We start from the raw sequence: 57345 nt of genomic DNA, 5'->3' as shown, positions 1-57345 counted from the left end.
TCTTGAAACCCCAGTCGTTCTCCACGAAGCCCAGCAGCCCCGCGGATCCCCACAGCACCACCAGCGCCACACCGACGATCACCGGCGAGACCGCGAATGGCAGGTCAATGACCGCCTGAAGCACGCCCTTGCCGCGGAACTTGTTGCGAGCCAATACTAATGCTGTCGGAATACCGAAGATGACGTTCAGGGGCACCACGATCGCCACCACCAGCAGCGACAGTTGCAGCGCCGAGATGGCTGCCGGTGTGGAGATGTAGTCGAAGAACTGTCCGAGCCCGGGCGCGAAGCTGCGCCACAGGATCAACGACACCGGGACGATCAGCAGCAGGCCGATGTAGGCCACCGCGAGGAAGCGGAGCAGGTAGCGGATTTTCCGTGACGACGTCATATCAGGACCTCTCCTGCCGCTTGCTCACTCGCGACCCCAGCACCCGCAGGGCGAGCAGCACCAGGAACGAAATCCCGAGCAGTACCAGCGAGATCGCCGCCGCACCGGTGCGGTCGTCGTTCTCGATCAACGTCCGGATCCACTGCGAGGACACCTCGGTCTTGCCGGGCACCGCGCCACCGATCAACACCACCGAACCGAACTCGCCGATCGCCCGGGAGAACGCCAGCCCCGCTCCCGTCAGCAGCGACGGTGTCAGGGCCGGCAGCACCACGGCCCGGAAGATGGTCAGCCCGGAGGCGCCCAGCGACGCGGCGGCTTCCTCGACCTCCCGATCGATCTCCAGCAGCACCGGTTGCACCGACCGCACCACGAACGGCAGCGTGACGAACGCCAGCGCCAGGCCGACGCCCCAGGCGGTGTGCTGCAGGTGCACGTGCACGGGGCTGGCCGGGCCGTAGAGCGCCAGCATCACCAGGCTCGCGACGATGGTGGGCAGCGCGAACGGCAGGTCGATGATCACGTCGATGAAGCGCTTGCCGAAGAAGTCGTCGCGCACCAGCACCCACGCGATCAACAGGCCGAACAGCAGGTTGAGCACGGTGACCCCGGCCGCGATCGTCAGCGTCACCCGAAACGACTGCACGGCGGCGTGCGAGGTGACCGCCAGCTGGAACGCACGCCACCCACCGCCGCCGGCCTGCCAGGCGATCGCGGCCAGCGGCGCCAACACGATCAGCGACAGCCACACCGTGGCAGCACCGACGCGCAGCGACACCCCTTCCCGTCGAAACCCTGAGTGCTCGCCGCCCTCGCCGGGCCGAGTCACCTCGGTGACCACCGTCGCGCTCATCCGGTGACCCGGGTGTAGATCTTGGTGATCGCGCCGCTCGACTTGTCGAAGAGGGCGTTGTCGACCACGTCCCACCCGCCGAGGTCGGCGATCGTCCACAGCTTGTCGGGGTCCGGGAACGTGTGGCGGAATTCGTCGGCGATGCTCGGGTCGACCGGACGGAAGCCGGCTTCGGCCCACAGCCGTTGCGCCGCCGTCGTGTACTGGAAATTCTTGAACGCGGTGACGGTGTCAAGGTGCCGACTGGAGGTCACCACGGCCAACGGGTTTTCGATCTTGAAGGTCTGCGACGGGTTGACGTGCTCCACCGGCTTGCCCTTGCGCTCGACCGCGATCGCCTCGTTCTCGTAGCTGATCAGCACGTCGCCGCTGCCCTGCAGGAACACATCGGTGGCCTCGCGACCCGAGCCCGGGCGCAGCTTGAAGTGGTCACTGACCAGCTGCTCGATGAAGTCCAGGCCTGCCTGCGGGTTCTTGCCGCCCTCGCTCTTGACGGCGTACGGGGCCAGCAGGTTCCATTTGGCCGATCCAGAGCTCAGCGGGCTGGGGCTGATCACCTCGACCCCGGGCCGCAACAGGTCGTCCCAGCCGTTGATGTGCTTGGGATTGCCCTGCCGGACCACCAAGGTCACCACCGAACCGAACGGGATTCCCTTGGTGACGTCGGCGTTCCAGTCCTCGGCGACCTTGCCGGCCTTCACCAGTCGGGTGACGTCGGGTTCCACGGAGAAGTTCACGATGTCGGCGGGTTTGCCGCTGGCGACGCCGCGGGACTGATCGCCCGATGCGCCATAGGAGGTGACGACCTGGACGTCGGCGCCGTCCTCGGTGTTGTAGAAGGCCGGGATCACCTTGCTCCAGCCGGGCTCGGGAACCGCGTAGGCCACCAGCGTCAGGGTGGTGTGCGCCTCGGAGCGCTCACCGCCTCCGACGACATCGCTGGGTCCGCCGCCGCATCCGGCGAGCGTGGTGACTGCCATGGCGGCGGCCAGTGCCAGCGCGATGCTGCGCGCGAGAGTATTGGGCATTGATGACCTTTCCGGGCGAATCCGTATAGACGTCGGCAAGAATGCTTGTCCGTCGGATCGCGAAAGGCGTTCGATTTCTACAGAACGTGCGTCAACAAAGACGACACCGGTACGCCGACGGGTGCGGTATCAGCGACAACAGTGCAGGTCGGCCACAGCGGAAGTGATCACGGCGAGCTTCGGGAACGCCACAATCTGGCGCTGCCGGTCACCGGTCGCTGCGAACATGCGGGGAAGCATAACAGAGCCCTGTGCGGGCAGCGCCCGGCCCGGTTCGGCGGGTCTAGCGGGTCAGCAACCAGCTGACGATCACCAACACAATCAGGCCGATCAGCACCAACGTGACCTGCGAACGCGGCATCAGCGGGCCCCGCCGTCACGACCGTGCCGGACACGCTCCTGCACCCGGATTCCCTCCCCCAGGGCCGCGTCCAGCACCGAGGCCAGGCCGTAGGCCAGCAACAACACCACCGGCATCACCACCGCGGTCTGCACCACAAAGCCGAGGCCGGACAACCACAACTCAACACCGTCCCACCAGCTCAGGAAGCCCACCACCCAGCCCACTTTAGCGGCGACCGCAAGCGCGGCGAAGCCGGGCGAAGCCAGGCGAAGCGGGCCGGCAGCCCAAGCCTGGATCGGCCGATCCGGGTAGACGCGCGGCAGACCCGCCAGAGATGATGACGGAATGGACCTGCACACCCCGCCGGGCGATGCACCCGCCAAGACCGCGCCGGAAATCACCACGCCCGCCGCAGGCACCGGCGCCGCGGCTCCGTCACCACCACCCCTGTCGGCGACCGCTCCGGTGCCGTATGCGGCGTCACCGAGTCAGGTCCGCAACCCGTTTCCACCGATCGCCGACTACGCCTTTCTGTCGGACTGCGAGAACACCTGCCTGATCTCGGCGGCGGGCTCGGTGGAGTGGATGTGCCTGCCGCGCCCGGACTCCCCCAGCGTTTTCGGCGCCCTGCTGGACCGCAGCGCGGGGCACTTTCGGCTCGGGCCGTACGGGGTGTCGGTGCCCGCGGCGCGGCGCTACCTGCCCGGCAGCCCCATCATGGAGACCACCTGGCAGACCCATACCGGCTGGCTGATCGTGCGTGACGCGCTGGTGATGGGTAAATGGCACGACATCGACGCACGGTCGCAGACCCACCGGCGCACCCCCACCGACTGGGACGCCGAGCACATCCTGCTGCGCACGGTGCGTTGCGTCAGCGGCACCGTCGAGTTGACCATGAGCTGCGAGCCCGCATTCGACTATCACCGCACCAGCGCCACCTGGGAGTACTCGGCCAACGCCTACGGCGAGGCGATCGCGCGGGCCCGGCAGAATCCGGACGCCCACCCGACCCTGCGATTGACGACGAACCTGCGGTTGGGACTGGAGGGCCGCGAGGCCCGGGCCCGTACCCGGCTGACCGAGGGCGACGACGTCTTCGTGGCCTTGAGCTGGTCGAAACATCCTGCGCCGCAAAGCTATGCCGAAGCCGCCGACAAAATGTGGAACACCACCGAATGCTGGCGACAGTGGATCAACATCGGGAACTTCCCCGATCATCCGTGGCGCTCCTATCTGCAGCGCAGCGCGCTGACGCTGAAGGGCCTGACCTATTCGCCGACCGGAGCCCTGTTGGCCGCGCCCACCACGTCGCTGCCGGAAACGCCTCAGGGCGAACGGAATTGGGACTACCGCTACAGCTGGGTACGCGACTCGGCGTTCACCCTGTGGGGCCTGTACACGCTGGGACTGGACCGCGAGGCCGATGACTTCTTCTCGTTCATCGCCGACGTGTCCGGCGTCAACAACGGACAGCAACACCCGCTGCAGGTGATGTACGGCGTCGGCGGGGAGCATGAGCTGGTGGAACAGGAGCTGGACCACCTGTCCGGCTACGACAACGCCCGTCCGGTACGGATCGGCAATGGCGCCTACAACCAGCAGCAGCACGACATCTGGGGCACCATGCTCGACTCTGTCTACCTGCACGCCAAGTCCCGCGAGCAGATCCCGGAAACCCTGTGGCCGGTGCTGAAGCGCCAGGTGGAAGAGGCGATCAAGCACTGGCGCGAACCCGACCGGGGCATCTGGGAGGTGCGCGGCGAACCGCAGCACTTCACCTCCTCGAAGGTGATGTGCTGGGTGGCGCTGGACCGCGGGTCGAAGCTGGCCGAGCTGCAGGGCGCGGTCTCCTACGCCAAGCAGTGGCGGGCGATCGCCGAGGAGATCAAGGCCGACGTGTTGGCCAACGGAGTGGATTCCCGCGGCGTGCTGACCCAGACGTACGGCAGCACGGCGCTGGACGCTTCACTGCTGCTGGTGGTGCTCACCCGGTTTCTGCCGGCCGATGACCCGCGGGTGCGCGCCACCGTCATGGCGATCGCCGAAGAGCTCACCGAGGACGGCCTGGTGCTGCGGTACCGGACCGAGGAGACCGACGACGGGCTGTCCGGCGCCGAGGGCACCTTCACCATCTGCTCGTTCTGGCTGGTCTCGGCGTTGGTGGAGATCGGCGAAGTCAGCCGGGCCAAGCATCTGTGTGAGCGGCTGTTGTCGTTCGCCAGCCCGTTGCACCTCTACGCCGAGGAGATCGAGCCCCGCACCGGCCGGCATTTGGGCAACTTCCCGCAGGCCTTCACGCACCTGGCGCTGATCAACGCCGTCGTGCACGTGATCCGCGCCGAGGAGGAGGCCGACTCCACCGGAGGTTTCCAGCCCGCGAACGCACCGATGTAGCTCGGTCCTGTTGCGCGAGCAGACGCAAAATCACCCAAAATTCGGGCCTTTTCAGTGATTTTGTGTCTGTTCGGCGCGGGTCAGCCGCTGAGGTTGCGGATCTTGTCCAGCATCGCCCGGGCCAGGTCGGCGGCGGTGGTGTCCCCGGCGGGCGGGGCGCCGGAGTGGTCGTCCTCGTCGACGAACCAGAACACATCAACGTCGACGACGCAGTTCACCCGCGCCGCGAGCGCCCGCGAGACCCGCAGTCCCGCTTCGCCGTCCACACTTGTACGCACCGTGGCCACCAGCACCGCGTCCTGGTCGGAGACGTCGGTGACCTCGCCACTGGCCTCGCTGTCCTCCCCGCTGTCGCGCGTCACGACCACCCCGTCGCAGCTGCCCCACTGCTCGGCGAACTTCTCGAAGAGCGCGTCGGCGTCGGCGGCACTGTCCAGTGCGACCACCGCTTCGCCCACCCCGGTCAACGGCGAGTCCCCGGCGCCGGTGCTGTCCCAGAACTCATGGGCGACGTCCCGTACCCCGGCGGAGCTGTACACACTGCGCTGGCCGCCCACCGCCGCGCCGACGCAGTCTTGCGGCTCCGCCGACTCCCAGGCGTCGGGCAGGTCGTCGAGGCCGCCGAACCGCGGCGGCAGGGAGGGGTCGCTGCGGAAAGGCTGGCCGGTCAGTTTCGACAGCTCGGAGTCGTCGAGCAACACCTGCCGGACCGCCATCCCGGTCACCGAGGTTGGCGCCAATCCCGGTGCGGGCCGGACGGTTCCGGAGACCACCGTGGTGCACCCGCTGGCCAGCAGCACGACCGCCACCGCGCCCGCCGCGATTGTGCCTGCCCGGGAGGCCACTACTTCTTGGCCTTATCTCCGGCAGAGCCCCCGCTGTCGGTGGACAGCGCCGCGACGAACGCCTCCTGCGGCACATCGACCCGCCCGATGGTCTTCATCCGCTTCTTGCCCTCTTTCTGCTTCTCCAGCAGCTTGCGCTTACGGGTGATGTCACCGCCGTAGCACTTGGACAACACGTCCTTGCGGATGGCCCGGATGTTCTCGCGGGCAATGATTCTCGAGCCGATCGCGGCCTGCACCGGCACTTCGAACTGCTGGCGCGGGATCAGCTCCTTGAGCTTGGTGGTCATCTTGTTGCCGTAGGCCGAGGCCGAGTCTTTGTGGACGATCGCACTGAACGCGTCCACCGGCTCGCCCTGCAGCAGGATGTCGACCTTGACCAAGTCGGCCTCCTGCTCGCCGGCCTCCTCGTAGTCCAGGCTGGCGTAGCCGCGAGTGCGCGACTTCAGCGAGTCGAAAAAGTCAAAGATGATCTCGCCCAACGGCATCGTGTAGCGCAGCTCGACGCGTTCCGGTGAGAGGTAGTCCATCCCGCCGAGTTCCCCACGACGGGACTGGCACAGTTCCATGATGGTGCCGACGAACTCGCTCGGGGCGATCACGGTGGTCTTGACGACGGGCTCGTAGACAGTGCGGATCTTGCCTTCCGGCCAGTCCGACGGGTTGGTGACGATGATCTCGGTGTTGTCTTCGGCGATCACCCGGTAGACGACGTTGGGCGAGGTGGAGATCAGGTCCAGGTCGAATTCGCGCTCGAGGCGTTCCCGGGTGATCTCCATGTGCAGCAGGCCCAGGAAGCCGCAGCGGAACCCGAAGCCCAGCGCCACCGAGGTTTCCGGCTCATAGGTCAGGGCGGCGTCGTTGAGTTGCAACTTGTCCAGGGCGTCACGCAGATTCGGGTAGTCCGACCCGTCCACCGGGTACAACCCGGAGTAGACCATCGGTTTGGGTTCGCGGTAGCCGGTGAGCGCCTCGGTGGCCCCGCCCCGGGCGGTGGTGACGGTGTCGCCGACCTTCGACTGGCGCACGTCCTTCACGCCGGTGATCAAATAACCCACCTCGCCGACACCAAGCCCCTTGGCGGGCTTGGGTTCCGGGGAGACGATGCCGACTTCAAGCAGCTCGTGGGTGGCACCGGTGGACATCATGGCGATCTTCTCGCGAGGGGTGACCTTGCCGTCGACGACACGCACGTAGGTGACCACACCGCGGTAGATGTCGTAGACGGAGTCGAAGATCATCGCCCGGGTGGGCGCGTCGGCGTCGCCGGTGGGCGGAGGCACCTGCCTGACCACCTCGTCGAGCAGTTCCGCCACGCCTTCGCCGGTCTTGCCGGAGACCTTCAACACGTCTTCGGGCTCGCACCCGATGATGTGGGCCAGTTCGGCGGCGTAACGCTCCGGGTCGGCCGCGGGCAGGTCGATCTTGTTGAGCACCGGGATGATGGTCAGGTCACGATCCAGCGCCAGGTACAGGTTGGCCAGGGTCTGGGCCTCGATGCCCTGGGCGGCGTCGACCAGCAGGACTGCGCCCTCGCAGGCCTCCAGCGCGCGGGATACCTCGTAGGTGAAGTCGACGTGACCGGGTGTGTCGATCAGATGCAGCACGTAGTCGCCGGATGCCGCGCGTTGGCCTGCGCCCTGCTCCGGGTGGTCCTTGACCGTCCAGGGCAGCCGGACGTTCTGCGCCTTGATGGTGATGCCGCGTTCCCGCTCGATGTCCATCCGGTCCAGGTACTGGGCCCGCATCGATCGGTCGTCGACAACGCCGGTGAGCTGCAGCATCCGGTCGGCCAAGGTGGATTTGCCGTGGTCGATGTGGGCGATGATGCAGAAGTTCCGTATCTGCGCCGGCGCGGTGAAGGTCTGGTCGGCGAAACTGCTGATGGGAATCTCCTGGTGAACGGGGGCGGTGGTGCCTACCTGCCTAGTCAGGGTAGCGAGGCGGTGGCGTCAAGACGAAACCCCCGGAGACCAGCTCCGGGGGTTTGCGTTTCCGAACGACGATTACAGGTCGATCGCGAAGTAACCGCCGAGGTCGGCAATGCCCGCCTGGAAGAAGTTGGCGGCATCTTCCCAAGCACTGTCGCCGGCCAGGCTGGCGGCGATCGCGGCGTCGGATCCGAACAGGTAGTCGGCGGCGTTCTCGAACTCGATCTGGTCGCCGCCGTTGAGGATCGCGAACAGCAGCACGTTGTTGCCGTCGATGAACTGCGTCAACGCACCGTTGAGCAGGCTGTAAGAGCCCGGGTCGCTGGAAATCTCGTCTTCCCAGTTGACGCCGTAGAGCATCATGCCGAAGGCGGCGTTCACGTCGTCTTGGTTGATGGTGAGGAACGGGTTGGCCTCGGAGGCGTCGATGACCTTGTCGCCCACGCCGGCCAGGGTGGCCTGCGACTCGAAGAGGAAGTTCATCGACTGGATCTCACTCGCCAGCACCGAGCTGAAGTCGAAGCCGGTCGAGTCGTCGGCAGCCGCCAACGGCGCCAACGCGAGTGCCGTACCAGCGGCAAAGCTGCCGAGCACACCGATTTTCCGCATGTCCATTCCCCCAAAATGCCCTTCATCCTCACTGCCCGGCGGCCGGTTTCCCCACCCCCGCCGGAAGCTCCCCCCAGCACCGTTGCTGTGAGCCGGATAAAATCTAACAAAGACCTGTGATCAATACAAGTGAATGTTCACTCGTATTTTGGTTTCTTCGGGTTCTTCCCCATGTTCGCCCCAGGGCGAGCAGTATTTGTGCACGTCGACCTGTGTTCAGGATCACGATCCGGGCCGCCCGCGCACCGCGTCCGATGTCCCGAATACCCCCAAGTGAACATCGGGACCGGCGGTACCCACGGCAAGACGAAACCCCCGGAGACGATCCTCCGGGGGTTTCGGTTCGGCCTGCGGCTACGAGTCGAAGATGCCGAAGAAGCCCATCAAGTCGCCCCAGGCGAACTGGAAGTAGCTGGCGGCTTCTGCCCAGCCACTGGCGGCGCTATTGGCGATGTCCTCCATGCTGTTCCCGCCAAGCAGGTCGCCGGTGCCGCCGTCCCAATCGAGCACAGCGCCGTTGTTCATCATCGCGTACAACAGCGAGTTGATGCCGTCGTCGAACGGGACCATCGCGCCGTTGTAGACGTTGTAGGCACCCGGATCGGAGGCCAGTCCGGCCTCCTCCGGATTGAAGCCGTAGACCAGGTAATCGAAAGCGGTCGTGCCACTGTCCTGAACCGTAGACACGTCCGCGGGGTTGATGATGTCGAAACCCTGCGGGCCCATGGTGACGTCCGTGGAGGGGACGCCCGCCAAGAAGGTGTCGGTCCCGAAGAGGAAGTTCATCGACGCGATCTCGCTGTCCACCACGGACGTCAAGGGGTCGGTGTCGGCAGATGCCAACGGCGCCAATACGAACGCCGCGCCGGCGGCGAAGCCACCAACGACGACAGATTTGCGCATGCTCATGTTCGATGCCTTTCGCGATGTCTCTCTTTGGCGGTGGTCCGCCCCAGGAGCCCCCCAGCACAACCACTGAAAGCCGCAGGGGCTCTGTCAGTTTCACTAATCCTGTTACGATTGAAACCCTGCGTGATAGCTGCGCAAATCCATATACCTCCTGATAGCCCCTCGGCGCGCAGAAGGACCCGGGCGATCACCCACCGGACTCAGCCAAGGCATCAGTTGCCGGCGAACGCCATGTCATACATGTCGTTCCGGGCGGTGACTTGCCCCATTTCAAGCACCCCCGGAGGAAAAGCCAAGAACCTCCCCAGACTGCGGTTTTCGGCGACTTCCACCCACCGATTGAAATCTTCCGTCCGGCTGACGACGGGTTATACCTGCGCCGGCCCGTTGAGAAGAAGCCCCCTGTGAATCAATATTCCCGTACCGTACGCCGATGCCTCTCTGCGGACAACACAAGTGGGACATCAGTTTTCGTACAGATTCCTGTGCTTTTCGTTTACGTTCGCGTCAAGGAGGGATGATCGCCGGCACAGCTCTGGCGAGGCCCAGACACCGATGCCCGAAGCGCGTTTCGCCTATGCTGCGAACATGGCTTCCCCGCGGAAGACTCCATGGGAGACGGTGCAGCGATTCGCCGAGCACCTGGTGTTCAACGAGGCTCCCCGGTTCATCCGCCAACTCGAACAGGCACCGCAGGTCCAGCAGCGCATCCAACGCGGTATCGAGCAGGGCATCAAGATCGGCCTGGAAATGCTCACCGGCGCGACATCAGAGCCGCCGACGGAGATCCCCGCCGGGCGCCCGGTAACCGACAGCAGTGTGCCCACCGCACACCGCGCACGCCGGCTCGTCTACTCCCCCGACCTCAACGGCCGCGCCGACCCGGGCGAGATCGTCTGGACGTGGGTGGCCTATGAGGACGAACCGGACCAGGGCAAGGACCGACCGGTGCTGGTCGTCGGCCGCGACCGCAACACACTGCTGGGCCTGATGCTGTCCAGCCGGCAACGGCACGCCGACGACAGGAACTGGGTCGGTATCGGTGCGGGCAACTGGGACGATGCCCGCCGGATCAGCTGGGTGCGGCTCGACCGGGTGCTCGACGTGCCCGAGGAATCGATCCGGCGCGAAGGCGCCATTCTGGAGCGCTCGGTGTTCGAGGTGGTGGCCGCCCGACTGCGCAGCGACTACTCGTGGAGCTGACGCAGCCCCTCCGATCTAGCTAGCCCTGGGCGATGTAGTCACGCAACTGCTCGTGTTCGGCCTGCAGCTCCTCCATGCGGGACTTGACGACGTCGCCGATGCTGACGATCCCGGCCAATCGGCCGTTTTCGAGTACCGGGATGTGACGTGCGCGGTGCTCGGTCATCAACATGCTGACGTCGTCGGCGGAGTCGCTCTTGGTGCAGGTCGCCACCACGCGGGTCATGATGGCCGATACCGGCCGGACCAGCAGGCTGGCGCCGTGGACGTGTAACTGGCGTACCACGTCGCGCTCGGAGGCCACCCCCTCCAGGCCATCGCGCCCGATCACGACCATGGCGCCGATGTTGTGCTCAGCCAGGCCCGCTAGCAACTCCATGACGGTGGCATCCGGATGGATGGTCACCACCGCCGCACCCTTGTTCCGCAATACATCCGCGATCCGCATTGACGCCTCCCGCCGCAGTGATCTGCTTCACACCAGGCTAGGCCATTTGGCCCGGCCGGGGGTGGCGATAACGAAACTGAGCCGATCGCGTAGCGCACGAGCGCCATCTGTGGCATATGTGACGTCATGACGATCGAGATCACGCTGCTGGGCACCGGAAGCCCGATCCCCGACCCGAACCGCGCCGGCCCGTCGACGCTGATCCGGGCCGGCGGCCAGCAACTGCTGGTCGACTGCGGACGAGGGGTGCTGCAGCGTTTGGCAGCGGCGGGCAGCTCGGCCAGCACCCTGTCGGCGCTGCTGCTCACCCACCTGCACAGCGACCACATCGCCGACCTGGGCGATCTGCTGATCACCCGGTGGGTTACCACCTTCACCCCGGATGCCCCGCCGCTGCCGATCATCGGGCCGCCGGGCACCGCGGAGGTGGTGGAGGCGACCTTGCGAGCGTTCGGCCACGACATCGGCTACCGCATCGCCCATCACGACGATCTGACCGCCCCGCCCCCGGTGGACGTGCAGGAACACACCGCGGGCCAGGTCTGGGATCGCGACGGCGTGCGGATCACCGTTGCGCCCACCGACCACCGGCCGGTGACGCCGACGATCGGCTTCCGGATCGAGCACTCCGACGAAAACGGGACCGCCTCGGTGGTGGCGGCCGGCGACACCGTGCCCTGCGAGAGCCTCGACGAGCTGGCGAGCGGGGCCGGTGCGCTGGTGCACACCGTCATCCGCAGCGACCTCATCGAGTTGCTGCCCCAGCAGCGGATCCGCGATATCTGCGACTATCACTCTTCGGTGGCCCAGGCGGCCGCGACCGCCCAACGGGCCGGGGTGGGCATTCTGGTGCTGACGCACTATGTACCTGCCATCGCACCCGGGCAGGAGGAGCAGTGGCGGGCGCTGGCGGCCGCGGAGTTCGACGGTCCGATCGAACTCGGCGACGACCTGCACCGAGTCGAGGTGACCGCCCGCAGCTGAGTCGAGTTGGGGAGTTGCCGGGCCAGCTGGTACCCTGAACAGCTGTTGCTCCCGTGTCGGGAGGCGAACCCAACTCAAGTTTTTGCGAAGGAATTACTCCGTGGCCAACATCAAGTCGCAGGTGAAGCGCAACCGGACCAACGAGCAGGCCCGGCTGCGCAACCAGTCGGTGAAGTCGGCGGTGCGCACCGCGATCCGTGCCTTCCGTGAGGCCGCCGCAGCCGGCGACAAGGACAAGGCCGGCGTGCTGCTGGCTTCGACCAGCCGCAAGCTGGACCAGGCCGCCAGCAAGGGCGTCATCCACAAGAACCAGGCCGCCAACAAGAAGTCGGCGCTGGCGAAGGCGCTCAACCAGCTCTGACCTAGCGGATTGCCCGCAACCGCAGGCCCCTGATTCCACTGGCGAACAGGGGCCTTCGTGTTGCCCGGATCAGCGGTCGGCCAACTCGGCGACCCCGCGGACCGCGGCCTCCAGTGCGTAGTCGGCGTCGGCGGCGGCGCCTTTGACGTCAGCGTTGAGGGCGGCCACCAGCCGCACCGCGGCCGCCATGGTCCCCGGCGACCAAAACCGCGACTGCTTCTGCGCCTTCTGCACCCGCCAGGGCGGCATGCCCAATTCACCGGCCAGCCGGTACGGATCACCCGACTTGGACCTCACCCGGGCGATGGTGTGAACCGCCTCGGCCAAGGCGTCGGCCAGCACCACGTGCGGTTCGCCGCGAATCATCGCCCAGCGCAGTGCCTCGGTGGCACCGGCGACGTCGCCGACGACCGCCCGATCGGCGACGTCGAACCCCTTCACCTCGGCTTTGCCGCTGTGATAGCGCCGCACCGCGATGGCGTCGACGTGCCCACCGGTATCGGCGACCAGCTGCGAGCAGGCCGAGGCCAGTTCGCGAATGTCAGAGCCCACCGCATCGAGCAGCGCCGTCACGCAGGCGTCATCGACTCGAACCTTGAGCCCGCGGAACTCGGCCCGGACGAAGTCGGCACGTTCGGAGGCCTTGGTGATACGGGCACAGGTGTGCACCTCGGCACCGAGTTCCCGCAACTGCCCGGCCAGTGCCTTGGCCCGCCCCGCACCCGAATGCACCACCACCAGCACGGTGCCCAGCGGGACGTCCTCGGCCGTGGCGGCGATCAGCGCTACGGCCTCCTTCCCGGCTTCGGCGGCGGCCTCGAGCACCACCACCCGTTCGTCGGCGAACAGCGACGGGCTCAGCAGCTCGGCGAGCTCGCCCGCCTCGACCTCACCGGCCCGCAACCGGTCCACCGGTATGTCGGTGCTGCCGGCCTGCTTCCGAACTGCGGCCAGTACCTGGCCAACGGCCCGTTCGACCAGCAGTTCCTCATCCCCGAGGATCAGATGCAGCGGCGAAACCGATTGGCTCACCCGCCAATCGTGTCACGCTGTGCCGACACCCGCCCAGGCGGTCAACACCTGCGTGGCCGACCACGCCAGCAGGCACAGTGCCAACGCGGCCAGCACCCGCCGGCACCACCGCCATCGCCAACACACCACCACCAGGACGGCGGCGGCACCGACCCCGACGACCCCCACCACGCCCTGCGGCACCGGCACGGTGGCGGCGGGAACCCCGCCGGACCAGCGCGCGACGCGGCAGACCCACCACAACTCCGGTCCGGTGAAACGGATCAACAGCGAGGCGCCCGCCGGCCACCACCCGCACAAGACCGCCGCCGCGCTGCCCAGCACGGTGATCGGCGCGACCAGCGCCGCCACCGCCAGGTTGGCCACAGTGCTGACCAGGCTGAGCCGCCCAGAGATGCCTGCGATCAACGGCGCGGTGACCAGGTTGGCGGCCCACGCCACACAGACCGCGGCGGCCAGCGGCCGAGGCCACCCATGGGCCACCAGCCGGGACGTCCAGACCGGTGCGATGAGCACCAACGCCGCGGTGGCCACCACCGACAGCGCGAACCCGACGTCGACCGCCAGGTGCGGGGCCAACGCCAGCAGCACCAGCACACTGGCGGCCAGGCTCGGCACCGCCTGGCGGCTGCGCGCTGAGAGCACGCCCAACAGCGCGATAGCTCCCATCACCGCCGCCCGCAACACACTGGCCGCGGGCTGCACGACGATCACGAATGCGACCAGTGCAATCCCGGCCAGTACCGCGGCGGCGCGCGGCCCGACCAGTCGCGCCGAGAACAGCACCGCACCGCAGATGATCGTCACGTTGGCGCCGGAGACCGCCATCAGGTGGGTCAGCCCCGCGGCCCGAAAGTCTCGCCCGGTGGCGGCGGTGATCGCCGAGGTGTCGCCGAGCACCAACGCGGGCAGCATCCGGGCCTGCTCGTCGGGCAGCGCCCGCGCGGCGACGATCGCGAACCGGGCCCGAACCCGATGTGCTGCCCGCGCGACCGGTCCCGGCCGGCCGCGCACCGGAGTGCCGGTGGCCGTGAGCACCGCCACCGACAGATCCCGCCGGTCCGGGCGGGCGACCTTGGCGCGAAACGCCATCGACTGGCCGACCATCACCTCGCCGAATTCGACGCCGGAGGCGAATACCACCACCCGGCCCGACGCGACCGCGTCATCGAGGCGCTGCAAGGTGGCCCGAAACATCACCCGGCGCGCGCCGGCCGGCAGCGGGCTCTCACTCGGGGTGACCGTCACCGCCGCCGTCGTGCCGACCACCGCGCTGATCGGATGGTGCTCGACGGCGGCGGTACGCAACGCAACCGCCCACCCGAAGCCCACCCCCGTCATCGACGCCGCGGCAACCGCCGCACTCACCAGCCGCCAACCGGGGCGCCGGAGCCGTCCGGCGTAGCAGTACAGCACGCCGGCTGTCACACCCAGCAGAGCACACAGCGCGGCTAGGACGCCGCCGATCTGCCACTGGATGCCGGCCGCCGTGACCAGCCAGCCGACCACCGCCGCCGGCACCAGCCGAACGTCGAGCCGGGCCGCCGGCGCCGGTGCGGCCGCCGGCGGCGTCACGGGTCAGACACGAACCAGGGCACGCAGCTTGTCCAGGCGCGCCGGGCCGATTCCGTCGACGTCGCCGAGCTGATCGACGCGGGTGAACTTCCCGTGCGTGTCGCGCCAGGCCACGATGGCGGCCGCGGTCACCGGACCCACCCCGGGCAGGGCGTCGAGCTGCTCGACCGTCGCGGTGTTGAGGTTGACCGGCTCGCCCGGTTTGGGGCCGGGCCCGGCAGGTGTCGGTGCGGTGCTGGTACGTGGCGCATCCGCGGCCGGCGTGACCGCGCCGACCGAACTGCCCAGTACCGGCAGGCCGGGCGGCGGTGCCAGACCGACCACGATCTGTTCGCCGTCGACCAGGGGCCGGGCCAGGTTCAGCCCCACCGTATCCGCGCCGTCGAGGGCGCCGCCGGCCGCGGTCAACGCGTCGGCGATCCGGGAGCCGGGCGCCAATGTCGTCAGACCCGGCTTGTGCACCAGCCCGACCACGCTGACCACCACCTGCTCAACGGGCGGCGCCGCGGAGCTGGCGGCCAGATCCTCGGTGCGCGGGCTGGCGGTCGAAACCATCTCCACCGGTGGCAGTTTGGCGCTGATCACCGGCGCGGGCTGGTCCCGCAGCACGGTGAACACCGTGATGAGCACGGCGACTGCGGCGATCACCGCGAGGGCGATCGCACCGGCTCGGCCCGGGTCGGCCCGCACTCGGGCAAGCCAGCCCGTTTCTGCTGCGGCGTCGGGCAGCCACCGCGGCAGCAACGAATTCGGGTCAGCCTCGTCGCCGGCTTCGGAGGTGTGGTCGCCACTCTCGGATTCCGGCAGCAGGCCGAGTCGACGCTGCAGCCGCTCGCCGGGTAGTTCTGATGCCATGCGCCGACGGTAGGTGCCGGCACCGTCGACCCGGCTCGCTCACCGCACGGTTCGGGCCGGATCTGTGGATCGATCCCGGGCTGTGCACAACCCTTCTCGCTAGGGGTTCAGCCACTCCCCGACGTCGTGCGAGATGCCCGACGACGGCGTGTACCGCACCTTCGCCGCAGTGACCCCGGTGGGCAGCGCGAAGACCACGCAACCGGTGTTCGATGCGCCGGCGGGGATCAGGAACCAGCCGTAGGCGAAGTCCTTGCACTCGGTCACGGTGGCGAAGTCGGCCTGGTAGTTCTGCTCGTCGGAACCCACCACGGTGACATCACTGTTGCTGTTGCCGACGATGGTCGTGGTTCCGGCGTTCTCGATCCGCAGCTTGGTGGCGAGGTAGGTCTTGCCGGCCGCGCCCCAGCCGTTCGGGACGGTCGCCGGCGCGATGACCTCCGTCAACGTCACAGCGATCTTCTGCCCGCCGATCCGCATCAGGTCCAGCGTCTGGCCGATGTGCGCGGGCGGCCTCGGGGCCGCACTCTGCGTAGCCCCCGGCGACGAGTCCGTGGTGGCCTTCTGCGCCGGCTCCCCCGAGCACGACACGAGAGACAAGACCAGGACACAGAGCGCGACGACCCACCGTCTCATGAGGTCCAGCCTACAAAAGCGCACGGTAAGCCCTCCCCCGCAGTACCGCGGGTCCGCCGATTAGGGTGCATACCAACCGTGAGTTCACCCAACCAACCGGGAGGTCGACGTGAGACTGGCACTGACCACGGAGGAGGCAGCATTCCGCGACGAAATGCGCACCTTCTTCACCACCGAGATCCCCGCTGACATTCGCGAACGCAGCCGGTTGGGCCATTCGATCTTCCCTGACGACATCGTCACCACCCAGCGGATCCTCAACGCCAACGGCCTCGCGGTTCCCAACTGGCCGGTCGAGTGGGGCGGCAAGGACTGGACGGCGACCCAGCACCAGATCTGGCACGACGAGATGCAGCTGGCCTCGGTACCCGAACCGCTGACCTTCAACGCCAAGATGGTCGGTCCGGTGATCGCGGAATTCGGCTCCCAGGCGATCAAGGAGCGCTTCCTGCCCGCCACCGCCAACCTGGATATCTGGTGGTGCCAAGGCTTTTCCGAGCCGGAGGCCGGCTCCGACCTGGCCAGCCTGCGCACCACCGCGGTGCGCGACGGCGACAGCTACATCGTCAACGGGCAGAAGACCTGGACCACACTCGGCCAGTACGCGGACTGGATCTTCTGCCTGGTGCGCACCGACCCGCAGGCCCCCAAGAAGCAGGCCGGGATCTCCTTCCTGCTGTTCGAGGTGTCGACTCCCGGGGTGACCATGCGGCCGATCAAGCTGATCGACGGCGGCTATGAGGTCAACGAGGTGTTCTTCTCCGATGTGCGGGTGCCCGCTGATCAACTGGTCGGCGAGGAAAACCACGGCTGGACCTACGCGAAGTTCCTGCTGGGCAATGAGCGGACCGGCATCGCCGGGGTGACCCGCACCAAGGTGCGCGTCGCCGAACTCAAGCAGCGCGCCAAGGCGCTGGGGGCCCTCGACGATCCATTGTTCGCCGCACGGGTCGCCGAACTCGAAAACGATCTGCTGGCATTGGAGCTCACCCAGATGCGCGTGTCGAGCGACTCCGCCGACGGCAAGCCGAACCCGGCGTCGTCGGTGCTCAAGCTGCGCGGCAGCCAGCTGCAGCAGACCGCCACCGAGCTGTTCGTGGAGCTGGCCGGTCCCGATGCCCTGCCCTTCGAGGCGGGCGACGGCATCGCCACGCCCACCTGGGCGCAGGACGCGGCACCGACGTACCTGAACTACCGCAAGACGTCGATCTACGGCGGCAGCAACGAGGTACAGCGCACCATCATCGCGTCGACCATTCTCGGCCTTTAGGAGGTATGACGGCCATGGACTTTCAACTCAGCGACGAGCAGGTTCTGCTGCGCGACACCACCCGTTCGATGTTGTCGGGCTACGACACCGAGACCCGCAACAAGGTCATCGAGACCGACCCCGGATTCAACCCCGAGGTGTGGAAACAGCTGGCGGACATCGGGATTCTCGGTCTCGGTTTCGACCCGCAGGAATCCGGTCCGCTGGAGATCATGGTGGTGCTCACCGAGATCGGCCGGCGGGTAGCGCCGGAGCCCGTCGTGCACGGAGCGCTCGGGCCGGGAGCGCTGATCGCCGAGCGCGGCGATGCGCAGCAGCGTGAGTTGCTCGACGCCGTCGCCGGGGGCGAGCAGATCCTGGCGTTCGCACACACCGAGCCGGGCATGCGCGGCACGGCAGGCAAGGTGGCCACCACGGCTGTGCAGCAGGGTGATTCGTGGCGGCTGAGCGGACGCAAGAACCCGGTGCTGACCGGGGATCGCGCCGACACACTGGTGGTCAGCGCCGCTTTGCCGGCCGGCGGGACCGGGCTGTTTTTGGTCGACGGAAGCGCCGACGGCCTGACCCGTCAGTCCTATCGGACTTTCGACGGCCAGCGTGGCGCCCAGGTCGACTTCGCCGACACACCGGCCACCGCGCTCGGCGAGGCGACCGATGCCACGGCCGCCATCGAGCGCGCGGTCATCCGCATCTCCTCGGCACTGTGCGCCGAAGCGGTCGGCGCGATGGAAGAGGCCTTGCGGCTGACCACCGACTACCTCAAGACGCGCAAGCAGTTCGGGGTCACGCTCAACACCTTCCAGACCCTGACCCAGCGCGCCGCCGACATGTACGTGTCGCTGGAGCTGGCCCGCAGCATGAGCATGTACGCGGCGATGTCACTCGCCGATGACAACTACGACCCGGTGATCGCGGCGCGCGCCAAGCTGCAGGTCGGCCGGTCCGGGCGGCACATCGCTCAGGAGTCCATCCAGTTGCACGGCGGGATCGGGGTGACCTGGGAGTACCCAGTCGGCCACTATGCGGCCCGGCTCACCGCGATCGAGCACACCCTGGGTTCGTCGCAGGATCAGCTGCACGTGCTGATCGACAACCTGGGTGGCTACGACCTGGCCAAGCTGTAGCCCTACCTTTCCCCGAGCGTGCGTGTCCCCGGTCTCGACACGGAGTGTCGGACCGGGGACACGCACGCTCGCGCTAAGAAGAAACCCGAGCTAGAAGAAGAACCCGAGCTGAGCCGGGACGTCGGTGAGGAACGCCGCGTCCAATCGGCGCACCACGGCGTCGTCGCCGCATCGCAACCGGCCGGCACGGGCCAGCGCGGAGGCACGGTGCGCGCCCAAGTAGAGGCTGCCCAGTACATCCAGGTCCAGCTCGACGTCGGCCGCCGCGTCGGTCGGGGCGCAGCAGGCCCGGCCGTCGCGGACCTGGAGCGCGAATCTGCCCCCGTCGCCACGGAACCCGTCACACACCTGCAGAACGACCGACACGTCGGCGCCGTAGCTGCGTGCCTGTAGCGCGGCTGGGATGTTCATGATCCGCAGCCACAGGTCGTCCTGCCGTCCGGTGGTGGTGGCCACCCGGGTGTCGGTCAGTAGGTACGGCATCGGATCGTCCGGGTAGGTTTCGACGACGATCTTTCCCATCAGGTCCAGCCCGAGCAGCGCCCGCCACAGCGCGGCGTGGCCGCCCGGGGTGACCGCCCGGAACTCCCCCACCCGCACCGTCTTTGGCTCTCCGGCGTGCACCCGGTAGAGCACATAGCCGTCGGGATGCAGCAGCCCGAACCACTCGGTGCCGCCGTCCCGGGTGTCCTCCCGGTCGGCGAGCAGGTCATCCCAGAGCGCCGGCGGGCGCTCCAAACCACCCGGGGTGCGCTGGCGCCACCGCTGGTAGACCGCTGCGAACTCGTCGCGGCTGTGGGCCGCGTTGACCAGCCGTACCCCGCCCGGATCGGGCGCGTCGGGGTGCAAGTGGGCGAACCGCCGGTCGATGGTCAGCTCGTGATCGATCGTCGCCGGCCCGTAACCGAATCGCCCGTAGATGCCGCCCTCACTGGCGGTCAACGCCGCGATCGGATAGCCCGAATCAGCGATGCGCCGGTGCAATTCGTTGTACATCAACCGGAGCACACCACGTCTGCGGTGAGTCGGCGCCACCACCACGCCACTGATTCCGGCGACCGGCAGGATCGTCTCGCCCGGGACCGTCATCCGCAGGTCGAGGTAGAAGGCGACACCGACCACCGAGTCACCGTCGCAGGCCACCACCGCTCCGTCGGCCGGTACCAAGCTTCGGATGGCCTCGACCTCATCAGGATGCGTGACCACGCCGAACCCGGCGTTCTCCAGCAGCATGATCGATGGCCAGTCGTCAGCGGTCACGGTGCGCACGCTCAGGTCAGTCACGTGGTCCGACGGTGCCACAAAGGCGGTCACTGCGCACCTGAATATGGTGGTGACCTATGAACACACCGCTTCGCGTCATCCAATGGACCACCGGAAACATCGGACAGCGCTCGCTGCACGCCATCATCGCCCGCCCCGACATGGAACTCGTCGGCGTCTACGCCCACGGCAAGGACAAGGTCGGGGTGGATGCCGCCGAGCTGGCCGGGTGGCCGGAGCCGACCGGGATCACCGCCACCGATGACATCGACGCCCTGATCGCGCTGAAGCCAGACGCCTGCTGTTACAACCCGCTGTGGCCCAGCATCGACGAGTTGGTCGCACTGCTGGAGGCCGGAGTGAATGTGTGCTCGACCGCGGCCTGGATCACCGGTGGCAAGCAGAGCGCGCAAGACCGCAAGCGCATCGAGGACGCCTGCCGGGCCGGGAACTCCACCATGTTCGGCAGCGGCGCGCACCCGGGTCTTACCAACATGGTCGGCATGGTGCTGTCCGGGGCGTGCGAGCGGGTCGACGAGATCCGGATCACCGAGTCGGTGGACTGCTCGACGTATGAGTCGGCGGCCACCATGGCGGCGATGGGCTTCGCGCAGGACCCCGACACCCCCGGGTTGGCCGAAAGCGTTCGCCGCGAAAGCGAAGTTTTTGCCGAGTCCGCGGCGATGATGGCCGATGCGATCGGCGCGCAGTTGGACCGCATCACCTTCGATGTGCAGTTCACCGCCGCGACCGGCGACAGCGACCTGGGCTTTATGAAGATCCCGGCCGGCACCGTGGGCAGCGTCTTCGGCTATCACCGCGGCTGGGTGGGTGAGCGCAACGTGGTCAGCGTTGGCTTCAACTGGATCATGGGCAACCAGGTCACCCCGCCCAAACCGGTGGCACACGGCCACGTCATCCAGGTGTTCGGACTGCCCAATATGCGCACCGTCATCAACTGCCTGCCGCCGAAGGACTGGAACGAGCCGAACTTCAACGGCTTGGGCTCGATCTACACGGCGATGCCGGTGACCAACGCGGTGCCGTCGGTGGTCGCCGCCGAACCGGGCATCGTCACGCTGGCCGAGCTGCCACCGATCACCGGCCGCGCCGGCGTGCGCTGACCGCCGAATCAGATCCGGCGGCTACGCAAGGCTCGAACCGGGTCAACCCTGCCGGTTGACGGTGACGGCCCCCGACGCCGCGTCGACGGTGACGTCGCGTTCGGACAGTTGGTCGTCCCACACGTCGGCTTCCCAGACGACGGTGCCGTTCATGTCGAGCAGGCTCAGCTCGGTGATCGAACTGTTGGGCACTGCCCGCAGTACGCGATCCACCGCACTGCGGTAATCCAAGTGGGTACCGTCCACATTGGCGCGCCGCTTGGCCTTGTCGGCGTCGCTGTCCTCGGTCGCGGTGGGGCCGACCAGCACGCTGACCCCGTCGGATGCGACCTTGACCTTATGTTCGGTGCCGTCGGGCGTGACCACCCTGGCCTTCCAGGTACCGGCGTCGCTGGTCTGACTCTCGATGAAGATCAACACGCTGTCCGGTACCTGCGAAACGGCGAGGTCACCGGCGCGAAGCAGGGTGCGCGGGTCTGGCGGCGCGTCGGGTCGAGTCCACGACGCCTCGGGGGCCACGGACTCCTGCGACGACGCGCCGGACGCGCCTTTGTCGCTGCACCCGGCCAGTGCCAGCGCTGCCACGATGACCACTGCACCGAATCGGACGACATTTCCCAGAGCGTGCATCAGCGGCCATGCTACTGAAGTCGAGACGTTGGCGCTGAACTCGAGGCGCCGCGGCCACAGCCCGTTCGCAAGTCCGCGCCCGAGCAGCACCGGTTGCGGTCCTTAGCTAAGCGAAGGTTATGCTGCCGAAGGGCGCGATTCGCGGAACCATCGATGCTTCCGGCGAGGCCGGGGAGCAGACCGTTCAGCGCCGACGTTCAACCGCAGTATCGGCAGGCGGAAGGCGGTGAGATGAGGAAGATCTCGGTCGCCGGCATACTCAAACGGCATTGGATTCCGCTGGTCTTCATCGTGGTCATCGCGATCTCGAGTGTGGTCGTCAGCCGGCTGCACAAGGTGTTCGCCTCCGAAGACCTCAACCCTCATGCGGGTGCCGGCATCGAGATCGTCCAGTTCAACCCGAAATACGTCGCCTACGAGGCATTCGGACCGCCCGGCACCACCGCCGACATCAATTACTGGGACGCCGAGGCCAACGTCCATCAACTGAACAACGTGCCGCTGCCGTGGTCCTACACCGTCGTCACGGTGCTGCCCGCCGTCATGGCCAACATGATCGTGCAGGGCAACACCGGTGAGATCGGCTGCCGAATCAAGATCGACGACCGGCTGCTCGACGAACGCCGCGCCACCGGCCTCAACGCCCAGACTTTCTGCCTGGTGAAGTCCGGATGATCAAACGAATCAAAGAGCAGCTGGACAGCCACCAGGATCCGCACGTCAAGCGGCCGTTCTTCGCGCACATGCTGCGCATTTTCGCGGTGCCGATCATCATCGTCTGGATCGTGCTCACCGTGCTGGTGAATGTCCTTGTGCCTCAGCTGGAAGTCATCTCCGAGGAGCACTCCGCGCCGCTGGCGCCCGTCGATGCGCCGTCGATGATCGCCAGCAAGCTGGTCGGCGAGAACTTTCAGGAGTACAAGTCCAACAGCACCGTGATGATGGTGGTGGTCGGCGAGGAAGAACTCGGCGAAGCCGCCCATCACTACTACGACGAGATCGTCGCGAAGCTGGTCGCCGACAAAAACCATGTCGAGCACGCCCAGGACTTCTGGAGTGACCGGCTGACCGCCGCGGGCGTTCAGAGCTCCGATGCCAAGGCCGCCTACATCATGCTCAACCTGGTGGGCAACCAGGGCATGACCGAGGCCAACGACTCGGTCGTCGCGGTTCGCCAGGCCATCGATGACACCCCCGCGCCGCCCGGGGTGCAGGCCTACGTCGCCGGGCCGGCCGCGCTGACCGCGGACCTGCGGGCGATCGGCGACGCCAGCCTGGTCAAGATCACGCTGTTCACCATCGCAGCGATCGCGATCATGCTGCTGATCGTCTTCAGGTCGGTGTCAGCGATGTTGACGCAGCTGTTCCTGACCCTGCTCGAGCTGATGTGCGCCCGCGGTGTCGTCGCCGTCCTGGGCTATCACGACGTGATGGGCCTGACGACGTTCGCAGTCAACATCATGGTGATGCTCGCGATCGCCGCCGGCACCGACTACGGCATCTTTCTCATCGGCCGGTACCGGGAAGCCCGGCTGGCCGGTGAGGACCGGGTCGACGCCTACTACACCACCGTGCGCAGTGTCACCCCGGTGGTGCTGGGGTCGGGCCTGACCATCGCCGGGGCGTCGGCGATGCTGTACTTCACCCGGCTGCCCTACTTCCACACCATGGGCATCCCGGTCTCGGTGGGCATGCTCGTGGTGGTGGGCGCCGCGCTGACTCTGGGACCGGCCATGCTGGTGGTGGTCACCGGCTTCGGCCTCCTCGACCCCAAAAAGGCCAAGCGGGGCGGGTTCTGGCGCCAGGCCGGCGTGTCGGTGGTGCGCTGGCCAGGCCCCATCGCGGTGGCCAGCCTGGCCGTCATCATGATCGGTCTGGTGGCCCTACCGGGATTCAAACCGGGTTACGACGACCGTAAGTACCTGCCGCAGGACACCCCGGTCAATGTGGCCTACGCCGCCGCGGAGAAACATTTCTCGGCGGCCCGGATGGCGCCGGACATCACCATGGTGACTTCCGACCACGACATGCGCAATCCCGCTGACATGCTGGTGCTGGACCGAGTCGCCAAGAACATCATGCGGGTGGTCGGGATCGGGATGATCCAGGACATCACTCGACCGTTGGGAATTCCGCTGCAGCACAGTTCGATACCGTTCCAACTCAGCGTCTCCAACCAGCTGATGATCCAGAACATGAAGACGCTCAAGGACCGGATCAAAGACATCGACACCATCTCCCAGCAACTGGACAAGGACATCGAGTTGCTGATCCAGATGTACGGATATCTCCAGGAGGTCGACCGGACGTTCGACGACACGGCCGAGGTCACCCGGCGCACCGTGGACGTCACCGACCGGATACGCGACCACATCGCCGAGTTCGACGACCAGTTCCGTCCGCTGCGCAGCTACTTCTACTGGGAGCCGCACTGCTTCGACATCCCGATGTGCAACGCGCTGCGTAACACCTTCGACGCCACCGACGGGATCGATCAACTCGCCGAGCAGATGCGCTATCTGTCCGACGACATCACCAAGACAGCGCACCTGTTGCCGCAGGCGGTCGAGCTGCTGCCGGCCGTGGTCGACACCATGCGAATCATGCGCGGGCTGGTTCTGACCGTGCACTCGACGTTCTCGGCGTTCATCAACCAGATGGAGGATCTGAGCAACACCCAGATCATGATGGGTCAGAGCTTCGACGACTCCAAGAACGACGACTTCTTCTATCTGCCCGCAGAAGCGTTCGACAACAAGGACTTCCAAACCGGCCTGCGACTGTTCATGTCCCCGGACGGCAAATCGGCGCGGTTCTTCGTCACGCACCAGACCTATCCGGCGACCGCGGAGGGCATCAAACGCGTTGAGCCGGAGCGGATCGCTGCCCAAGAGGCGCTGAAGCAGTCGTCGTTGTCGGACGCCAAGGTCTACATCGGCGGCATGGCTGCGCTCTACGAAGACATGCAGAACGGCGCCAAGTACGACCTGATGATCGCGATCGTGGCGTCGCTGACGCTGATCTTCTTGATCATGATGATGATCACCCGAAGCCTGGTGGCCGCAGCGGTCATCCTCGGCACCGCGTCCAGTTCGATCGCCGCGTCGTTCGGCATCTCGGTGCTGATCTGGCAGCACATATTCGGCCAGCACATCTATTGGGTGACGCTGGTGCTGGCGGTCATCGTGTTGCTGGCGGTCGGCTCGGACTACAACCTGCTGCTGGTCTCCCGTTTCGAGGAGGAGATACACGCCGGGCTCAAGACCGGCTATATCCGGGCGATGGCCGGCAGCGGCGGGGTGGTGACCTCGGCGGGCATGGTGTTCGCCGCGACCATGGGCATCATGTTCTTCAGTGATCTCAAGGCCATCGGCATGTATGGCACCACCGTGGCGATCGGGTTGCTGCTGGACACCTTCGTGGTCCGGGCATTCTTCATGCCGTCGATCGCGACATTGCTGGGCAAGTGGTTCTGGTGGCCGCAGGTGGTCCGGCCGTGGGGCCCCAACAAGAACATTCGCGGGATCGCGGCGCACACCCCGCACGAAGAGTCCACCGACACCGACAGATTCCCAGCGCCCACGCAGTGACCGGGCGTTGACCCGATCAGACCCCACCCGGGTCGACATCGACACACACCGCGACCGCGCCGGCCCCCACATGCAGGGCCAACGTCGGGCACAGGCTGGTGATCACCGCGGGCTCGCAGCCCGGCAACCGCTCCGCCAGCGCACCCGCCACGTCTTGGGCCCCCTGCAGATTGGCGACGTGATGCACCGCCAGCGCCGCAGGGCGATCTCCGACCACATCACAGACCCGGTCGATCATCGACGCGACGGCCTTGCTGACGGTGCGGATACGCTGCGCCAGAACGAGTTTTCCCTCTTCCACCGCCAGCAGCGGCTTCAGGGACAGGGCGGTGCCCAGCCAGGCCGCCGCGCTGCCGATCCGGCCGCTGCGCCGCAGGTTGTCCAGCCGCTGCACCACCATGTAGGCGTGCCCACGTTGCACGGCGGCGTCCGCCGCGGCGGCAACTCCTTGCAGGTCGGCACCGCCGGCGGCCGCTCGGGCAGCGGCCAAGACCGCGAATCCGGTGCCCATCGCCGCCGACTTCGAGTCGATCACCCGCACGCCGGGGCCGATCTTGCCGGCCACCTGCTCGGCGGTGCCGAAAGTCCCGGACAACGCCGAAGAGATGTGCACCGCCACCACTCCGGAGCCGGCGCTGTAGGCAAGCGCGTTCCGGTAGGCCTCTGCCAGTTCCTCGGGACCGGCCCCGGAGGTGGTGACGCGCTCACGCGCATAGATGTCCGCGGGCACCTCGTCGACACCGTCGCGCAGGTCGGCCCCGTCGAGCAGGATGTGCAGCGGCACCGTGCGGATGCCCCACCGGTCACGCATCTCGACGGGCAGGCACGCCGAGGAATCGGTGACGACGACGACGCTCATCGGCGGGTCACACCGAGGGCCCGGGAACGCCGGCCTCGCTGAGGGCTTTGAGCATCAGGTCGGCGACCGCCCGGTGCGCTTCGAAGTTCCAGTGGATGCCGTCGGGATTTGCGCGCCCGCTCATGACTTCATCGGCTACCGCGGCCTTCAGGTCCACCAGGGGGACGTCGTGTTCCCGCGACCAGGCCGTGATGGCCCGCACCGTGGGCTCCCGTCCCTGGTGGGCGCGGCCATACGTATCGGCGATGTGTACCGACGGCAGCGAGGCCACAATGGGGATTCCGGGCCGGTTGAAATCGATGGCCCCCCTAGTCATTTCGAGATACTCGACGGTGAGGTGCGGCGGCAGCGCCGCCCGAGCCACCGGCGAAAAGCGGGGCTGCAGCCAGCCGTAACCGTCGCGGACCCAGCGACGCAGCCAGGACGGCCGTACATAGCGGATCAACTCGCGCAGCGCCGTCGGCCACACCGACGGCAATGAGTCCATCCCGCTGGTGGCGAAGATGACCGCGCCGGCGCGGGGCAGGGCGGCCCAGGCACGCGGGTCCTGGGTGGACGCCCACCAGACGTCCCGGCTGGTCCAGCCGATCCGGCCGATCAGTTCGACATCCCAGTCCAGCTGGCTGGCAACGATGTTCGGCCAGATCCGCGGGTCGTCGGCGGGCAAGCCGCCGGTGGGCCCGTAGTAGGACAGCGAGTCGGCGAAGACCAGCAGCGTGGGACGGGCTTGTGCGGGCGTCCGCGATTCAGAGGACATCACTGGCCACCTGTGCTGAGGCGTTCCAGACGTCGAGACGCCACCGCACGTCGGCGAAGTCGTCGTCGGGATCCGGGCCGTCGGAGTATCCGCTGAGCTGGGTCCAGCTGGCGTTGGCCATACCGCCCAGCACCGGCCAGTTCTCGACCGGCAGCCGCAGCAACGCCGCGGTCAGCGCGGCGATCAACCCGCCGTGGGCGACCAGCACCACCGGCTGATCGGCGTGATCGGCTCCGCCCCAGTCCGGTTCCCCGGCCACCAGCTCACGCACCAGCGGAACGCTGCGCTCGGCCACGTCGATCCGGCTCTCGCCGCCGTGGGGCGCCCATCGGGCGTCGTCGCGCCACGCCGACCGGGCTCCCGGTGCGGCGGCGTCGACCTCTTCGTGGGTCAGCCCCTGCCAGTCCCCCAGATGGGTTTCCCGCAGCCGGGTGTCCACCCGGACCGGCAACCCGTTGTGCTCGGCCAGCACGGTGGCGGTGTCGTAGGCGCGCCACAGGTCCGAGGACACGATCAGCAACGGGTGCCGCTTGCGCAGCACCTCCGCCGCCGCCTCCGCCTGCGCGCGGCCCAGATCGCTCAGCACCGTGTCCAGCTGGCCCTGCATCCGGCTGCCGGCGTTGAACTCGGTCTGGCCGTGACGCAGCAGAATCAGCCTGCGGATCCTCACGACGCATCCTCCGGCGCCGACTCACCGGCTGAGTCCGCTAAGTCCACCGGCACCAGCGGGCAGTCCTTCCACAGCCGGTCCAGCGCATAGAAGTCCCGCTCATCCTGGTGCTGGATGTGCACGACGATGTCGACGTAGTCCAGCAGGGTCCAGCGCCCCTCGCGGGTGCCCTCGCGGCGCGCCGGCTTGTAGCCGGCCAGGCGCATCTTGTCCTCGACCTCGTCGACGATCGCGTTGACCTGGCGCTCATTGGACGCCGAGGCGATCACGAAGCAGTCGGTGATGACCAGTTGCGCGGAGACGTCGATGACGACGACGTCGTCGGCCAGCTTGTTCGCGGCGGCGCCGGCCGCCACGGTGGCCATCCGCACGGCCTCGGGTGTCGCGGTCATTGTGGGTCTCCGGGGGTCGGTTGGTAGAGGCGGCGCTTGGACACGTACTGGACCACACCGTCGGGTACCAGGTACCAGATCGGGCGGGATTCTGCCGCACGCCGGCGGCAATCGGTCGATGAAATCGCCAGCGCCGGCACTTCGACCAGCGTCAACGCCTGCGGTGGCAGGGAGCCGAGCGCATCAGCGAGATGGTCGCCGTTCAGCTCGTAGCCGGGCCGGCTCACCCCGACGAACCGCGCCATCTCGAACATCTCCGGCCAATCCTGCCAGGACAGAATGGTGGCCAGCGCGTCTGCGCCGGTGATGAAGTAGAGCTCGGCATCGGGGTTCTGTTCGTGCAGGTCACGCAGGGTGTCCTTGGTGTAGGTGGGGCCGCCGCGATCGATATCAGCCCGGCTCACCGAGAACCGCGGGTTCGACGCAGTGGCGATCACCGTCATCAGGTAGCGGTCCTCCGCGGCGGTGACGCGGCGCTCCTTGAGCCACGGCTGGCCCGTGGGCACGAACACCACCTCGTCGAGCCCGAACAGATCGGCGACCTCGCTGGCGGCGACCAGGTGGCCATGATGGATGGGATCGAACGTCCCACCCATGACTCCCAGCCGCCGTTTTCGCACGATAGGCCAGCTTACTTGGGGTCCTCGCCGGCGCGAGCGCACTGGTGGCGCCGTTCGTCGACGGTGGAGCCGGGCAACGCCGAGCGGCTTTCCGCTACGGCGTACGCTCGTCGGAGAAAGCAACCCCCCGTTGCTGCCGCGAAGCGGATGCCAATCGTGTAGAAGATGTCTGTGGAAGATTTTCCGTTGAGTTCACTTGATCGCGCCCAGGCGGCCCAGGACGCCATGGTGAAGCGCTTTTACACCCGTGCCCAGATCAGCGGCGACATCAGGCTTCCAGCCATGCCGAGCATGCTGGAGGAATACGTGACGATGTGCTCGGCCGTGTTCGCGGGCCTGGGTAAGCCCTTCAGCGATGACGAGCTCGACCGGCTCAGAGAAGTGTTGGAAGGCCAACTGGCTGAGGCCTACGCGCACTCGTTGCGCTCGCACATCATCATCTCCTACAACGCCCCGATCGGTCCCACCCTGAACTACACGGTGCGCGCCCAGTGGAGTTCCGTCGCTGAGGCATACGCCGCCTGGCTGGACACGCGCAAACCACCGCTGTTCGGCACTGAACCCGACGCGAAGGTCTGGCACCTCGCCTGCGAGGCCGGCGATCCGGCCTCCCATCCGGTGCTCGAGATCGGTGGGGGCACCGGCCGCAACGCCCTGGCGCTGGCGCGTCGCGGACATCCGGTCGACGTCGTCGAGATGACCCCGAAGTTCGCCGAGATGCTCACGACCGACGCAGCGGCGGAATCCTTGGACGTGCGAGTCATCGTCCGGGACGTGTTCGAAGACGCCGATGACCTGCGCGACGACTACCAGATGATGGTGCTTTCTGAGGTGTTGACCGATTTCCGGGGCACCGCAGAGCTACGCAGCCTGTTCGAGCTCGCCGCCCGATGCCTGGCTCCCGGCGGGCGACTGGTGTTCAACAGCTTCCTGGCGCACGACGGCTACGAGCCCGACGCCGCAGCCCGCGAATTCTGCCAGCAGGTGTACTCGGGTCTGTACACCCGCGACGAAATGTCGGCCGCGTCGGCCGGCCTACCCCTGCAGCTGCTCTCCGACGAGTCCGTCCATGACTACGAGAAGGCGCACCTGCCCGAGGGCGGCTGGCCACCCACCAGCTGGTACATCGAATGGATCAGCGGGCAGGACGCGTTCCGCACCACGCGGGAGGAAAGCCCGATGGAGTTGCGCTGGCTGGTCTACCAGCGGACGTACTGAACCTCTGCGGACGGCTAGCGCCAACGGGCTACACCGGCAGCAGCTGGTCGATCACCGATGCCAGCTGTTTGGCCGAGCGGCATTCGTGCATCGGGATCACGTCGCTGTAGCGCGGTACCGCGGAATCCCCACTGCCCCACAGATGCCGGGGCTCGGGGTTGAGCCAGTGCGCATGCCGGCTGGCGGTCACCAGATGCGACAGCACCTCCACACCGGGGTTTCGGTAGTTGGTTCGACCGTCGCCGAGCACCAGCAGCGCGCTGCGCGGAGACACCACGTTCGGATAGTTCTCGGCGAACGAGACGAACGCGTTGCCGTAGTCGGAATGGCCGTCGCGGGTATAGACCCCGGACTCCCGGGTGATCCGCTGGATGGCCACCGCCAGGTCGGCATCCGGTCCGAACAGGTGCGTCACCTCGTCGGTGGTGTCGATGAACGCAAACACCCGGACTCTCGAAAACTGTTGGCGCAGAGCGTGAACCAGTAGCAAGGTGAAGTGACTGAACCCGGCGACCGAGCCGGACACATCGCACAACACCACCAGTTCGGGCCGGGCGGGACGCGGTTTGCGCAGCACCACGTCGATCGGCACCCCGCCGGTCGACATCGACTTGCGCAGGGTCTTGCGCAGATCGATGGTGCCGGCACGGGAACGTCGCCGGCGTGCGGCCAGCCGGGTTGCCAGGGTGCGGGCCAGCGGCGCCACCACCCGGCGCATCTGGCGCAACTGTTCGCCGGACGCACGGAGGAACTCGACGTTCTCGCTCAGCTGCGGGATGCCGTACATCTGCACGTGTTCGCGCCCCAACTGTTCAGCGGTGCGCCGCTTGGTCTCGGCGTCGACGAGCTTGCGCAGCGCAGCGATCCGCTGCGCGGCCATCGCCTTGGCGATCTGTTCCTGGGTGGGGCTGGGTTCGTCACCGTAGGGCGCGAGCAGCCCGGCCAGCAGCTTGCCTTCCAACTCGTCGAGCGCCAGCGCTTTGAGCGCCTGGTAGGCCGAGTAGGACGGGCCGCGACTGGAGCGGTATTGCCCGTAGGCGCCGACGATCGCGGCGATCATCGCCGACAATCGGGGATCGGTGTCGGCCAGATCGGGGTTCGCGGTCAACAGATCGACCAGCATCGCCCGCATGTCCTCGGCGTCCTCCGGCAGCGGCACGTCGTCGGCCGGCTGCTCGTCGCCGTCGACGACCACCGTGCGCCCGCCCAGCGCGGCGGGGAACCACAGATCGAACATGGCGTCATAGGTGTCGCGGTGATCGGGCCGGCGCAGCACCGCGCAGGCCAGCCCTTCCCGCAGCACCTCCCGGTCGTCGAGCCCGATCGCCGTCAGCACCCGTCCGGCGTCAACGGTCTCCGACGGGCCCACCGAAATCCCCTGCCCGCGCAGCGCTTCCACGAACCCCACCAGGTGTCCCGGAATCCCGTGCGGGGCAAGGGGTTGCGGTGGGCGGATACGGCGAACCATCAGCGGACCATCAGTTCAGTCGTAGCTCTCCGGATGCCCGCACCTGATCGGACTGGTGCTTGAGCACGACGCCCAGGGTGGCTGCGACGGTGGCGTCGTCGATGGTGTCCATGCCCAGAGCCAAGATGGTGCGGCCCCAGTCGATGGTCTCGGCCACCGACGGCAGCTTCTTGAGCTGCATGCCGCGCAGCACCCCGATGATGCGCACCAACTCGGCGGCCAGGTGCTCGGGCAACTCGGGTACTCGCGACAGCAGAATGCGGCGTTCCAGGTCCGGATCGGGGAAGTCGATGTGCAGGAACAGGCAGCGGCGCTTGAGCGCTTCGGACAGTTCCCGGGTGGCGTTGGAGGTCAACAGCGTGAACGGGGTGCGCGTCGCGGTGATCGTACCCAGTTCCGGAACGGTGACCGCGAAGTCGGAGAGCACCTCCAGCAGCAGGCCCTCGATTTCGATGTCGGCCTTGTCAGTCTCGTCGATCAGCAGCACGGTCGGGTCGGTGCGCCGGATCGCGGTCAGCAGCGGACGTGACAGCAGGAACTCCTCGGAGAACACGTCCATCTTGGTGGCGTCCCAGTCACCGCCCGGACCGGCAGTGTTGCCGGACTGAATACGGAGTATCTGCTTGGCGTGATTCCACTCGTAGAGCGCCCGGGCCTCGTCGACGCCCTCATAGCACTGCAGCCGCACCAGCCCGGAACCGGTGGCCGCGGCCACCGCGCGGGCCAGTTCGGTCTTGCCGACCCCGGCCGGGCCCTCCACCAGCAGGGGTTTGCCCAGTCGATCGGCCAGGAACACCGCCGTGGTGGTGGCGGTGTCCGCCAGGTATCCGGTCTCGGCCAGCCGGCGAGCGACGTCGTCGATGTCGGAGAACAGCGGCGCCTGGCGGGCCGGGGTGGCGGGGATGGCAGGCTTTTCCATGCGGATGTTGCTCCTTCGAGGCGCCTTAGACGGGACGGGTGTGGCCGTCACCCCACACGATCCATTTGGTCGACGTCAGCTCCGGCAGCCCCATCGGGCCCCGGGCGTGCAGTTTCTGGGTGGAGATGCCGATCTCGGCGCCGAAGCCGAACTGCTCGCCGTCGGTGAAGGCCGTGGAAGCGTTGACCATTACCGCGGCGGCGTCGACCAGCTCGCTGAATCGCTGGGCGGCGGCCATGTTGGTGGTGACGATGGCCTCGGTGTGGCCGGTGCCGTACTCGTTGATGTGGTCGATCGCGTCCTCGAGGCCGTCGACCACCGAGAGCGCGATGTCCATCGCCAGGTATTCGCGACGCAAGTCTTCCTCGGCAGCGGCGTCGTCGGCCTGCCCGGTGCAGTCGTGCACCGCAACTCCAGCGGCGGTCAATGCGTCCACCAGCCGGGGCACTGCGGACGCGGCGATGGCCTTGTCGACCAGGAGGGTCTCGGCGGCGTTGCAGACGCTGGGCCGACGGGTCTTGGAGTTCAACAGCACTTGTTCGGCGATGTCGAGGTCGGCGGCCTCATGGACATAGACGTGGCAGTTGCCGACCCCGGTCTCGATGGTGGGCACCAACGCGTCGCGCACGACGGCTTCGATCAGCCCGGCCCCGCCGCGCGGGATCACCACGTCGACCAGTCCGCGGGCCTGGATCAGGTGGGTGACGGTGGCCCGGTCGGCCGACGACAGCAGCTGCACCGCGTCGGCGGGCAGGTCCTCATCCACCAAAGCGCCGCGCAGCACGTCGACCAGAGCCTGGTTGGAGTGGGCCGCCGACGAACTGCCACGCAGCAGCGCGGCGTTGCCGGACTTCAGCGTCAACCCGAATGCGTCGACGGTGACGTTGGGCCGGCCTTCGTAGACCATGCCCACCACGCCCAGGGGGACGCGCTGCTGACGCAGCAGCAGTCCGTTGGGCAGGGTGTAGCCGCGCAGTACCTCGCCCACCGGGTCGGGCAGGCCGGCGACCTGGCGCAGTCCGGCGGCGATACCGTCGACGCGGGCCTTGGACAGCGCCAGCCGGTCCAGCATGGCCTCGGGAGTGCCGGCGGCACGGGCGGCGGCAACGTCGCGTTCATTGGCGGCCAGGATGTCGTCAGCGTGGGCCAGCAAGGCGTCGGCCGCGGCGTTCAGCGCACTGTTCTTGGCCGCGGTGGACAATGCCGTCAGGGAACGCGAGGCGACCCTTGCGCGACGGGCGGCGTCGTGGACCTCTTGGCGCAGGTCGGGAAGCACGGGGACGCTCATCGTGCCAGAGTATCGGCGAACGCCCGATCAGGTAAAACGGCCCCGCTGTGTTGATGGCGCCGCGGGGCGCCGCTGGTCGATGATCCGGCCCAGTTCCTGCAGCAACAGCGGCTTGGCCATCACCAGATCCTCGATGTGCTCGCGGTCGATGACCACCGCGGTCACTTCTTCCAGTGCGCGCGCGTCGAACTGGCTGGATTGGCGGGTCAGTGTGGTGACCCCGAGAAACGCACCGTGGCGCAGCGTGGCGCCTGGCTCGGCCGGATCCTCCCCGCTCATCAGGACGCTGCCGTCCGTCAGAAATGTCATCGCGGTCGGTACCTGACCCGCCTGTTGCAGCGGTTCGCCCGTGCCGTAGCGGACCACCCTGGCGTAGGGCACCAGGGCATGCTGATCGGCGTCGGTCAGTCGCAGGGCGGGTGCCACCACGGTCCGCAGCGCCTCGGCCACCCGTTCCGGTGTACAGAAGTCGTCCTGCGCACCGTCAAGGTGCAGTCCCTCCCGTCGGGAGGCGTACCAGAGCCACCGTAAGAAGGTGGCCTGCGCCGCACTGTCGTCGCTCGGTGAATCGACCGCAATGACGGTGCGGTATTGGCCGCTACCCAACGCCGCCGAATCCGGTGCCGCGCCGGTGGTTCGCATCGGCAGCGCGGTGGCAACACGCGACAACAACGCGCACACCAGATCTGGCGGATCGCCGACGGCAAACGTGGTGGTGATCGACACCCGGTGCGCACCGCTGGATCGGCTGATGTTGGTGAATGAGGTGCCGGCCAGCACCGAGTTCGGCGTCACCTGCAGTCCGTCGGCGGTGCTGATGTGCACTGCGCGCCAGTTCACTTCGACGACCCGGCCGTGGGCGGTGGGGGTGGACAGCCAGTCGCCGATCCGGAACGGCTGCTCGAAGAGCATGAACAGACCCGAAACGATCTGGCCGACCGAGTTCTGCAGCATCAGGCCGATGACCACCGATGTCACGCCCAGCGCGGTGAACAGGCCGCCGATCTTGGCGCCCCACACGAGGGACAGCGTCAGCGCCAGGCCCACACCGATCAGCAGGAATCGGGCGACATCGATGAAGATGGTCGGTATCCGGCCCCGCCACGAATCTTTCGGGGCGCTCTGGAAGAAGGTGACGTCGAGCACCGACAGCAGCAACACCAGCAGCACGAAGCCGAACGCGGTGTAGATGACCCGCAGCGTCGGATCGTGTTCGGGTACGCCGGCCACCTCCGCCAGCAGCACCATCAATGCGCCCAGCGGCAGCAGGTAATTCCGCGCCAGCGCCACCGGCCGAGCCAGGTGGCTGCCTCGGCGCGCCAGCGCCCCATGCCCTTCGGTGAGCAGCACCAGGCCAGCGGGAAGCCCGACGGCAACCCCGATCGCCCAGTACAGCCACGGCCCGAAGGCGTTCACGGCGCCTCGGACAATCTCGAGGCCAATCTCCAGGCCGGTTCCTGGGCGTCACCGATCGTCACAGTTCCGGCCGGGGCGAACTCCGCGACATCACCGAGCATGTCGCGCACCGCCGCGGTGACGTAGATGCCGGATTCCGGTGTGTTCCTGCGCAACTGGTAGGCGAGGTTGACCGCAGAGCCCCACAGGTCATAGGTGACACCGGATCGGCCCACCAGACCGCTGACGACCTCGCCGGTGTTGACTCCGGCCCACAGGCTCAGCCGGTAGCCGGATTTGATGGCGAACCGATCGACGATGCGCTGCATCTCGCTGGCGAATTCGACAATTCGGTGCACACCGTCCAGCCGCGGGGTGGTCAAGCCACAGCCCGCGAGATAGCCGTTGTACATGGTCCGGATTCGTTCGACTCCAACGCCTTCGGCCGCCGCGTCGAACTGTCGCACCAAGTCGTCGACGATCGTCACCAATTCGCTCGCGGACACTTCGGAGGACAGTTGATCGATCCCCTGCAGCTCGGCGTAGATGACGGTGACGTTGTGGTGCGCATCGGCGATGGCCTGCTCGCCCCCGCGGTAGCGCCGCACCAGCGACTCGGGCATCAGCGACAACAGCAGCTCGTCGTTCTGCTTGCGCTGCTGGTTGAGCAACTCCTCCTTGGTGCGGAGGCTGTGGCTCATGTCGTTGAACGCCTTGGTGAGATCGCCGATCTCATCGGCCGTCCGGGCCGGTACCACGGCGCTGTAGTCGCCGCCGCTGATCCGCTGGGCGGCGGTCTGCAGCCGCCGGATCGGTTGCAGGAAGAGTCGGGCAAGCAGCATCGCCAGCACACAGATCGCGAAGATGACCCCGGTGGTGGCCAGCACCACTCTCCTGCTGAAGGAGGTGACGCCGGAGTAGGCGTCGGAGTACTCCCTCGTGGCCAGGATCGACCACTGCAGGTCCGAGTTGGGCACGGTCAGCGGCGCGTACGCGGTCAGCTCTCGTTTGCCCAGATAGTCGTATCCGGTGGTGAGCGTTCCGGACTGGCCACGCTGCGCGGCCTGCAGGCCCGGTCCGCCGACCGGCTGCACCAGGGCGGTGGTCCCCAACCGCACCGCGCGGTCCACCGTCGCCTCGGCGGTTCCCGCCGCCACCGCTTCGCGGCGGTAGCGCTCGGGGTCCTCCAGGAAAAGACGTGAATCGGAGCGCATCAGGTCGTCCGGACCGGCCAGGTAGGTCTCGGCGGTGTGTCCCAGCCCGGCGGCATCCCAGTCGCGGTCGGCGGTCATGATCCGGGTGACCTTCGCGCTGGGCAGCGCCAAGGCCATCACGCCCTCGACCGTGCCCTTGGTGCCGACGGGTGACACCAGCCAGGCCGTGGGCGTGTCCAAGTTGGGTTGGTACGGCTGGAAATCGGTGATCCAGACGAAGTTGACCGCGTTGGCTGCCAGCGCTTTGCGGAAGGCGTCACGCAGGCCGGATTCGCGGTAGGGGCCGGTCAGCAGGTTCGTGCCCAGGTCCACACCCTTGTTGACCGAGTAGACCACGTTGCCTCGGGTGTCCAACAGCAACGCATCCTGGTACCCGTTGAGCTGGACGATCTGGGCAAAAACGTCGTTGAACTGGGCGTTTGCCGCCGACCACGCACTGCCGTCACCGGCGTCGTCGAGCTTCTTGGCGTCCCCGGCGAAACCCGCGGTGTAGTGGGCCTGCAGGTAGCGCTGCGCGTTCGAGGTGGGCAGAAACGCGGCGACGTCCGCTTGCTCGCCGGTCCGTTCGGTCAAGGCCTTGGTGAAGTTGTCCCGGTAGTAGGCCGTGATCGTCCGCTGCTGTTCGGGCGTGACCGGAGCATGGGCGAGTTCGTCGAATCCCGCGCTGAACGCCTGGAGTGCGGTAGCCGCGGTCACTCCCCCGCTGACAACCGCCAGGACATTGGACATGTCGACGAACAAGCCGGTGACCGCGCGACGCTGCAACTCGCGGGCCTGCACCAGCTTGTTGGTCGCCGCCCGCTGCAATTCCTGTGCGCCATATTGAAACTCGACGAATCCAACGACTGCGACCGAAGCGATGCTGGTCAGCAGCAGAATGATCATCAGCTTGGTTTTGATGCTGAGCCGGGCCGCCAGCCGCCGGTACAGGCGCTCATCGTTCGCCGTGGTCACTGTCGACGGTGCCGAGTCCACTCGGCGGCTCCCTTCGTTGTCGGATGGGTTCTCACCCTAGGGGATGCACGACATTCCGCGGTCGCGAATGCGAAGCTGAAACCCATGGCGACGCGGGTGTGCGTGGTGGGCAGCGTGAACACCGATACCGTCTTCGCCGTCGCCGCGCTTCCCGCCCCGGGCGAGACGGTGCTGGCCGCGGCACAAAGCACCCATCCCGGTGGGAAAGGCGCCAACCAGGCGGTGGCCGCGGCCCGAGCGGGGGCACGGGTGCAATTCGTGGGCGCGGTCGGTGACGACGAAGCCGGGCTGCTGCTGCGCCGACACCTGCACGACAACGGTGTGGGGACCGAGGGCCTGACGACGATGCCCGGGCCCAGCGGCTCGGCGGTCATCACGGTGGACCCGTCCGGGGAGAACACCATCGTGGTGGCCCCCGGCGCCAACGGCGCGTGGGCGCTGGATTCCGGCCAGCGCAATCTGATCGCCGACTGCGACGTGCTGCTGATGCAGTTGGAGATTCCCATCCCGGTGGCCACCGCGGCCGCCGAGCTGGCCCACGCGAGCGGGGCGACGGTGATCCTCAACGTGTCCCCGCCCGGCGGTGACGTTGCCGAGCTCGCCGGGCTGATCGACGTCGCGGTGCTCAACGAGACCGAATCCGCCCGGTTCCACCACCAGGTGCCGCACCGAGTGGTCACGCTCGGCGCGCATGGTGCCCGCTACCGCGGGTCCGGCGGCACGCGAACCGTGCCGTCTCCGGTGGTGCAAGCGGTCGACAGTACCGGCGCGGGCGACGTCTTCGCCGGTGTGCTGGCGACCGAGTGGGCCGGCGGGATCGAACACGCCCTGCAACGCGCCTGCGTGGCAGGGGCGTTGGCAACGCTGGTGGCCGGCGCCGGCGACTGCGCCCCGAGCGCCGAAGCGATCAGCGCGGCACTGGAGGCGTTCACACCCGGACGTTGAGCCCCAGGTCGACGTCGGATGCGGCCTGCCCGCCCCGGATGCCCCAGTTGTCCCGATCCACCTCGTGCAGGGTGATCATCACGTGGTCAGCGGGAATACCCAGCGCGGCAAGGTTTTCGACGATCCCGGCATACAGCCGCCGCTTGGCCTCCAGGGACCGGCCGGAGAAGCAGTCGATCGAGATCAGCGTGCGGTACTCGGGCTTTGCGAGCTGCTCCGGAACCGCGAACCGGTGCGGCTCATGGACGACCAACCGCACGTTCTTGTCCGTGGCCGGGGTCTGGAACGCGGTCACCAGCGCGCCGTGGACGGCATCGATGATCGCGACTTCCTCGGCCGGCTCGTAGCGGCGGCGGACCTCGATCAGGACAGTGGGCATGATTCCCAGACTGCCAGATGATCAGTCCCGCTTGGCCCGCACCCACTGGATGGTGCCGAAGTTCTTGACCCGCACGCTGGTGAAACCTTCGCGTTCGAGGGTGTCTGCGATCTCGTCGTCGTCGAACACCCGTGCACCGGCTTTGGGCAGCAGCTGCCACAACCGCGAGGCCGACCCGGCGGTGGGCACCATCAGTGCGATGCGCCCGCCCGGCTTGAGCACCCGCGCCATCTCACCCAACGCGGCCGCCGGATCGGGGATCAGCTGCAGCACGGCGATCGAGACGACAGCATCAACGGTCTTCTCGCGCAGCGGGAGTCGCTGCGCATCAGCGCGCAGGAAGCCGGCCTGGGAGCCCGCCTGCACCCGTACCGCCCGGGCGAGCATCGGTTCTGAGACATCGATACCCAGGGCCAAACCGTCGGGGCCGACGGCCTGGGCCAGTGAGGCGGTGATACTGCCCGGCCCGCAGCCGACGTCCAGCGCCACCCCGCCGGCGGGGACCTCCAGCCAGTCGATCGGGTGCTGCCAGGCTTCGAGCAGTCGGCGGGCCAGCGCTTGGGCATTGTCGTAGAACATCGACCCGAACGATGAGGCCCACAGCTTTTGGATGGCACCGGTGTTCTGCTGCGCGACCACCTCCCCCGCGCCGTCGAGCAGGTCGAGATAACCCCGGCTGACCTGCGGGTCCGACGGTGGATCGCTGAGCAACGTCATGGCCCGCTGCAACGCCGGTGACAACGGAAACCTTCGAATTTCGGCCATCCTCGGTGCTCCTGTCTACTCCTGCGGAATCTCCCGTTCGATCTCGTCGAGCCAGATCCGCGCCGACATGTCCGACGGGGCCCGCCATTCCCCCCGCGGTGACAGCGAACCGCCGTGAGACACCTTGGGCCCGTTCGGCAGCGCTGAGCGCTTGAATTGACTGAACGAATAGAACCGCTGCACAAAGACTTTCAGCCAGTGCCGAATTTCCGCCAGCGAATAGGCCTGCCGTTTGTCCGCCGGATACCCCGGCGGCCAGGAGCCCACTTCCACGTCATGCCAGGCATGCCAGGCCAAGAACGCGGTCTTGGCGGGCGTGAAACCGTAGCGCAGCGCCTGAAACAGTGCGAAGTCCTGCAGCGAGTACGGGCCCACCTTGTCCTCGCTGCGCTGAAGCTCCTCGCCGTCCGTCGCCGGGACCAGCTCTGGACTGATCTCGGTGTTGAGCACCGAGGCCAGTACCGCGCACACATCGGTGTCGAACTCGCCGGAGTTGATCACCCACCGGATCAGGTGCTGGATCAGCGTTTTGGGCACTCCGCCGTTGACGTTGTAGTGCGACATCTGATCGCCCACCCCGTAGGTGGACCAGCCCAGGGCCAACTCCGACAGATCACCGGTACCCAGCACGATGCCGCCGCGCTGGTTGGCGATCCGGAACAGGTAGTCGGTGCGCAGGCCCGCCTGTACGTTTTCGAACGTGATGTCATAGACGGCTTCACCGCGGGCGAACGGGTGCCCGAGCTCGCCGAGCATCAGCTTCGCCGTCTCGCGGATGTCGATCTCTGCGAAGGTCACCCCCAGCGCCTTGCTCAGCGCGGCGGCGTTGGCCTTGGTGCGCTCACCGGTGGCAAAGCCGGGCAGGGTGAACGCCAGAATGTCACTGCGCGGCCGGTTTTCCCGGTCCATCGCCCGCGCCGCAACGATCAGGGCGTGGGTCGAATCCAGGCCCCCCGACACCCCGATCACGACCTTGGGATAGTTCAGCGCACGCAGCCGCTGCTCCAGACCGGATACTTGAATGTTGTAGGCCTCGTAGCAATCCTGTTGCAGTCGCTGCGGATTCGACGGCACAAACGGGAATCGTTCAACCACCCGCCGCAAACCGATGTCCCCGGCCGGCGGGTCCAGAAGGAACTCCACCCGCCGGAACCCCTGCACCGCATCACGCTGGTGGCGGCGATTGTCGTCGAACGTGCCCATTCGCAACCGCTCCGAGCGCAGCAGCCCGAGGTCGACGTCGGCAACCGATCGGCGCGGGCCGCTGGGAAACCGTTCGCTTTCGTCGAGCAGCGTGCCGTTCTCCCAGATCATGGTCTGGCCGTCCCAGGCGAGGTCGGTGGTCGACTCTCCTTCTCCGGCAGCGGCGTAGACGTAGGCGGCCAGGCATCGCGCCGAGGCTGACCGGGCCAACAGGCTGCGGTCTTCGGCACGTCCGACGGTGATCGGGCTGCCAGACAGGTTGGCCAGCACCGTCGCGCCGGCCAACGCGGCCTGGGCGCTGGGCGGCACCGGCACGAACATGTCCTCGCACACCTCGGCGTGCAGCACGAACCCGGGCAGGTCCGTCGCGGCGAACAGCAGGTCCGGCCCGAACGGGACCTCGACCCCGCCCAGCCGGATCAGTCCGCGTTCGTCGGCGCCGGCAGCCAACTGACGGCCCTCGTAGAACTCCCGGTAGGTGGGCAGGTAGGACTTCGGGGCCACCCCCAGGATGCGCCCGCGGTGGATGACGACCGCGGTGTTGTAGACGCGATGTACATAGCGCAGCGGTGCCCCCACCACCAGGACCGGCAGTAGCTCCGTCGACGCCGCGACCACGTCGAGCAGTGCCGCCTCGACGGCACCGAGCAGGCTGTCCTGCTGCACGATGTCGTCAATCGAGTATCCCGACAGCGCGAGTTCGGGGAAGACGGCCAGAACGACGCCGTCGTCGTGGCATTCGCGTGCCAGCCGCAGCACCGACTCGGCGTTGGCGGCCGGGTCGGCAAGGGTGGTGCGGTGCGTGCAGGCGGCAACCCGCGCGAACCCGTGCCGGTAGGCGTTGTAGAAGTCCCCAGAATGCTCCATTGCTCCCATTGTTGCCCGGACGGTGTCAACATGCAGCTTTCGGGTATCACCAGGGGCATGACCGATACCGCGGTGGTCGTCGTCGACATGCTCAACGCCTACCGCCACCTCGACGCAGAACAACTGGCCGGCAACGTCGCCCAGATCGTCGAACCACTGGCCGACCTGGTGGAACGCAGCCGGACCGACGACGATGTCGACCTGATCTACGTCAACGACAACTACGGCGACTTCACCGCCGGATTCGCCCAGATCGTCGGATCGGCGCTGAACGGTACGAGACCCGAACTGGTTCGCCCGATCATCCCCGTGGCCGGCGATCGGATGATGACCAAGGTGCGACACAGCGCCTTCTACTCCACTCCACTGGAGTACCTGCTCCGTCGGCTCGGCACCCGGCGGTTGATCCTGACCGGGCAGGTCACCGAGCAATGCATCCTCTACACCGCCCTGGACGCCTACGTCCGCCACCTCCCGGTGGTGATACCGGTCGATGCCGTCGCCCACATCGACCCCGGACTGGGCGCCGCCGCGCTGGAGATGATGTGCCGCAATATGGCTGCCGAGCGATCAACCGCCGCCGAGTGCCTACGCTGATCAGATGGGCGGAGGCGAGTCGACGGTCTGCGACCTGCTGACGCTGCTGGCTGGGCGGCGGGTCGCGGTGCTCACCGGTGCCGGCATCTCCACCGATTCGGGCATTCCGGACTATCGCGGCCCGGACTCCCCGCCGAGCAACCCGATGACCATCGCCCAGTTCACCAGCGACCCGGTGTTTCGTCAGCGGTACTGGGCCCGCAACCACGTCGGCTGGCGCCACATGGCCGACACCGCGCCCAACACCGGGCATTTGGCGCTGGCCGCACTGGAAGAAGCCGGCGTGGTGACCGGAGTGATCACCCAGAACGTCGACCTGCTGCACACCAAAGCGGGAAGCCGGCACGTGGTGGACCTGCACGGCAGCTTTGCGACGGTGATCTGTTTGGCCTGCGGGCAGTCGTTGAGCCGGGCGTCGCTGGCCGAGCAGCTGCAGGAGCTCAACCCGGGGTTCATCGACCGGGCGGAGAAGCTCAGCGGCATCGCCGTGGCGCCCGATGCGGACGCCGTCGTCACCGATACCGCGTCCTTCCGCTTCGTCGACTGCCGGCACTGCGGCGGGATTCTTAAGCCCGACATCGTCTATTTCGGCGAAAGTGTCCCCAAAGTACGTGTTGCTCAAGCTTATTCGATGGTCGATGATGCCGAGGCATTGCTGGTGGCGGGTTCGTCGCTGACGGTGTTCTCCGGCTACCGGTTTGTCCGCCATGCGGCGGCGCGCGGCGTCCCGGTCGCGATCGTCAACCGTGGGCCCACCCGCAGCGACGAGTTGGCCGCCGTCAAGATCGACGGCGGTTGTTCGCCGGTGCTGGCGCTGTTGGCGTCGGAGTTGGCCAGCGAGATTTCGTCGCGGTAATCGTCGGTAAATCGCTGCGAAATCCGGCACGATGCTCGGGTGACGAAGCAGCGGCTCACACCCGACCAGCGCAACTCCTTCCTCGCCGCCGTATTGGGCTGGTCGATGGATGCCTTCGACTACTTCATCGTGGTGTTCGTCTACGCCGACATCGCCGAGACCTTCGGCCACACCAAGACCGAGGTCGCGTTTCTGACCACCGCCACTCTTGCGATGCGCCCGCTCGGGGCGCTGCTGTTCGGCCTGTGGGCCGACCGGGTCGGCAGGCGAATACCGCTGATGGTGAACGTCATCTTCTATTCGACGGTGGGGTTCTTGTGCGCGTTCGCGCCCACCTTCACCGTGCTGGTGATTCTGCGCCTGCTGTACGGGATCGGGATGGGTGGCGAATGGGGGCTGGGCGCCGCGCTGGCCATGGAGAAGATCCCACCCGAGCGCCGCGGGTTCTTCTCCGGGCTGCTGCAGGAGGGCTATCTGTTCGGCTACCTGGCCGCAACCGTGGCCTCGCTGCTGGTGAACGACGTGCTGGGGTTGTCCTGGCGTTGGCTGTTCGGGCTTTCGATCCTGCCGGCCATGGTCAGCCTGCTGATCCGCTACCGGGTGACTGAGTCCGAGGTATGGCAGGCCACCCAGGATCGGATGCGGCTGACCCGCACCAAGATTCGCGACGTGTTCACCGACGCGAAGGTGATTCGCCGGTTCTGCTATCTGGTGGTCCTGATGACGGCGTTCAACTGGATGAGCCACGGCACCCACGACATCTACCCGACATTTCTGACCTCGGCCGACGGGGCGGGCCTGTCCCATGTCACGGCCAAGTGGATCGCGGTGATCTACAACATCGGCGGAATCATCGGCGGGCTGATCTTCGGCTCGCTGTCACAGCGGTTGGGCCGGCGCTACGCGATCATCTGGGCCGCGGTGATGGGCTTGCCGATCGTGCCGCTGTTCGCGCTGTCGCACACCGCGGGCATGTTGTGCCTGGGCTCGTTTCTGATCCAGATCTGCGTGCAGGGCGCCTGGGGTGTGATCCCGGCGCACCTGACCGAGATGTCGCCGGACGCGATCCGCGGCTTCTACCCGGGCGTGACCTATCAGCTGGGCAATCTCTTCGCCGCGTTCAACCTGCCGATCCAGGAGCATTTGGCGGCCGCGCACGGCTACCCGTTCGCCCTGGTGGTCACGGTGGTGCCGACGCTGATCGCCGTCATCGTGCTGACCGCGATCGGCAAGGACGCCACCGGGATCCGGTTCGGGACCGACCACCTAATCCCCGCCGAGCAGACATAAAAGCGCCCTGCCACCCGGGAAATCAGGCACTTTCGCGTCTGCTCGCCGCAAGCATCGCTACCATCACCGGCACGCACTACCACGTTGAGGACCACCATGGCGAACCGGTCACCCTTCCGCAGGACACGGGAGCGCGAGCAGTTCATCGCGAATTATGACGAGGTCGTGCGGGGTTGGCCGGTGCCGTTCACCGAGTGCATGGTGGAAACCGCTTACGGCCAGACCCACACGGTGGTCTGTGGTGAACCGTCGGCGCCGCCCCTGGTTCTGCTGCACGGCGCCAGCGCGACCTCAGCGATGTGGCGGCCGGTTATCGCGGCGCTGAGTGCCCAGTACCGCTGCTATTGCCTCGACACCATCACCGACACGTCCAAAAGTGTGCTCACCAGCGAAATATCCTCTTCCGACGACTACGTCGACTGGCTGAGGCAGGTGTTCGACACCCTCGGCCTCACGAATGCTCGGGTGGTGGGCCTGTCCTATGGCGGCTGGCTCGCCGCCCAATTGGGCCTCCGGGCACCGGAACTGGTCAGCCATCTGGTCCTGCTCACACCCGCGGGAACGCTGGCGCCGCTGACCATTCAGTTCTACGTCCGGATGATGACCCCGATACTGCTCAGGTCGCCGGCACGGGTTCGTGCCGCCGTGCAGTGGTTAGCCAGCACTCCGGATGCGTGCAGCGATCCGACGGTGAAGCTGATCGTGGTGAGCATGTTGACGTCTCGCCCGTTTCGGCGGCCGGTACTGCCGTCGGTATTGACCGATGCCGAGTTGCGACGGCTCACCATGCCGGTGACGGTGGTGATCGGCGATCGGGACGTCATTTATCGCGGCGGTCCGGTAGCGACATTGGCCCGCGCGCGACGGCTGATCCCGCAAGTGTCCACCCGGTCGATGCCCGGCGCCAACCACATGCTCACTGTCGACTGCCCGGATGAGCTGATCACCGAGCTGACCCGGGCGCTCGCCTGAGCCGATGCAGATCAGAACGTGCAAGTCATGGCGCGGATGCCGTGAATGAAGCTGCCCGCTAGGTACTCCGGGTCACCGGCCTCGATACGCGGCAGCTGGCGGAGCAACTCACCGAACAGGGCGCGCAGCTGGGCCCGCGCGACATGGGTCCCCAGGCAGTAATGCTGCCCACCGCCGCCGAAGCCCAGATGCGGATTGGGGTCGCGGCTCAGATCCAGACGATCGGGCTGGTCGAACACCTGCGCATCCCAGTTGCCCGACGCATAGAACATCGCCACCTTGTCGCCGGCCCGAATGGTCTGGCCGCCGAGCTCGTAATCGGTTGCGGCGGTGCGACGGAAGGTCATCACCGGCGTCGCGTAGCGGATGAACTCCTCTACCGCGGTCCCGATGCGGCGCTCGAAATCCTCCAGTAGCCAAGCGCGTTGGTCACCGAAATCGGTGAGCGCTTTGAGTGCGTGACTGGTGGTCTGACGGGTGGTGTCGTTGCCGGCCACCGCGAGCAGCACGAAGTAAGCGGACACCTCGGCGTCGGTGAGCCGGTCACCGTCGACCTCGGCGTTGACCAGGCTGCTGAACAGGTCGTCACCGGGAGCCTCCCGACGCTGCGCGGCCAGCGCGCCGGCGACCTGATGCAGATACATGATGTTTTCGCCCATCACCGCCAGCGGGTCGCGCCCGGCGAGGAACACCGGGTCGTTGGTCGATACCAGCGCATCGGCGGCATGGGCTACCTGTGCGCGCTCGGAATCCGGGACGCCCACCATATCCGCCAGCGTGCGCAATGGGAGCTCTTTGGCGCAGTACTCGACGAAGTCGGCCCCGCTGCCGGCGGCCCGCAACTCTTCAACGATCGCCTTGGCATTGGCCTTGATCGAATCTTCGATACGGCGGATCTGGCGGGGTGTGAACGCCGCGGTGGCCAGCTTGCGCAGCTTGGTGTGCCGGGGCGGGTCCATCGCCAGGAAGGACTGCGTGGTCTCCAGCATCTCCTCCGGGAAGTTCTCGAACATCACGCCCTTGCCAGACAGGAACACCTCGTTGGTGCGGCTCACCTCGACGATGTCGGCATGGCGGGTGACCGCCCAATAGCCGGGATCGTCGGGATCGTTGAGCATGGCGTCTTCGACCGGCGGATGCCAGCTCACCGGACGCTCCGCGCGCAGTATCGCGAAGGAGCGCTCCCGTTCCGCGGCGGTGCCCGACCAGAACGCGCGTGAGGACAGGTCGACCTCGTCATAGCTGCGCAGCGCGGCGGATGGTGCTGTCACGAGACCTCCTCGGCGTATGGCCCCGGTCACATCGGGCTCGAACGACACTAAGTCTAGACATCATGTCTAGTCAAGACGTCGGGCTTACCGTTACGCTCGACGCTGTGGCTTCTGTGACGCGCAAGCCCCCGACCAGCCGCCAGGAGCGGCGCGGGGAGATTGAGCGGTGCCTGCTCGACGCCACCGAGCGACTGATGAGCGCCGGCGCCAGCTTCACCGAACTCAGCGTGGATCGGCTCGCCACCGAGGCGGGCATTTCGCGCGCCAGCTTTTACATCTACTTCGAGGACAAAGGCCATCTGTTGCGTCGGCTCGCCGGCCAGGTGTTCGGCGATCTCGCCTCGGGGGCGGACCGTTGGTGGAGCGTGGCGCAGCGCCGCGATCCCGACGATGTCCGCGCTGCGATGGCCGCGATCATCGCCAACTATCGGCGGCATCAACCGCTGCTGATCGCGCTGAGCGAGATGGCGGGCTACGACCCGCTGGTGGGCGCCACCTATCGCGACTTGCTGACCGGCATCTCGGGTCGGGTGGCCCAAGTCATCGAAGACGGCCAGGCCGACGGCTCCATTCGCCGCGAGTTACCGGTCGACGCCACCGCGAGTGCGCTCACCTGGATGGTGGAGCGGGTATGCCAACAGAATCTGCCGGTCCGCGACACCGATTACGATTCCGAGCTCGCTACCGCTCTGACTGAGATCGTTTGGGGGACGCTGTATCTCGGCACTGCGGCGAAGTAGCGCGGATTACGGGCCGCTCCAGGCCGAGCGATCGTAGGAGCCGTCGATCCTGCTGCGCTTCCTTTTCAGCCGGCTGGGCAACAGTGCGGACAGGCCGCAGGCCGGAGGTACGCGCGTCGGGGCCAACACGTAGGTGATGTTGCCGCGGCTGACGCGGATGTTCTCAGCGCTGTTGATGTCGAGCCGGAAGTAGTTGTTGTGGATCGTCACCAGGCCCAGCAGAGCGTTTCGGACGGCCAACGAGTCGACCTGTGCGGCAGGCAGGTTGGGAAAGTCGGCCATGCCGTCGTATTGGCGACACAGGTCGGTCACCGAGAACCGGGTGTTCGCCGGCACGCCGACGCCACCGTAGTCGGGCAGCTTCATGAACGTGACCAGCTTCGGGTCAGCCTGATAGATGCCGTGAAAAGGCTGTTCGGGATTGGCCAGCAGTAGAAACGACACCCTGTCGGCCGGGACTGAGGAGGTCGGCCCCTCCTCGCGCAACCACTTGCAGGCAACCTGCGCCCCCATACTCACCCCATAGACGAGGACGTCGTCGGCATCGGGTGAGGCGTTGAAGTGGGCGGTCAGCATATCGTCGAGGGCTTGCACGCCACGTTCCACCGCTTTGACCGCTGAGACGTAGCGCAGGCCGTCGAAGTAGGTGTTGGGGTACTTGACGCGTTTGACGGTCTTGCCCCTGGTGACCGCGCCCCGGCACATGAACCGCAGAAACCCGCTCCAGCCCGCCCCGTCGATGGTGAACACCGTGGTCATCTGTCAACCCCCTATCGCTGGTATCGACCACCCGAACGTGCGTAGTTGTACGCCCCCGACCGGCGTGTCGCTGGGCAAACCCGCACGCTCGCGGGAAGGGCCGGGACGGGAAGGGCGGGGACTACACCGCGACCAGGTCGTCGGCGTGCACGACCGGCCGACGCGCGTCCGGTGCCAACTCGGCGGTGGAGTGGCCGATCATGGCGTCCAGCTCCGCCGCGTCGTAACCGACCACGCCGCGGGCCACCACGGCTCCGTCCGGGCCACACAGTTCGACCACGTCGCCGCCGTAGAACCTGCCCGAGACCGCGGTGATCCCGGCCGGCAGCAGGGAGCGTCGGCGAGCCAGCACCGCCTCGACGGCCCCGGCGTCCAGCGTCAGCGTTCCGGCCGCGTCGGCGGCGTGGCGCACCCAGAACTTGCGCGCCGACAACCGTTGCGCCCGGGGCGCGAAGACGGTGCCCACCGATGCGTCGGACAGTGCGGCGGCTGCCGCACCGGCCGCGGCCAGCAACACCGGAACGCCCGCGTCGGCGGCCAACAGTGCCGACGACAGCTTCGACACCATGCCGCCGGTACCGAGGTGACTGCCCTCGCTGGCAACCACATCGGCGAGATCGTCCGGTCCCGACACCTCGGGGACCAGGCGAGCCGGGCCCTTGCGGGGGTCGGAGTCATAGAGGCCGTCGATGTCGGAGAGCAGGACCAGCGCGTCGGCGCCCACCAGATGCGCCACCAATGCCGAGAGCCGATCGTTGTCGCCGAACCGGATCTCGCTGGTGGCCACCGTGTCGTTCTCGTTGACGATCGCCACCGCATGCAATGCGCGCAGCCGGTCCAGGGTGCGGGCGGCGTTGGTGTGTGACACCCGCATCGAGACGTCCTGAGCGGTCAGCAGCACCTGCCCGACGGTGCGGCCGAACCGGCCGAAGGCGGCACTCCACGCGTTGACCAGCGCCACCTGCCCCACACTGGCGGCGGCCTGTTTGGTGGCCAGATCGGTTGGCCGCTTGGTCAACCCGAGCGGCTCCAGGCCGGCGGCGATAGCCCCCGAAGACACGATCACCACGTCCGAGCCGGCCTTCATCCGGGCTTCGATCGCCTCGGCGAGCCCGGCCAGCCGGGCCGCGTCGAACATGCCGGTCTCCGTGGTCAGCGCGGTGGTGCCGATCTTGACGACGACGCTGCGCGCGGTCCGAATCGCCTCGCGCGCACCAGTGCCGGTCACTCGTCCTCCGCATGCTCACGGCGCTGCTTGCGCGCCACCTTGCGCTCGGCGGCACCCACTCGGTCGGTGCGCTCCAGCCTGCTGTCGGTGCCCCGCCCGGACAGCGTCATGTCCACCCCGGCCGGCGTGGCCGGCTCCCAGTCGAACGTCATGTCCCCGATCGTCACCGCGCAACCCGGTTTGGCTCCCCGCCGCAGCAGCTCGTCCTCGACCCCCAGTCGCGCCAACCGGTCACCCAGGTAGCCGACCGCTTCGTCGTTGTCGAAGTTGGTCTGGTGCACCCAGCGCTCAGGACGGGTGCCCCGCACGATGAAGCCGCCCTCGCCGTCCGACTCCACGCTGAACCCGGTCTCGCCCGCAAGTACCGGACGAATCACCGGGCGTCGTGCCACCGGCTCCGGCTGCGCCGCGCGATACGCCGACACCATGTCGGCCAGCGCAAACGTCAACGGGCGCAGCCCTTCCCTGCTCACCGTCGAGACCATGAACACCGGCCAGCCGCGCTCGGCCACGATGTCGTCGCGGACGAACTCCGCCATCTCCCGCGCTTCCGGCACGTCGATCTTGTTGAGCACCACCGCCCGCGGGCGGTCGACCAGGTCGCCGAGCGTCGAATCCCCTTGCATGGTGGGGGTATAGGCCGCCAGTTCGGCTTCAATCGCTTCGATATCAGAGAGCGGGTCACGGCCCGGCTCGGCGGTCGCACAGTCCACGACATGCACCAGCACCGCGCAGCGTTCGATGTGCCGCAGAAAGTCCAAGCCCAGTCCGCGGCCGGCCGAGGCGCCCGGGATGAGGCCGGGCACGTCGGCGGCGGTGAAGGTGTTCTCGCCGGCCGACACCACGCCCAGGTTGGGCGCCAGCGTGGTGAAGGGATAGTCGGCGATCTTCGGCTTGGCCGCCGAGATCACCGACACCAGTGCGGATTTGCCCGCGGACGGGAATCCGATCAGCCCGACGTCGGCGACGGTCTTGAGTTCCAGCGTGAGGTCGCGGGTTTCGCCCTTCTCCCCCAGCAACGCGAAGCCGGGCGCCTTGCGGGCGCGCGACACCAGCGCCGCATTGCCCAGCCCGCCGCGACCGCCGGCGGCTGCCTCGAAGCGGGCACCCGTGCCTACCAGGTCGGCCAGCAGCCGCCCGTGCTCGTCGAGCACGACAGTGCCGTCGGGAACTTTGATCTCCAGGTCCGCGCCGAAAGCGCCGTCCTTGTTGTTGCCCTGGCCCTGCTTGCCGGACGGCGCGTCGATGTGCGGCCGAAAGTGAAAGTCCAGCAGGGTGTGCACTCCGGCGTCGACGACCAGCACGACGCTGCCGCCGCGGCCGCCGTTGCCACCGTCGGGACCACCGAGCGGCTTGAACTTCTCCCGGTGAATCGAGGCGCAGCCGTTGCCCCCGTCGCCGGCCCGCACATGGATGACAACGCGGTCGACGAACCGGGACATGGCGTTACTACCTATCCGGCGCCCAAAGGCGCCCAGTTACGCCGGCGACTAGTCGCGGGCGACAGGCACGATGTTGATCAACTTGCGGCCACGCTTCACACCGAACTCGACCGCACCGGGTGCCGTGGCGAACAGGGTGTCGTCGCCGCCGCGCCCGACGTTGACGCCGGGGTGGAAGTGGGTGCCGCGCTGCCGCACCAGGATCTCGCCGGCCTTGACGACCTGGCCGCCGAACCGCTTGACCCCGAGCCGCTGGGCGTTGGAGTCGCGCCCGTTACGTGAGCTGGAAGCGCCCTTTTTGTGTGCCATCTCGCTGCCTCCTGCTGCTACTTGATTCCGGTGACCTTGAGCACGGTCAGCTGCTGACGGTGACCCTGCCGCTTGTGGTAGCCGGTCTTGTTCTTGAACTTGTGGATGCGGATCTTGGGGCCCTTGGTGTGCTCCAGGATCTCGCCGGTGACGGCGACCTTCGCCAGCTTGGCGGCGTCGGTGGTGACGCTGGCACCGTCCACGACCAGCGCGACCGGCAGCGAGACCGACGATCCCGGCTCCGACTCGATCTTCTCGACCTTGAGCACGTCACCGACGGCAACCTTGTACTGCTTGCCGCCGGTTTTGACGATTGCGTACGTCGCCATCGTTGGTTTCTACCTCTGCTTCTCGGGCGCGCACGCCATCGGGACTTGCGCAGGTGTCTGGGGTTCTGTCCGCCGAGCTGTGGTTATTCCCGCCTGGCGACAACTGGTCAAGGGTACGTGACCAGCGGCTAAGGGGTCAAACCGGCACGGCCTTAGATCGGTGGTCCGGCCGGTCGGGCCGCCGCACGCCGACGTCGCGGACGCTCGACCACCGCGACCGGCGCCTCGGGCTCCTCAAAGTCCTCGGAGTCCTCCGCGTCCTCAGCATCGTCGGAGTCTTCTTCATCGGACTCGTCGGAGTCATCGGACTCGTCGATGACATCCAGGTCGTCGTCGAAGTCCTCGTCGTCATCGTCGTCGAGATCGACTTCGTCGACATCCTCGTCGTCGGCGTCTTCGTCGTCGACATCCTCGTCGTCGACGTCTTCGTCCTCGTCGTCTGCGTCTTCCTCGGCGTCGGTGAGGTCCTCGTCGGAGTCCAGGTCCTCGGAAGCGACCTCGTCGGTGCCCTCGGCCTCCTCGGCGCCTTCGGCGCCCTGCTCGACCAACAGCTCATCGGCGTCGGGTGCGGTCTCGTGCTCGTCGTCCGACTCGTCGTGCCGGTCGCTGGCCGCCGCCATCGCCTTGAACATCGGGTGGTCACCGGGCGTGTGCACCGGAACCTTGGCGACCGCCGGCTCGTCGACCTTCGGCTTCTTCGAGCGCTTGCTGCGGCGGCTCGTGCTGCTGCCGCCCGATTCAGACTTGCGTCCCGGCGCGGCCGAGTCCACCGGGTCGCCGTGCAGCATGATGCCGCGCCCAGCGCAGTGTTGACACGAGGTCGAGAAGGCCTCGATGAGCCCGGTGCCCAGGCGTTTGCGGGTCAGCTGTACCAGACCCAGCGACGTCACCTCCGAAACCTGGTGGCGGGTGCGGTCGCGGCCCAGCGCCTCGGTCAGCCGGCGCAGCACCAGGTCGCGGTTGGACTCCAGCACCATGTCGATGAAGTCGATGACGATGATGCCGCCGATGTCACGGAGGCGAAGCTGCCGCACGATCTCCTCGGCGGCCTCCAGGTTGTTCTTGGTCACCGTCTCCTCGAGGTTGCCCCCGGAGCCGGTGAACTTGCCGGTGTTGACGTCGACCACCGTCATCGCCTCGGTCCGGTCGATGACCAGCGTGCCGCCCGAGGGCAGCCAAACCTTGCGGTCCAGCGCCTTGGCCAGCTGCTCGTCGATGCGGTGCACGGCGAACACGTCCGGACCGGCCTGGCCCTCCGGACCTGTGGGGGGCTGGTAGCGGGTCAGCTTCGGCACCAGCTCGGGGGCCACCGAGCCCACGTACTCATTGATCGTGGCCCAGGCCTCGTCACCGGAGACCACCAACTCGGAGAAGTCCTCGTTGAACAGGTCCCGGATCACCTTGACCAGCACGTCGGGCTCTTCGTAGAGCGCCACCGCGGCCCCGGCCGCTTTCCCCTTGGTCTCGGCCGCGGTGGCCTCGATCTGGCTCCAGCGTTCCTGCAGGCGTTCCACGTCGGCGCGGATGTCTTCTTCTTTGACACCCTCCGACGCGGTGCGGATGATCACGCCGGCGTCGGCGGGCACCACCTCGCGCAGGATCTCCTTGAGCCGCTGACGCTCGGTGTCGGGCAGCTTGCGACTGATCCCGGTCGACGACGCACCCGGCACGTACACCAGGTAACGGCCGGCCAGCGAGACCTGCGTGGTCAGGCGGGCGCCCTTGTGCCCGATGGGGTCCTTGCTGACCTGCACCACGACGTAGTCGCCGGGTTTGAGCGCCTGCTCGATCTTGCGGTTGGCGCCACCGAGTCCGGCGGCCTCCCAGTTCACCTCACCGGCGTACAGCACGCCGTTGCGGCCCCGGCCGATGTCGACGAACGCGGCCTCCATCGACGGCAGCACGTTCTGCACGATGCCCAGGTAGACGTTGCCCACCAATGACGTCGACGCGGCCGAGGTCACGAAGTGCTCGACCATCACGCCGTCTTCCAGCACGGCGATCTGGGTGTAGCGCGCGCCCTGGTGCGGCGGCTCGGTCCGGACCCGGTCGCGGACCACCATGCGGCGTTCGACGGCCTCGCGGCGGGCCAGGAACTCGGCCTCGCTCAAAATCGGCGGACGACGCCGCCCGGCGTCGCGGCCGTCGCGGCGACGCTGCCGCTTGGCCTCCAGTCGTGTCGAGCCGGTGATGCCCTGGATCTCGTCGTCGCCGGTGCCCCGGTCGGCCTTGGCAGACCGGCTGGTCTTGGCGCGCGGGGCCCGTTCGTGCACGACGGTGTTGGGCGGGTCGTCCGACGACACGGTGTCGTCGTCCTCGCCGGTCCCGGCCTTGCGCCGACGGCGGCGGCGACGACGGCGGTTGCCGGCCTCCTCGGCCGAACCGCCCTCTTCGTCGGCGGCGTCCTCGGCGTCGGCGGCCTCGTCCGATTCCGCGGCGGAGTCGTCGTCCTCGGTCTCGTCGTCGGCGGCTGCACCCTCGGACCCGCGGCCCCGGCCACGGCCACGGCGACCGCGGCGGCGGCGCCGGTTGGCGGGCCGGTCTCCGTTCTCGTCGTCGGCGTCGGTCTCGGCACCGCCGAGGTCGTCGTCGCCATAGTCGTCCGAGTCGTCGTCTGTATCGACGTCGACGTCGCGAGGCACCGCACGCTCAAAGGCGACCGGCTGCGGCGCGACGAACAACGGCATGTAGTCAGCCCGCGCGACGGCCGGCTCCGGTGCCGTCTCCAGCAGCAGCCGGGACTCGGGTTCGTCGGGGACCTCGCCGGCATCCCCAGCGTCCGCTGCCTCGCCGGCCTCCTGGAAGAGCCCGGCGACAGCGGGTTCGGCGATCGAGTCCAGCAGGTCGCGGACTCGCACCGCCTCGACACGGTCCACGCTGGAGTGCGCGCTGCGCGCCCGGCCATCCAGCTCGGTAAGAGCATCCAGGACCCGCCGGCTGGTGGTGCCCAGAACCCGCGCCAGCGAGTGCACCCGCAGGCGATCGGGCAACTCCTCGTGCTCGCTCGGCCCTGCTGATACGTCTGAATCGGGGCCTTTAAAAAGAGAGGGGTCTGCCACGTACGTCTCCTCAAGCCCCCGGGCGCGTCGTGCGACGCGGCCACGCGAGGACTTCTCGTTATGGGCCCGGCTCACTTCCCCGGGCTTGTGGTGGTCTCGCTCCGAGGGGCTCGGGTTGAACCGACTCGGTGCCTGGCTGAATGAGGACCGGCGATCGGCGCCGCATCACATATCGCGACCGTCGCACTCGCCGAAGTCTTCATTCGGGTGTCGGACACCGGTCCGGTGACGTTCACCCGTTAGTCAGTATCCCACACAATCCACAGGAGCCGGACGAAAGGCACTAACTACGACGTCAGGCCAGTGTCATCGGAGCCGTCGGCGCCGATGGCTTCAAGTCGGGGAACCACAGCGCGATCTCACGCTCGGCCGACTCCGGTGAGTCCGAGCCGTGCACCAGGTTGAACTGGGTCTCCAGACCGAAATCACCGCGGATGGTGCCCGGGGTGGCCTTGGCCACCGGGTCGGTGCCACCGGCGAGCTGCCGGAACGCCTCGATCGCGCGCGGTCCTTCCACCACGGCGGCGACCACGGGACCTGAGGTAATGAAATCCAGCAGCGAAGCGAAAAACGCCTTGCCCTCATGCTCGCCGTAGTGCTGCCGGGCCACGGCCTGCTGCACCGGCCGCAGTTCCAGGGCCGCCAACGTCAGGCCCTTCTTCTCGATCCGGCTGATGATCTCGCCCACCAGCCGACGGTTCACGCCGTCCGGCTTGATCAGCACCAAAGTCCGCTCAGTCATGAAGCGCCGCTCCTGTCCCATCGTTCCGCCCTGCGTCGTCGCCAGCGGCACGGGCGACAGCGTACCGGCCCCGGCGTCGGGTTCCGTCACGAGCGTCGCAACACCACCGCACGGAAATAGGCGATCAATGCCCACACCGCGGTGAACACCAGGCCCATGATGCCCACGCCGGGGTACACCACGAACCCGGCCACCAGCACCAACTGCAGCGCCAGATTGGCCCAGATCGCCCAGCTGCGGCCCTGGATCCCGGCGAACAGCAGCAACACCAGCGCCAGGCCGAGCAGATACGTCAGCGAGAAGGGTGTCAGGCCACCCCCGACGACGCTGACCACCGGGAGAGCCAACAGCACCGTGATGGACTCGAGTATCAGCGTCGCGGCCATCACGCCACGAAAACCCCGCCACGGGTCGGGGGCGTCTGGCTGGTCGGTCATGCCGGGTCCTTCCCGAACAGGGAGCGAGCGGCGCCGGCGGTGACCACCGAGCCGGTGATCACGATTCCCGCCCCCGAAGCTTCACCCTCGGAGTCGAATTCGTCGACCAACGCCGTGGCGGTGTCGATCGCATCTTCCAGCGTTTCGGTGGTGACCACCCGGTCGTCACCGAACCACCGCGCTGCGGCGACGGTGAGTGCCTCGACGTCCAGCGCCCGCGGAGAACCGTTGTGGGTCACCACAATTCGGTCGAACACCGGCTCTAGTGCCGCCAAGATGCCGTCGACGTCCTTGTCGCCCAGCACGCTCACCACACCGACCAGATACCGGAAGTCGAAATCCTCGGCGAGGGCCTGGGCCAGCACGGCGGCGCCGGCCGGATTGTGCGCGGCGTCGATGAACACCGTGGGCGAGCTGCGCATCCGCTCCAGCCGGCCGGGGCTGCGTACCGCGGCGAAGCCCGCCCGAACGGTCTCGACGTCGAGCTGGCGCTCGGCGCCGGCGCCGAAGAACGCCTCCACCGCCGCCAGCGCCAGCACCGCGTTGTGCGCCTGGTGCTCGCCGTGCAGCGGCAGAAAGATGTCGGAGTACACCCCGCCCAGGCCCTGCAGTTCCAGCACCTGTCCGCCGACCGCGAGTTGGCGGCTGCGCACCGCGAACTCCGAGTTCTCCCGCGCCACCGCGGCGTCGGCGCGCACCGACTGCGCCAGCAACACCTCCATCACCTCGGGCGCCTGGCGGGCGATCACTGCCACGGTGTCGGTCAGTTCGTCCGACGAGCGGTGAATGATGCCGGCCTTCTCCGCAGCGATCCCGGCGATGTCGTCACCGAGATAGTCGACGTGGTCGATGCCGATCGGGGTGATGACGGCGACCGGGGCTTCGACGACGTTGGTGGCGTCCCAGCGCCCACCCATGCCGACCTCGACGATGGCGACATCGACCGGGGCATCGGCGAATGCCGCGAACGCCATCCCGGTGAGCACCTCGAACTTGCTCATGGCCGGGCCCCCGTCAGCCTGCGAGGATGCGTCGACCATCTGCACGAAGGGCTCGATCTCGGCGTAGGTCTCCACGTACCGCGCCGGGCTGATCGGCTGGCCGTCGACCGCAATGCGCTCGACCGCCGACTGCAGGTGCGGGCTGGTGGTGCGCCCGGTACGGCGAGAAAACGCCGTCAGCAACGCATCGATCATCCGCACCACCGAGGTCTTGCCGTTGGTGCCGGCGACGTGGATGGACGGGTAACCGCGCTGCGGCGAGCCGAGCAGTTCCAGCAGGGCGTTGATCCGGGTCAGGCTGGGTTCGATCTTGGTCTCGCCCCAACGCTGATCCAGCAGGTGCTCGACCTGGAGCAACGCCGCGATCTCGTCCGGGGTGGGCTCGTCGGTGCCGATCGGTTGATCGGTCACGTCAGGCCTGCCAGCCGCGCGGTGATCCGCTCCACTTCGTCGCCGGCCAACTGCTGGCGCCCACGGATCTTGTCCACCACCGCTTCGGGCGCCTTGGCCAGGAACGCCGCATTGCCCAGTTTCGCCGAGGTGGCCTCGAGCTCCTTGCGCGCGGTGGCCAGGTCCTTCTCCAGCCGACGGCGCTCGGCTTCGACGTCGACGGTGCCGGAGGTGTCCAGTTCGACGACGACCGTGCTTCCCCCGCCCGTGGGGCCCAGTCGCACCTCGACGGTGGCCGACGGTGCGAAGTCCTCCCCCGGCTCGGTCAGCCAGGACTGGGAGGTCACCGCTGCCACCTGGGTGGCCAGGTCGGCGTCGTCGATGCCGGTCAGCCGGGCCGGGACCTTCTGCCGGTCGCGCAGACCCTGGTCGCTGCGGAACCGGCGCACCTCGGTCACCAGCTTCTGCATGTCGGTGATCCGTTGCGCGGCAACCCGGTCCAGCGCGATGCCCGACGATGCCGGCCAGTCCGCGATCACCAGCGACTCCGCGCCGGTGAGCTCCTGCCACAGGGTTTCGGTGACGAAC

54 protein-coding genes and 1 pseudogene (2 of these 55 running past the window's edge) are annotated in these 57345 nt (G+C 67.5%); 16 read left to right on the top strand and 39 right to left on the bottom strand.

Annotation, left to right across the window (positions count from 1 at the left end; translation table 11 throughout):
- The 4 genes from cysW to ABW16_RS14985 all read right to left on the bottom strand — a co-directional run.
- Nucleotides 1-391, bottom strand: the beginning of a protein-coding gene (cysW, locus tag ABW16_RS15000) for a sulfate ABC transporter permease subunit CysW (RefSeq protein WP_047319971.1). 422 nt of this gene lie to the left of the window's left edge; the window shows 391 of its 813 coding nt (coding positions 1-391); it begins with the start codon at nucleotides 389-391; the stop codon falls past the left edge of the window.
- Between the two features lies 1 nt (nucleotide 392).
- On the bottom strand, nucleotides 393-1244 hold the full coding sequence (cysT, locus tag ABW16_RS14995) for a sulfate ABC transporter permease subunit CysT (protein ID WP_082134131.1): 852 nt from the start codon (nucleotides 1242-1244) through the stop codon (nucleotides 393-395).
- A complete protein-coding gene (locus tag ABW16_RS14990; RefSeq protein ID WP_047319970.1) occupies nucleotides 1241-2272 on the bottom strand; it encodes an extracellular solute-binding protein in 1032 nt (343 codons plus the stop codon). The genes cysT and ABW16_RS14990 overlap by 4 nt, the downstream gene beginning before the upstream one ends.
- A 360-nt stretch (nucleotides 2273-2632) precedes the next feature.
- On the bottom strand, nucleotides 2633-2830 hold the full coding sequence (locus ABW16_RS14985) for a hypothetical protein (protein WP_047320021.1): 198 nt from the start codon (nucleotides 2828-2830) through the stop codon (nucleotides 2633-2635).
- A 274-nt stretch (nucleotides 2831-3104) separates the two neighbouring features.
- Here ABW16_RS14985 and ABW16_RS14980 point away from each other — a divergent pair.
- Nucleotides 3105-5012: pseudogene (locus ABW16_RS14980) on the top strand (glycoside hydrolase family 15 protein); the annotation flags it as partial.
- Nucleotides 5013-5092: 80 nt separating this feature from the next.
- Here the strand turns inward: ABW16_RS14980 and ABW16_RS14975 are convergent.
- From ABW16_RS14975 to ABW16_RS14960, 4 genes are all read right to left on the bottom strand, one after another.
- Complete coding sequence (locus tag ABW16_RS14975; protein ID WP_052956928.1) at nucleotides 5093-5857, bottom strand: sensor domain-containing protein; 765 nt, start codon at nucleotides 5855-5857, stop codon at nucleotides 5093-5095.
- Complete coding sequence (gene lepA, locus ABW16_RS14970) at nucleotides 5857-7791, bottom strand: translation elongation factor 4 (RefSeq protein WP_082134130.1); 1935 nt, start codon at nucleotides 7789-7791, stop codon at nucleotides 5857-5859. Before lepA ends, ABW16_RS14975 begins: the two co-directional genes overlap by 1 nt.
- 72 nt (nucleotides 7792-7863) lie before the next feature.
- Nucleotides 7864-8397, bottom strand: a complete 534-nt coding sequence (locus tag ABW16_RS14965; RefSeq protein ID WP_233424780.1) for a hypothetical protein — start codon at nucleotides 8395-8397, stop codon at nucleotides 7864-7866.
- 354 nt (nucleotides 8398-8751) lie between these two features.
- Entirely contained in the window at nucleotides 8752-9306 is a 555-nt protein-coding gene (locus ABW16_RS14960; RefSeq protein ID WP_047319966.1) for a hypothetical protein, read from the bottom strand.
- A 588-nt stretch (nucleotides 9307-9894) separates the two neighbouring features.
- Here ABW16_RS14960 and ABW16_RS14955 point away from each other — a divergent pair.
- Complete coding sequence (locus ABW16_RS14955; RefSeq protein WP_047320019.1) at nucleotides 9895-10509, top strand: type II toxin-antitoxin system PemK/MazF family toxin; 615 nt, start codon at nucleotides 9895-9897, stop codon at nucleotides 10507-10509.
- A gap of 19 nt (nucleotides 10510-10528) precedes the next feature.
- Here ABW16_RS14955 and ABW16_RS14950 read toward each other — a convergent pair whose 3' ends face one another.
- Nucleotides 10529-10957 (bottom strand): CBS domain-containing protein, encoded by a 429-nt coding sequence (locus tag ABW16_RS14950; protein WP_047319965.1) that lies wholly within the window; start codon nucleotides 10955-10957, stop codon nucleotides 10529-10531.
- A gap of 126 nt (nucleotides 10958-11083) precedes the next feature.
- On the opposite strand from ABW16_RS14950, the gene ABW16_RS14945 reads away from it, so the two are divergent.
- Nucleotides 11084-11941: a ribonuclease Z gene (locus ABW16_RS14945; protein WP_047319964.1), complete on the top strand. Its 858-nt coding sequence runs from the start codon at nucleotides 11084-11086 to the stop codon at nucleotides 11939-11941.
- Between the two features lie 100 nt (nucleotides 11942-12041).
- Entirely contained in the window at nucleotides 12042-12302 is a 261-nt protein-coding gene (rpsT, locus tag ABW16_RS14940; RefSeq protein ID WP_047319963.1) for a 30S ribosomal protein S20, read from the top strand.
- 69 nt (nucleotides 12303-12371) lie between these two features.
- Here the strand turns inward: rpsT and holA are convergent, their stop codons facing one another.
- The 4 genes from holA to ABW16_RS14920 form a co-directional block, all read right to left on the bottom strand.
- Nucleotides 12372-13334 (bottom strand): DNA polymerase III subunit delta, encoded by a 963-nt coding sequence (gene holA, locus ABW16_RS14935; RefSeq protein WP_047319962.1) that lies wholly within the window; start codon nucleotides 13332-13334, stop codon nucleotides 12372-12374.
- 12 nt (nucleotides 13335-13346) lie between these two features.
- The gene (locus ABW16_RS14930; protein WP_047319961.1) at nucleotides 13347-14909 is read right to left on the bottom strand and encodes a ComEC/Rec2 family competence protein; all 1563 of its coding nucleotides are present in this window, start codon (nucleotides 14907-14909) and stop codon (nucleotides 13347-13349) included.
- A gap of 3 nt (nucleotides 14910-14912) precedes the next feature.
- The gene (locus ABW16_RS14925; RefSeq protein WP_047319960.1) at nucleotides 14913-15764 is read right to left on the bottom strand and encodes a ComEA family DNA-binding protein; all 852 of its coding nucleotides are present in this window, start codon (nucleotides 15762-15764) and stop codon (nucleotides 14913-14915) included.
- Between the two features lie 99 nt (nucleotides 15765-15863).
- A complete protein-coding gene (locus tag ABW16_RS14920; RefSeq protein ID WP_047319959.1) occupies nucleotides 15864-16400 on the bottom strand; it encodes a DUF4352 domain-containing protein in 537 nt (178 codons plus the stop codon).
- A gap of 109 nt (nucleotides 16401-16509) precedes the next feature.
- Here ABW16_RS14920 and ABW16_RS14915 point away from each other — a divergent pair, with 109 nt between their 5' ends.
- Nucleotides 16510-17670, top strand: coding sequence for an acyl-CoA dehydrogenase family protein (locus ABW16_RS14915; RefSeq protein ID WP_047319958.1), 1161 nt, complete (start codon nucleotides 16510-16512; stop codon nucleotides 17668-17670).
- A gap of 14 nt (nucleotides 17671-17684) precedes the next feature.
- Nucleotides 17685-18794, top strand: coding sequence for an acyl-CoA dehydrogenase family protein (locus tag ABW16_RS14910; RefSeq protein ID WP_047320018.1), 1110 nt, complete (start codon nucleotides 17685-17687; stop codon nucleotides 18792-18794).
- A gap of 90 nt (nucleotides 18795-18884) precedes the next feature.
- On the opposite strand, the gene ABW16_RS14905 is transcribed toward ABW16_RS14910, so the two are convergent.
- Nucleotides 18885-20096, bottom strand: coding sequence for an enhanced intracellular survival protein Eis (locus tag ABW16_RS14905; protein ID WP_109519617.1), 1212 nt, complete (start codon nucleotides 20094-20096; stop codon nucleotides 18885-18887).
- 38 nt (nucleotides 20097-20134) lie between these two features.
- Between ABW16_RS14905 and ABW16_RS14900 the strand changes: the two genes are divergently transcribed.
- A complete protein-coding gene (locus ABW16_RS14900; RefSeq protein ID WP_047319957.1) occupies nucleotides 20135-21181 on the top strand; it encodes an NAD(P)H-dependent amine dehydrogenase family protein in 1047 nt (348 codons plus the stop codon).
- Between the two features lie 42 nt (nucleotides 21182-21223).
- Here the strand turns inward: ABW16_RS14900 and ABW16_RS14895 are convergent, their stop codons facing one another.
- The gene (locus ABW16_RS14895; protein WP_131721507.1) at nucleotides 21224-21811 is read right to left on the bottom strand and encodes a PepSY domain-containing protein; all 588 of its coding nucleotides are present in this window, start codon (nucleotides 21809-21811) and stop codon (nucleotides 21224-21226) included.
- 231 nt (nucleotides 21812-22042) lie between these two features.
- Between ABW16_RS14895 and ABW16_RS14890 the strand changes: the two genes are divergently transcribed.
- Together ABW16_RS14890 and ABW16_RS14885 are read left to right on the top strand one after the other, a co-directional pair.
- A complete protein-coding gene (locus ABW16_RS14890) occupies nucleotides 22043-22486 on the top strand; it encodes an MmpS family transport accessory protein (protein WP_047319956.1) in 444 nt (147 codons plus the stop codon).
- Nucleotides 22483-25401, top strand: a complete 2919-nt coding sequence (locus tag ABW16_RS14885; protein WP_047319955.1) for an MMPL/RND family transporter — start codon at nucleotides 22483-22485, stop codon at nucleotides 25399-25401. Before ABW16_RS14890 ends, ABW16_RS14885 begins: the two co-directional genes overlap by 4 nt.
- Nucleotides 25402-25417: 16 nt before the next feature.
- Here the strand turns inward: ABW16_RS14885 and ABW16_RS14880 are convergent, their stop codons facing one another.
- The 5 genes from ABW16_RS14880 to nadD are packed head-to-tail and all read right to left on the bottom strand — an operon-like array spanning nucleotide 25418 to nucleotide 28702.
- Entirely contained in the window at nucleotides 25418-26260 is an 843-nt protein-coding gene (locus ABW16_RS14880) for a DegV family protein (protein ID WP_047319954.1), read from the bottom strand.
- A gap of 7 nt (nucleotides 26261-26267) precedes the next feature.
- Nucleotides 26268-27017: a diglucosylglycerate octanoyltransferase gene (octT, locus tag ABW16_RS14875; RefSeq protein WP_047319953.1), complete on the bottom strand. Its 750-nt coding sequence runs from the start codon at nucleotides 27015-27017 to the stop codon at nucleotides 26268-26270.
- A complete protein-coding gene (gene gpgP / locus ABW16_RS14870) occupies nucleotides 27007-27687 on the bottom strand; it encodes a glucosyl-3-phosphoglycerate phosphatase (RefSeq protein ID WP_047319952.1) in 681 nt (226 codons plus the stop codon). The genes octT and gpgP overlap by 11 nt, the downstream gene beginning before the upstream one ends.
- Nucleotides 27684-28079, bottom strand: coding sequence for a ribosome silencing factor (gene rsfS / locus ABW16_RS14865; RefSeq protein WP_047319951.1), 396 nt, complete (start codon nucleotides 28077-28079; stop codon nucleotides 27684-27686). The genes gpgP and rsfS overlap by 4 nt, the downstream gene beginning before the upstream one ends.
- Nucleotides 28076-28702, bottom strand: coding sequence for a nicotinate-nucleotide adenylyltransferase (nadD, locus tag ABW16_RS14860; protein WP_109519616.1), 627 nt, complete (start codon nucleotides 28700-28702; stop codon nucleotides 28076-28078). The genes rsfS and nadD overlap by 4 nt, the downstream gene beginning before the upstream one ends.
- A 162-nt stretch (nucleotides 28703-28864) precedes the next feature.
- Between nadD and ABW16_RS14855 the strand changes: the two genes are divergently transcribed.
- Entirely contained in the window at nucleotides 28865-29917 is a 1053-nt protein-coding gene (locus ABW16_RS14855; RefSeq protein ID WP_412178211.1) for a class I SAM-dependent methyltransferase, read from the top strand.
- 28 nt (nucleotides 29918-29945) lie between these two features.
- Here the strand turns inward: ABW16_RS14855 and ABW16_RS14850 are convergent, their stop codons facing one another.
- Genes ABW16_RS14850 through ABW16_RS14830 form a run of 5 tightly spaced genes read right to left on the bottom strand, consistent with a single transcriptional unit; the run spans nucleotide 29946 to nucleotide 37176 of the window.
- Entirely contained in the window at nucleotides 29946-31388 is a 1443-nt protein-coding gene (locus ABW16_RS14850) for a vWA domain-containing protein (RefSeq protein ID WP_109519613.1), read from the bottom strand.
- Nucleotides 31389-31395: 7 nt separating this feature from the next.
- Entirely contained in the window at nucleotides 31396-32304 is a 909-nt protein-coding gene (locus ABW16_RS14845) for an AAA family ATPase (RefSeq protein WP_047319948.1), read from the bottom strand.
- 25 nt (nucleotides 32305-32329) lie between these two features.
- Nucleotides 32330-33592 (bottom strand): glutamate-5-semialdehyde dehydrogenase, encoded by a 1263-nt coding sequence (locus ABW16_RS14840; RefSeq protein ID WP_047319947.1) that lies wholly within the window; start codon nucleotides 33590-33592, stop codon nucleotides 32330-32332.
- 27 nt (nucleotides 33593-33619) lie between these two features.
- Entirely contained in the window at nucleotides 33620-35008 is a 1389-nt protein-coding gene (locus tag ABW16_RS14835; RefSeq protein ID WP_047319946.1) for a mechanosensitive ion channel family protein, read from the bottom strand.
- Nucleotides 35005-37176 (bottom strand): adenylate/guanylate cyclase domain-containing protein, encoded by a 2172-nt coding sequence (locus ABW16_RS14830; protein ID WP_052956926.1) that lies wholly within the window; start codon nucleotides 37174-37176, stop codon nucleotides 35005-35007. Before ABW16_RS14830 ends, ABW16_RS14835 begins: the two co-directional genes overlap by 4 nt.
- An 84-nt stretch (nucleotides 37177-37260) precedes the next feature.
- Here ABW16_RS14830 and ABW16_RS14825 point away from each other — a divergent pair, with 84 nt between their 5' ends.
- On the top strand, nucleotides 37261-38121 hold the full coding sequence (locus ABW16_RS14825; RefSeq protein ID WP_167344290.1) for a ribokinase: 861 nt from the start codon (nucleotides 37261-37263) through the stop codon (nucleotides 38119-38121).
- Here ABW16_RS14825 and ABW16_RS14820 read toward each other — a convergent pair.
- The 3 genes from ABW16_RS14820 to ABW16_RS14810 are packed head-to-tail and all read right to left on the bottom strand — an operon-like array spanning nucleotide 38105 to nucleotide 41335.
- Nucleotides 38105-38500 carry a tautomerase family protein gene (locus tag ABW16_RS14820; RefSeq protein ID WP_047319945.1) on the bottom strand — a complete coding sequence of 132 codons (396 nt, stop codon included), beginning with the start codon at nucleotides 38498-38500 and terminating at the stop codon, nucleotides 38105-38107. The genes ABW16_RS14825 and ABW16_RS14820 overlap by 17 nt on opposite strands.
- 21 nt (nucleotides 38501-38521) lie before the next feature.
- Nucleotides 38522-39265 carry a class I SAM-dependent methyltransferase gene (locus ABW16_RS14815; protein WP_047319944.1) on the bottom strand — a complete coding sequence of 248 codons (744 nt, stop codon included), beginning with the start codon at nucleotides 39263-39265 and terminating at the stop codon, nucleotides 38522-38524.
- A 15-nt stretch (nucleotides 39266-39280) separates the two neighbouring features.
- Nucleotides 39281-41335, bottom strand: coding sequence for an NAD(+) synthase (locus tag ABW16_RS14810; RefSeq protein WP_047319943.1), 2055 nt, complete (start codon nucleotides 41333-41335; stop codon nucleotides 39281-39283).
- Nucleotides 41336-41392: 57 nt separating this feature from the next.
- Here ABW16_RS14810 and ABW16_RS14805 point away from each other — a divergent pair, with 57 nt between their 5' ends.
- From ABW16_RS14805 to ABW16_RS14790, 4 genes are all read left to right on the top strand, one after another.
- Nucleotides 41393-41932, top strand: a complete 540-nt coding sequence (locus ABW16_RS14805) for a cysteine hydrolase family protein (protein ID WP_047320012.1) — start codon at nucleotides 41393-41395, stop codon at nucleotides 41930-41932.
- 4 nt (nucleotides 41933-41936) lie between these two features.
- On the top strand, nucleotides 41937-42788 hold the full coding sequence (locus ABW16_RS14800) for an NAD-dependent protein deacetylase (protein ID WP_047319942.1): 852 nt from the start codon (nucleotides 41937-41939) through the stop codon (nucleotides 42786-42788).
- Between the two features lie 39 nt (nucleotides 42789-42827).
- Nucleotides 42828-44078: an MFS transporter gene (locus tag ABW16_RS14795; RefSeq protein WP_109519612.1), complete on the top strand. Its 1251-nt coding sequence runs from the start codon at nucleotides 42828-42830 to the stop codon at nucleotides 44076-44078.
- A 96-nt stretch (nucleotides 44079-44174) separates the two neighbouring features.
- Nucleotides 44175-45050 (top strand): alpha/beta fold hydrolase, encoded by an 876-nt coding sequence (locus ABW16_RS14790; RefSeq protein WP_047319940.1) that lies wholly within the window; start codon nucleotides 44175-44177, stop codon nucleotides 45048-45050.
- A gap of 11 nt (nucleotides 45051-45061) precedes the next feature.
- Here ABW16_RS14790 and ABW16_RS14785 read toward each other — a convergent pair whose 3' ends face one another.
- Complete coding sequence (locus ABW16_RS14785) at nucleotides 45062-46321, bottom strand: cytochrome P450 (RefSeq protein ID WP_047319939.1); 1260 nt, start codon at nucleotides 46319-46321, stop codon at nucleotides 45062-45064.
- A 104-nt stretch (nucleotides 46322-46425) separates the two neighbouring features.
- On the opposite strand from ABW16_RS14785, the gene ABW16_RS14780 reads away from it, so the two are divergent.
- Nucleotides 46426-47061, top strand: a complete 636-nt coding sequence (locus ABW16_RS14780; RefSeq protein WP_047319938.1) for a TetR/AcrR family transcriptional regulator — start codon at nucleotides 46426-46428, stop codon at nucleotides 47059-47061.
- Between the two features lie 6 nt (nucleotides 47062-47067).
- Here ABW16_RS14780 and ABW16_RS14775 read toward each other — a convergent pair whose 3' ends face one another.
- From ABW16_RS14775 to ABW16_RS14730, 10 genes are all read right to left on the bottom strand, one after another.
- Complete coding sequence (locus ABW16_RS14775; protein ID WP_047319937.1) at nucleotides 47068-47820, bottom strand: PE-PPE domain-containing protein; 753 nt, start codon at nucleotides 47818-47820, stop codon at nucleotides 47068-47070.
- A gap of 121 nt (nucleotides 47821-47941) precedes the next feature.
- Nucleotides 47942-49048, bottom strand: coding sequence for a glutamate 5-kinase (gene proB, locus ABW16_RS14770; protein WP_047319936.1), 1107 nt, complete (start codon nucleotides 49046-49048; stop codon nucleotides 47942-47944).
- Entirely contained in the window at nucleotides 49045-50490 is a 1446-nt protein-coding gene (gene obgE / locus ABW16_RS14765; RefSeq protein WP_047319935.1) for a GTPase ObgE, read from the bottom strand. Before obgE ends, proB begins: the two co-directional genes overlap by 4 nt.
- A 48-nt stretch (nucleotides 50491-50538) precedes the next feature.
- Nucleotides 50539-50799 (bottom strand): 50S ribosomal protein L27, encoded by a 261-nt coding sequence (gene rpmA, locus ABW16_RS14760; RefSeq protein WP_024440772.1) that lies wholly within the window; start codon nucleotides 50797-50799, stop codon nucleotides 50539-50541.
- Between the two features lie 17 nt (nucleotides 50800-50816).
- A complete protein-coding gene (gene rplU, locus ABW16_RS14755; protein WP_047319934.1) occupies nucleotides 50817-51128 on the bottom strand; it encodes a 50S ribosomal protein L21 in 312 nt (103 codons plus the stop codon).
- A gap of 152 nt (nucleotides 51129-51280) precedes the next feature.
- Nucleotides 51281-54187, bottom strand: a complete 2907-nt coding sequence (gene rne, locus ABW16_RS14750; protein WP_047319933.1) for a ribonuclease E — start codon at nucleotides 54185-54187, stop codon at nucleotides 51281-51283.
- 295 nt (nucleotides 54188-54482) lie between these two features.
- Entirely contained in the window at nucleotides 54483-54929 is a 447-nt protein-coding gene (gene ndk, locus ABW16_RS14745) for a nucleoside-diphosphate kinase (protein WP_041319710.1), read from the bottom strand.
- Between the two features lie 86 nt (nucleotides 54930-55015).
- Nucleotides 55016-55366 (bottom strand): DUF4233 domain-containing protein, encoded by a 351-nt coding sequence (locus ABW16_RS14740; protein WP_047319932.1) that lies wholly within the window; start codon nucleotides 55364-55366, stop codon nucleotides 55016-55018.
- Complete coding sequence (gene folC, locus ABW16_RS14735; protein ID WP_047320011.1) at nucleotides 55363-56763, bottom strand: bifunctional tetrahydrofolate synthase/dihydrofolate synthase; 1401 nt, start codon at nucleotides 56761-56763, stop codon at nucleotides 55363-55365. The genes ABW16_RS14740 and folC overlap by 4 nt, the downstream gene beginning before the upstream one ends.
- A gap of 11 nt (nucleotides 56764-56774) precedes the next feature.
- Nucleotides 56775-57345, bottom strand: partial view of a valine--tRNA ligase gene (locus ABW16_RS14730; protein ID WP_047319931.1) — the 3' portion only. Its footprint extends 2081 nt past the window's final position; the window shows 571 of its 2652 coding nt (coding positions 2082-2652); its start codon lies off the right edge, out of view; the stop codon is at nucleotides 56775-56777.

Source organism: Mycolicibacter heraklionensis, from assembly GCF_001021505.1.
Taxonomy (GTDB): Bacteria; Actinomycetota; Actinomycetes; order Mycobacteriales; family Mycobacteriaceae; genus Mycobacterium; species Mycobacterium heraklionense.
This window is presented reverse-complemented; position numbering and strand designations above follow the sequence as displayed.

Excerpts from the sequence above, each read along its gene's own strand:
- cysT (WP_082134131.1), bottom strand. The coding sequence starts at position 1,244 with ATGAGCGCGACGGTGGTCACCGAGGTGACTCGGCCCGGCGAGGGCGGC.
- ABW16_RS14990 (WP_047319970.1), bottom strand. The coding sequence starts at position 2,272 with ATGCCCAATACTCTCGCGCGCAGCATCGCGCTGGCACTGGCCGCCGCC.
- ABW16_RS14965 (WP_233424780.1), bottom strand. The coding sequence starts at position 8,397 with ATGCGGAAAATCGGTGTGCTCGGCAGCTTTGCCGCTGGTACGGCACTC.
- ABW16_RS14960 (WP_047319966.1), bottom strand. The coding sequence starts at position 9,306 with ATGAGCATGCGCAAATCTGTCGTCGTTGGTGGCTTCGCCGCCGGCGCG.
- ABW16_RS14955 (WP_047320019.1), top strand. The coding sequence starts at position 9,895 with ATGGCTTCCCCGCGGAAGACTCCATGGGAGACGGTGCAGCGATTCGCC.
- ABW16_RS14950 (WP_047319965.1), bottom strand. The coding sequence starts at position 10,957 with ATGCGGATCGCGGATGTATTGCGGAACAAGGGTGCGGCGGTGGTGACC.
- ABW16_RS14945 (WP_047319964.1), top strand. The coding sequence starts at position 11,084 with ATGACGATCGAGATCACGCTGCTGGGCACCGGAAGCCCGATCCCCGAC.
- ABW16_RS14925 (WP_047319960.1), bottom strand. The coding sequence starts at position 15,764 with ATGGCATCAGAACTACCCGGCGAGCGGCTGCAGCGTCGACTCGGCCTG.
- ABW16_RS14920 (WP_047319959.1), bottom strand. The coding sequence starts at position 16,400 with ATGAGACGGTGGGTCGTCGCGCTCTGTGTCCTGGTCTTGTCTCTCGTG.
- ABW16_RS14910 (WP_047320018.1), top strand. The coding sequence starts at position 17,685 with ATGGACTTTCAACTCAGCGACGAGCAGGTTCTGCTGCGCGACACCACC.
- ABW16_RS14900 (WP_047319957.1), top strand. The coding sequence starts at position 20,135 with ATGAACACACCGCTTCGCGTCATCCAATGGACCACCGGAAACATCGGA.
- ABW16_RS14895 (WP_131721507.1), bottom strand. The coding sequence starts at position 21,811 with ATGCACGCTCTGGGAAATGTCGTCCGATTCGGTGCAGTGGTCATCGTG.
- ABW16_RS14890 (WP_047319956.1), top strand. The coding sequence starts at position 22,043 with ATGAGGAAGATCTCGGTCGCCGGCATACTCAAACGGCATTGGATTCCG.
- ABW16_RS14885 (WP_047319955.1), top strand. The coding sequence starts at position 22,483 with ATGATCAAACGAATCAAAGAGCAGCTGGACAGCCACCAGGATCCGCAC.
- ABW16_RS14880 (WP_047319954.1), bottom strand. The coding sequence starts at position 26,260 with ATGAGCGTCGTCGTCGTCACCGATTCCTCGGCGTGCCTGCCCGTCGAG.
- octT (WP_047319953.1), bottom strand. The coding sequence starts at position 27,017 with ATGTCCTCTGAATCGCGGACGCCCGCACAAGCCCGTCCCACGCTGCTG.
- rsfS (WP_047319951.1), bottom strand. The coding sequence starts at position 28,079 with ATGACCGCGACACCCGAGGCCGTGCGGATGGCCACCGTGGCGGCCGGC.
- ABW16_RS14855 (WP_412178211.1), top strand. The coding sequence starts at position 28,865 with ATGTCTGTGGAAGATTTTCCGTTGAGTTCACTTGATCGCGCCCAGGCG.
- ABW16_RS14845 (WP_047319948.1), bottom strand. The coding sequence starts at position 32,304 with ATGGAAAAGCCTGCCATCCCCGCCACCCCGGCCCGCCAGGCGCCGCTG.
- ABW16_RS14840 (WP_047319947.1), bottom strand. The coding sequence starts at position 33,592 with ATGAGCGTCCCCGTGCTTCCCGACCTGCGCCAAGAGGTCCACGACGCC.
- ABW16_RS14825 (WP_167344290.1), top strand. The coding sequence starts at position 37,261 with ATGGCGACGCGGGTGTGCGTGGTGGGCAGCGTGAACACCGATACCGTC.
- ABW16_RS14820 (WP_047319945.1), bottom strand. The coding sequence starts at position 38,500 with ATGCCCACTGTCCTGATCGAGGTCCGCCGCCGCTACGAGCCGGCCGAG.
- ABW16_RS14815 (WP_047319944.1), bottom strand. The coding sequence starts at position 39,265 with ATGGCCGAAATTCGAAGGTTTCCGTTGTCACCGGCGTTGCAGCGGGCC.
- ABW16_RS14810 (WP_047319943.1), bottom strand. The coding sequence starts at position 41,335 with ATGGAGCATTCTGGGGACTTCTACAACGCCTACCGGCACGGGTTCGCG.
- ABW16_RS14805 (WP_047320012.1), top strand. The coding sequence starts at position 41,393 with ATGACCGATACCGCGGTGGTCGTCGTCGACATGCTCAACGCCTACCGC.
- ABW16_RS14800 (WP_047319942.1), top strand. The coding sequence starts at position 41,937 with ATGGGCGGAGGCGAGTCGACGGTCTGCGACCTGCTGACGCTGCTGGCT.
- ABW16_RS14790 (WP_047319940.1), top strand. The coding sequence starts at position 44,175 with ATGGCGAACCGGTCACCCTTCCGCAGGACACGGGAGCGCGAGCAGTTC.
- ABW16_RS14775 (WP_047319937.1), bottom strand. The coding sequence starts at position 47,820 with ATGACCACGGTGTTCACCATCGACGGGGCGGGCTGGAGCGGGTTTCTG.
- obgE (WP_047319935.1), bottom strand. The coding sequence starts at position 50,490 with ATGTCCCGGTTCGTCGACCGCGTTGTCATCCATGTGCGGGCCGGCGAC.
- rpmA (WP_024440772.1), bottom strand. The coding sequence starts at position 50,799 with ATGGCACACAAAAAGGGCGCTTCCAGCTCACGTAACGGGCGCGACTCC.
- rplU (WP_047319934.1), bottom strand. The coding sequence starts at position 51,128 with ATGGCGACGTACGCAATCGTCAAAACCGGCGGCAAGCAGTACAAGGTT.
- ndk (WP_041319710.1), bottom strand. The coding sequence starts at position 54,929 with ATGACTGAGCGGACTTTGGTGCTGATCAAGCCGGACGGCGTGAACCGT.
- ABW16_RS14740 (WP_047319932.1), bottom strand. The coding sequence starts at position 55,366 with ATGACCGACCAGCCAGACGCCCCCGACCCGTGGCGGGGTTTTCGTGGC.